The organism is Delftia sp. WSY_12 (assembly GCF_043104645.1).
GTDB lineage: Bacteria > Pseudomonadota > Gammaproteobacteria > Burkholderiales > Burkholderiaceae_C > Comamonas > Comamonas tsuruhatensis.
This window is the reverse complement of the sequence record NZ_JBICKW010000038.1, coordinates 1-56645: the sequence shown is the minus strand read 5'-3', so window position 1 is coordinate 56645 and position 56645 is coordinate 1. Positions and strand designations below refer to the sequence as shown.

Below are 56645 nucleotides of genomic sequence, written 5' to 3'. Positions count from 1 at the left end.
GACGGTGCTGATCGGCATTGCGTCGGCGGGTGCGCTGCGGCACTGGCTGGGGTGATGGCGGGTGGGGCGGGGCGTTTTGGGCCTTCAGTTCGCCCGCCAGTGGTCGATGTAGGGGGCATGCAAGTCTCATCCTCCACCTCGGCTTCCGCCTCGGGAGCCGCTTCATCCTCCGGCGGCAATGACATCGCTGCGTTGCAGCGCAAGCTCAAGGAGCTGCAGCAGGCGCTCAAGGAAGTGGCCTCCGAGAACATCGACGCCAAGGCCAAGCAACAGAAGTCCAAGCTGCTGCAGACGCAGATCATGATGGTGCAAAACCAGATCGAGGCGCTGATGCGCGCCAGGCAGCAGGCCCAGCTCGACAAGCAGCGCGAGCAGCAGCAGGCCGCCGAGGCGCCATCGCAATCCCCATCGAAGGGCGGCAAGGCGCCCGGGCTGGGCGGCGTGGTCGACGTCTACGTCTGATCCAGTGAGATGGCCCGTGTTTTCACGGGCCGTTTTTCAAGGCATTCAATGTAACTTACATGAAATGCTGTTCGAACTTTAAGAGGGTTGGCTCTGCAACACGGATGGGGAAGGGGGCTTGCCTGCGGGGCGGTAGCCGCGAGCGTCGCAACTCCTATGGAACTTATTGATTTTTGACTCTCAAGAAACCGGCGGTTGCTACCGATAAGGCAAGCAATGTGACTGCCGGGATGCGATAGCGATGGCCTATACCGATGGCGTCACGGGGACAGAGGGATCTGCGATGAAAAAACTCGGCGATGTGCGTATCGGTACCCGGCTTACCGGTGTTTTTCTTGTTCTGCTGATCTGCCTGATGGCCGTGGGCGCCGTCGGCGCAAGGGCGCTGGGCCATGTGTTCTCGGGCACGCAGACCATGTACCAGGACCGCGTGGTTCCGCTCAAGCAGCTCAAGCAGATTGCGGACGCCTACGCCGTCAACGTCATAGATACGGTCAACAAGGCGAATGCCGGCCTGATCACGGCGCAGGAGGCAGCGGCGAGCATTTCCGGCACGCTGCCCGCGATCGACGCGGCCTGGCGCAGCTATTCGTCCACACAGCTGACCTCGCAGGAGGCCGTGCTGGCCAGCCAGGCGCAGGCGCTGTTCGCACCTGCCAACCAGAGCATCGACCGGCTGCTGCAGCGGCTCAAGACGCTGGATGGAAAAAGGGCCGGCAGCTTGGACGAGTTCGATGGCGCGCTGTATGCCAGCGTAGACCCCATCAGCGCCAAGATCGGCGAACTGGTGGAGCTGCAGCTCAAGGCATCCGAGGATGTGTATGCGGACTCCCGCCAGGTTCTGGCGCAGTCGCAGATGCTGATCTACGGCTTTGTCGCGGCCGCTGTCATCCTCGCCGTGGCGCTGGGCTATGTGGTCACGCGCTCAATCACCGTTCCCCTGAAGTCCGCCGTGGAGGTGGCCCGGCACATCGAGCAGGGCGATCTGGCTTCCGAGATCCAGGCCACGGGGCGCGACGAAGTCGGCGACCTGCTGCGCTCCATGAGCGCCATGCGCGAATCGCTGGCCAGCATCGTTGGCGATGTGCGGCGCGGGGTGGAGTCGGTGACCACGGCATCCAGCCAGATCGCCGCAGGCAACCAGGACCTGAGCAGCCGCACCGAACACCAGGCCTCCAGCCTTCAGGAGACGGCGGCCTCCATGGAGCAGCTGGCAGGCAATGTGGGCCAGAGTTCGGAGAATGCGCGGCAGGCCAGCGCCCTGGCCGTGCGCGCCAAGGAGGTGGCGGGCGTGGGCGGCGGCGCTGTCGCCAGGGTCGTGGGCACCATGGACGAAATCTCGGCCAGCAGCGGAAAGATTGCCGAGATCACGGGCGTCATCGATTCCATCGCCTTCCAGACGAATATCCTGGCGCTCAACGCAGCGGTGGAGGCCGCGCGGGCGGGCGAGCAGGGCAGGGGGTTTGCCGTGGTGGCCGGAGAAGTGCGCTCCCTGGCCCAACGCAGCGCCGCAGCGGCGCGTGAAATCAAGGCGCTGATCACGGCCTCCACCGAGACGGTGCGAATGGGCGGCAACCAGGTCCGGGAAGCCGGCAAGGCCATGGACGCCATCGAATCCCAGGTGCGCGAGGTGGCGTCGTTGATTGAGGCCATCTCGGCCGCCAGCGTGGAGCAAAGCGGCGGCCTGGGACAGATCAGCGAGGCGGTCTCCCAGATGGACCAGGTCACGCAGCAAAACGCTGCCCTGGTGGAAGAGTCTGCCGCCGCAGCTGCCAGCCTGGAGCGACAGGCCCGCGTGCTGGCCCAGGCGGTGGCCACGTTCAGGATCAGCGAGTTCAAGGAGATCGGCATGGCGCCCGCCGGCAGGGCATTGGCCGCTGCCTGAAGCGGGCAAGGCAAGAGCGCGGACAGGGCGCTCTTGCCTTCCTTCTTATCAATTCAATGTAACTTACATAAATCAATTTTCAAATCAGAGGTAAGGAAAGCCGCCGTTTTCCGGCGGCGGCTTGTCAAGGGCTGGGGGTCACCCCGCGCTGTTGCGGCCTTGCCAGCGCTCGGCGGGCTTGGTGTACATGGCGGCAATCTGCGATTCAAACCGCGCCATGAGGTTGTTGCGCTTGAGCTTGAGGGTGGGCGTCATCAGCCCGTTCTCAATGGTCCAGGGCTCCAGTTCCAGGTGCACGGCACGGGGGACCGCATAGCGGGCAAAGCTGGCCACCTGTTTCTCGATGCGGGCCAGCGCTTCACGCTCGGCGGCGGCGTGGTTCAGGCTCTTGGGATCTTCGGGATCCAGGCCCAGGCGCTGGGCCATGGCCTGCCATTCACCACGCTCGATGACGGCCACGGCGGCGATGAAGGGGCGGTCTTCGCCCACGACAAAGACCTGGGTGAAGAACGGGTCGCCGGTGATGGCCAGCTCCAGGTCGGCCGGTGGAATCTTCTCGCCGGTGGAGGTGACGATGATTTCCTTGATGCGGCCCTGGATGCGCACGCGCCCATCCTCGATCACGGCCTGGTCGCCGGTGCGCAGCCAGCCGTCGTCTGTGAAGGTCTTGGCGGTGTCTTCGGGGCGTTGCCAGTAGCCCCGCATCACGCAGGGCCCGCGCACCTGCAGTTCCCGATTCTCGCCAATGCGCACTTCCACGCCCGGCAGGGCGCGGCCCACGGTGGCCGGGTGGTTGTCCTCCAGCGTGTTGGCGCAGACCACGGGCGAGGTCTCGGTCATTCCGTAGCCCTGGATCAGCGGCAGGCCCAGGCCGAGAAAACAGCGCGCAATCGTGGGCGACAGCGGCGCGCCACCGCTCACGGCCACGCGCACACGCCCGCCAAACTGGGCCAGCAGCGGCTTGGCCACCAGATGGTTGAGCACGGGCCAGGGCAGCCATTGCATCCAGCCCGGCACGTCGGGCTGGGGCGCCTGCGCATCGGCAATGCCTTGTATTTCACAAAAGCGTTGCCAGCCCCTGGCCTGGGCCAGTTCGAACAGCTGGGCCTTGAGCGGGGCACGGGCCAGCGCCTCCATGACCTTGGCGTGCAAGCGCTCGTAGATGCGCGGCACGGAGACCAGCACCGTGGGACGCTGGGTCTTGAGATCCTCGGCCAGCTGGGCCACGGAGCGCGCATAGGCCACGCAGGCGCCCACGGCCATCGCCAGGTAGTAGCCTGCCGTGCGCTCGAAGGTGTGCGACAGCGGCAGGAAGGACAGGAAAACATCATCGCTGCGCGGCAGCAGCCGCTGCATCACGGCCTGTACGTTGGAGACCACGTTGCGGTGCGTGAGCATCACGCCCTTGGGCTTGCCCGTGGTGCCCGAGGTGTAGACGACGGCGGCCAGGTCCTCGGCAGAGGGAGGCGGGGGCAGGGGGACTGCGCCGCCTTCATCCAGCCATTGGGCCAGCGGTTGCACGCGGATCTGCCGCAGGGCCTCCAGGACGGCGGCATCGCCTTCGGTGTCAGGCTCTGCGGCCCGGGAAGCCGGCTTGGCCGATGCCACGACCACCTTGCGCAGCGCGGGCAGGGCCTGGCCCGTGGCGCAGATCTTGTCCCAGGTGGATTGCTGTGCCACGAACAGCATGGACACCTGGGCATTGGCCAGGATGTAGGCAATGCTGCCTGCGTTGTCTATGGAATGCAGGGGCACCGGCACATGGCCGCAGCGCAGGCTGGCCAGGTCGATGGACATGGCATCCAGCCCGTTGGGCAAAAGAATGGCAATGCGCGAGCCCGGTGCCAGTTCCTGCGCGGCCAGGGCCTGCGCCCACAGGGCCACGCGCTCGCCGGTCTGCGCCCAGTTCAGGGACTTCCAGCTGCGCGCATCCTCGTCATAGGCCCGATAGGCCTCGCCTGCGGGCGTCTGCTGCACGCGCAGGGCCAGCATTTCCACCAGGGTGGCGGCCGTGGCCATGCTGGCATCGGCTGGCAGGCTCATGGCCAGGGAAGGGGCGCGGGCTGGATCTTGGATGCTCATGCGAAGAGGTGCGGACCGAAGTGGATGGTGCCGCTGATGATAGCTGCCGGTTGCCGCAGGCCCCGGCGTCAGCTTCGGACATGTGCGGAGTTGGCGGCGAGGTTTATGCTGCACTGCAGCGTTCTCGGGCGATGCGCCTGAAGCGAACCAGGAGCCGCATGCCCGCCTACGTCGCCACTGTTGCCCAGCCAGCCAGGGTTCAGATGAACCCGAGTTCAGGACGCTGCAGCCAGACCGTTCCTGAAGTGCTGACGCATGGCCTGCGCGGCGGCCGCGCCATCGCGGCGCAACAGGGCCTGCATGACGGTCTCGTGCTCGGCCAGCGAATCCTCGATGCGGCCCTGCTTGAACAGCGACTTGTGGCGGTTGAGCTTCATGACCTTGCGCAGGTCGGCCACCAGCTGGTTGCGCCAGCGGTTGTCGGCGATCTGCAGCAGCTGCATGTGAAAGCTCTCGTTGAGCTCGAAGAAGCGGTCTGCATCGCGCATCTGCGCCTTGAGTTCCTCATGGGTCTGCTGCAGGGCGGCAAGTTCCTCATCGCTGCCCGATTCGGCCACGACCTGCACGGCATCGGATTCCAGCAGGCTCAGCAGGTGATAGACATCGGCAATGTCCTTGGACGATACCTCGGTCACATAGGCGCCGCGGCGCACCTTCATGGTGACCAGGCCCTCGGCGGCCAGCACCTTCAGGGCCTCGCGCAGCGGGGTGCGGCTGATGCCGTATTCCTCGGCAATCTTCAGTTCGTCGATCCAGTCACCAGGCGCCAGTTCGTGCGCGAAGATGCGCAGGCGCAGCTTCTCTGCCACCTGTTCGTAGAGCGCGCGGGGAGTGAGGGTGTTTGTCGACATGTGGCCCGGATTGTATCGGCAAAGATATTTTGAATGAATAATTATGAATGATGTAAACTGCGGCAGCTCTGGGGCATGCCCTCAAGGGCACCTGTCATTCACGAGCCTGAGAACATGAGACAAGACCATCCGACAGCGCAGAACGGCCAGGAATTCGCAACTGCCGACCTGCAGAAATGGGCCCAGGCGGCCGCCAAGGCCGCTCCAGGGGGCGACATCCAGGCCCTGCACTGGACCACGCCCGACGGCATCGACGTCAAGCCGCTATACACGGCGGCCGACACGGCGGATCTGCCCCATACGGATAGCCTGCCAGGCTTCGAGCCCTACATCCGCGGCCCCCAGGCCACCATGTACGCGGGCCGGCCCTGGACCATTCGCCAGTACGCGGGCTTTTCCACGGCCGAGGAATCCAATGCCTTCTACCGCAAGGCGCTGGCCGCCGGCGGGCAGGGCGTGTCGGTGGCTTTCGACCTGGCCACGCACCGGGGCTACGACAGCGACCATCCGCGTGTGACGGGCGACGTGGGCAAGGCCGGCGTGGCCATCGATTCGGTCGAGGACATGAAGGTGCTGTTCGACCAGATCCCGCTGGACAAGATCAGCGTGTCCATGACCATGAACGGCGCCGTGCTGCCCGTGCTGGCCGGCTACGTGGTGGCGGCCGAGGAGCAGGGCGTGGCCCAGGACCAGCTGTCGGGGACCATACAGAACGACATCCTCAAGGAGTTCATGGTCCGCAACACCTATATCTACCCGCCCCAGCCGTCGATGCGCATCATCGGCGACATCATCGAGTACACGAGCCGGAACATGCCCAAGTTCAACTCGATCTCGATCTCGGGCTATCACATGCAGGAGGCGGGCGCCAACCAGGCGCTGGAACTGGCCTTCACGCTGGCCGACGGCAAGGAGTACGTGAAGACCGCCACGGCCAAGGGCATGGATGTGGACGATTTCGCGGGCCGGCTGTCCTTCTTCTGGGCCATCGGCATGAATTTCTACCTGGAAATCGCCAAGATGCGCGCGGCCCGCCTGCTGTGGTGCCGCATCATGAAGGGTTTCGGCGCCAAGAAGGCCAAGAGCCTGATGCTGCGCACGCACTGCCAGACTTCGGGCTGGTCGCTGACCGAGCAGGACCCCTACAACAACGTGGTGCGCACCACCATCGAGGCCATGGCCGCCGTCTTCGGCGGCACGCAGAGCCTGCACACCAACAGCTTTGACGAAGCCATCGCGCTGCCCACCGAGTTCTCGGCCCGCATTGCGCGCAACACGCAGCTGATCATCCAGGAAGAGACCCACATCACCAATGTGATCGACCCCTGGGCCGGCAGCTACATGATGGAAAAGCTGACCCAGGACATGGCCGACGCCGCCTGGAAGATCATCGAGGAGGTCGAGGCCATGGGCGGCATGACCGCCGCCGTGGATTCGGGCTGGGCCAAGCTCAAGATCGAGGCCGCCGCCGCCGAGAAGCAGGCGCGCATCGACTCGGGCAAGGATGTCATCGTCGGCGTCAACAAGTACAAGCTGGCCAAGGAAGACGCCATCGACATCCTCGAGGTGGACAACGTCAAGGTGCGCGACAGCCAGATCGCGCGCCTGAACCAGATCAAGGCCAGCCGCGATGCCGCCAAGGTCGAGGCCGCCCTTCAGGCCCTGACCCAGGCCGCCGAAAGCGGCGAGGGCAACCTGCTGGACCTGTCCATCCAGGCCGTGCGCCTGCGCGCCACGGTGGGCGAGGTCTCGGATGCACTGGAGAAGGTTTTCGGGCGCCACCGCGCCGATACGCAAAAGGTGACCGGCGTGTATGCAGCAGCCTACGACTCGGCCGAAGGCTGGGAAAAGCTCAAGGGCGAAATCGACGCATCGTCCGAGCAATTGGGCCGCCGCCCGCGCGTGATGATCGCCAAGCTGGGCCAGGACGGCCATGACCGCGGCGCCAAGGTGGTGGCCACGGCCTTTGCCGACCTGGGCTTCGACGTGGACATGGGCCCGCTGTTCCAGACGCCCGAGGAATGCGCGCGCCAGGCCATCGAGAACGACGTGCACGCCGTGGGCGTGTCCACGCTGGCGGCAGGCCACAAGACCCTGGTGCCGGCCATCATCGAGGAACTGCGCCGCCAGGGCGCGGACGACATCATCGTCTTCGTGGGCGGCGTGATTCCCGCGCAGGACTACGACTTCCTCTACAACGCCGGCGTCAAGGGCGTCTATGGCCCGGGCACACCCATCCCGGCCAGCGCCAAGGACGTGCTCGAGCAGATCCGCCAGGCCAACAGCCTCTGAGCCCGCCGCAGTGACTCCCGAGCAAATGCAAGACGGCATCCTGAACGGCAACCCTGCCGTTCAGCGCCGGGCGATGGCCAAGGCCATCACCCTTTTGGAATCCACGCGCACGGATCACCGCGCTGCGGCCGATGGGCTGCTCACGGCCCTGCTGCCGCATACGGGCGGATCTTTCCGCCTGGGCATCAGCGGCGTGCCGGGCGTGGGCAAGAGCACCTTCATCGAGACGCTGGGCCTGTTCCTGATTGGGCGCGGCCTTCGCGTGGCGGTGCTGGCCATCGACCCATCGTCCACCGTGTCGGGCGGCTCCATCCTGGGCGACAAGACGCGCATGGAGCAGTTGTCCGTTCATCCGGATGCCTACATCCGCCCCAGCCCCAGCAGCGGCACACTGGGCGGCGTGGCCGAGAAAACCCGCGAGGCCATGCTGGTCTGCGAGGCGGCTGGCTACGATGTGGTCATCGTCGAGACCGTGGGCGTGGGCCAGAGCGAGATCGCCGTGCAGGGCATGTGCGACATGTTCTGCCTGCTGCAACTGCCCAATGCGGGCGACGACCTGCAGGCCATCAAGAAGGGCGTGATGGAGCTGGCCGACCTGGTGGTCATCAACAAGGCCGACATCGACCCGCATGCCGCCACGCGCGCCCAGGCCCAGATCACCTCCAGCCTGCGCCTGCTGGGCATGCACGGCAACCCCGAGCATGCCCACCACGACGAGCGCCTTTGGCAGCCCCAGGTCATCACCATCAGCGCGCTCAAGAAGGAGGGCGTTGAAGGTTTCTGGGGTGCGGTGGAGGAATTCCGCCGCCTGCAGCAGGCCAACGGGCGCCTGGCGCTGCGCCGCGAACGCCAGGCGCTGTCCTGGATGTGGGAGCGCATCGACTCCGGCCTCAAGCAGGCCTTCCGGCAGCATCCGCAGGTGCGGGCGCTGCTGCCCCAGCTGCAGGCCGACGTGGCAGCAGGGCGCATCGCGGCCAGCACGGCCGCCAGAAATCTGCTGCAGGCGCAGGCAGGCCCCGTGGCGGCGCCGCAGTGACGGCCGACAAGACAAGACCAGACAAACCTTACCGTTAGACGTTAGAGGAATCGCAGCATGCAAGACATCCTGGATCAACTGGAGACAAAGCGCGAACAGGCCCGCCTGGGTGGCGGCCAAAAGCGCATAGATGCACAGCACAAGAAGGGCAAGCTCACGGCGCGAGAGCGCATCGAGCTGCTGCTGGACGACGGCACCTTCGAGGAATGGGACATGTTCGTCGAGCACCGCTGCACCGACTTCGGCATGGAAGACAGCAAGATCCCCGGCGACGGCGTGGTCACCGGCTACGGCATGATCAACGGCCGCCTGGTCTTCGTCTTCAGCCAGGACTTCACCGTCTTCGGCGGTGCGCTGTCCGAGACCCATGCCGAGAAGATCTGCAAGGTCATGGACCAGGCCATGAAGGTCGGCGCCCCCGTGATCGGCCTCAACGACTCGGGCGGCGCCCGCATCCAGGAAGGCGTGGCCTCGCTGGGCGGCTATGCCGACGTGTTCCAGAAGAACGTGCTGGCCAGCGGCGTGGTGCCGCAGATCTCCATGATCATGGGCCCCTGCGCGGGCGGCGCCGTGTACTCGCCGGCCATGACCGACTTCATCTTCATGGTCAAGGACAGCAGCTACATGTTCGTCACCGGCCCCGAAGTGGTGAAGACCGTGACGCACGAGGAGGTCACGGCCGAGGAGCTGGGCGGCGCCATCACCCACACCACGCGCAGCGGCGTGGCCGACATGGCCTTCGACAACGACGTGGAGGCGCTGATGATGCTGCGCCGCCTCTACAACTACCTGCCGCTGAACAACCGCGAGAAGGCGCCCGTGCGCTACACCTCGGACCCCGTGGACCGCGCCGACAAGTCGCTGGATACCCTGGTGCCCGACAACGCCAACAAGCCCTACGACATGAAGGAGCTGATCCTCAAGACCGTGGACGACGGCGACTTCTTCGAGTTGCAGCCCGACTACGCCAAGAACATCCTCACGGGCTTTGCGCGCATGGACGGGCAGACCGTGGGCATCGTCGCCAACCAGCCCCTGGTGCTGGCCGGCTGCCTGGACATCAAGAGCTCCATCAAGGCCGCGCGCTTCGTGCGTTTCTGCGATGCCTTCAACATCCCCGTGGTCACCTTCGTGGACGTGCCCGGCTTCATGCCCGGCACCAGCCAGGAGTACGGCGGCATCATCAAGCACGGCGCCAAGCTGCTGTACGCCTATGCCGAGGCCACGGTGCCCAAGATCACCGTCATCACGCGCAAGGCCTACGGCGGCGCCTATGACGTGATGGCCTCCAAGCACCTGCGCGGCGACGTCAACCTGGCCTGGCCCCATGCCGAGATCGCCGTGATGGGCGCCAAGGGCGCCGTGGAGATCATCTTCCGCGAGGACAAGAACGACCCCGCCAAGCTGGCCGCGCGCGAGGCCGAGTACAAGGCCCGCTTCGCCAACCCCTTCGTGGCGGGCGCGCGCGGCTTCATCGACGACGTGATCCAGCCGCACGAGACGCGCAAGCGCATCTGCCGCTCGCTGCAGATGCTCAAGAACAAGCAGCTGGAAAATCCGTGGCGCAAGCATGGAAACATCCCCTTGTGAAGCACCCCCTGAGCGGCTCCGCCGCTTCCCCCTCTCTAACTCGCTTCGCGAGGGAGGGGGACGACACCCTCGGTGCGGGGCGGCCCTTCCTCGGTGTCCCTCGCGTTGGTCGCGCCGGTTACTGACAGTGCTGGCGAAGCGCAAAACAGGGACAGCGAAGCTGACGACAGCTCCGGTTCCCATGATTTAGTTCCAAGAATGGGCTAAGAAGATGTTCAAGAAGATCCTGATTGCCAACCGCGGCGAGATTGCCTGCCGCGTCATCGCCACCGCCCGCAAGATGGGCATACAGACCGTGGCGGTGTACTCCGATGCGGACCGCGAGGCACGCCACGTCAAGCTGGCCGACGAGGCCGTGCACATCGGTGCCGCTCCCAGCCGCGAGTCCTACCTGCAGGCCGACCGCATCATTGCCGCCTGCAAGCAGACCGGCGCCCAGGCCGTGCACCCGGGCTACGGCTTCCTGTCCGAGAACGAGGCCTTCGCCCGGCGCGTGGAGGAAGAGGGCATCACCTTCATCGGCCCCAAGCACGCGGCCATTGCGGCCATGGGCGACAAGATCGCCTCCAAGAAGCTGGCCGACAAGGCCGGCGTGAGCACCATCCCCGGCTACAACGATCCCATCGCCGGCCCCGAGGCCGCCGTGGAAATCGCCAAGGGCATTGGCTACCCCGTGATGATCAAGGCCAGCGCCGGCGGCGGCGGCAAGGGCCTGCGCGTGGCCTACAACGACAAGGAAGCCTTCGAGGGCTTTGCCAGCTGCCAGAACGAGGCACGCAACAGCTTCGGCGACGACCGCATCTTCATCGAGAAGTTCGTGCAGGAGCCGCGCCACATCGAGATCCAGGTGCTGGGCGACGGCCACGGCAACGTGATCTACCTGAACGAGCGCGAATGCTCCATCCAGCGCCGGCACCAGAAGGTGATCGAAGAGGCGCCGTCCCCCTTCATCAGCGATGCCACGCGCCGCGCCATGGGAGAGCAGGCCGTGGCCCTGGCCAAGGCCGTGGGCTACCAGAGCGCGGGCACGGTGGAGTTCGTGGTGGGCAAGGACCAGGATTTCTACTTCCTGGAAATGAACACCCGCCTGCAGGTGGAGCATCCGGTGACCGAGTGCATCACCGGCCTGGATCTGGTCGAGCAGATGATCCGCGTGGCCGCTGGCGAGAAGCTGGCCATCGCGCAGGAAGACGTCAAGCGCGATGGCTGGGCCATCGAGTGCCGCATCAACGCCGAGGACCCGTTCCGCAACTTCCTGCCGTCCACCGGCCGCCTGGTGCGCTTTTCGCCGCCCGAGCAGACCATGTGGCAGGCCGACACCGGCCACCTGCACGGCGTGCGCGTGGATACGGGCGTGTATGAAGGCGGCGAAATCCCGATGTTCTACGACTCGATGATCGCCAAGCTCATCGTGCACGGCAGCGACCGCAACGACGCCATCGCCAAGATGCGCGAGGCGCTCAACGCCTTCGTGATCCGGGGCATCAGCTCCAACATCCCGTTCCAGGCCGCGCTGCTGGCCCATCCCAAGTTCAAGAGCGGCGAGTTCAACACCGGATTCATTGCCGAGCACTACGCCCACGGCTTCCACGCCGAGGATGTGCCGCACGGCGACCCCGACTTCCTGGTCGCCCTGGCAGGCCACATGAACCGCCGCTACCGCGCGCGCGCCGCCACCATCAGCGGCCAGATGCGCGGTCATGAGCTCAAGGTCTCGGCCGACTACTGCGTGGTCGTGCTGGGGGCCGATGGCAAGCACCAGTACCGCGAGGTGCAGGTTTCCGACTTCGACGCGGAAAGCCGCGCCAGCACCGTCACCGTGGACGGCAAGCCCTACACCTTCCGCAGCGAGACGCCGATGCGCGCCATGTGCGTGCAGGGCAGCTGCAACGGCAAGCCTTTCACAGCGCAGGTCGAGCGCGGCACGGCCAGGAACCCGCTGGCCCTGCGCGTCATCCACAACGGCACGCAGATCGACGCCCTGGTGCTGTCGCCGCACGGCGGCGAACTGCACCGGCTCATGCCCTACAAGGCACCGCCGGACCTGTCCAGGTTCCTGCTGTCGCCCATGCCGGGCCTGCTGGTGGACGTGGCCGTGCAGCCGGGCCAGAAGGTGCAGGCCGGCGAAAAGCTGGCCGTGATCGAGGCCATGAAGATGGAAAACATCCTGTTCGCGTCGCAGGACGGTGTGGTCAGCAAGATCAGCGCCGGCAAGGGCGACTCGCTGGCCGTGGATGATGTGATCCTGGAATTCGAGTGATATCCGCGTGATTCCTGCGCAGCAGGCGTCGACCAGAGAAAAGGCCGGGCAGCAGACCCGGCCTTTTCATTTCCACTGTCGCTTCAACTGCTTTGCCGCACCACCAGCTCATATCCCAGATCCAGGCTGTGCAATGGCAAGGCCTCGCCGCGCATCAATTGCAGCAGCATGCGCGCGCCTTCGGTTCCGATATGGCCGCGCGGCGTGCGGATGGTGGTCAGTGGCGGCACCATCTGGTCGCTGCCGGGCAGGTCGTTGAAGCCGGCGATGGCGATCTGCTGCGGCACGCGGATGCCGCGGCGCAGGGCTTCGAGCAGGGCGCCCTGGGCGATGTCATCGTTGCAGAAGAAGAGGGCATCGACGGATGGAGCCAGCCGCAGGGCGGCGTCCAGCAGCTCGGCGCCCAGCGCCATCGAAGTGGGGCGGGGCCACAGCAGTTCCAGGGCCGGGTCGTGCAGGCCCGCATCCTGCAGGGCCTGGCGGTAGCCAGAGGCGCGCTGCATCACGCGGGCATCGAGCTGGCCTGCGCAAAAGGCAATGCGCTTGTGCCCGCGCTCCATCAGATGCCACGTGATGGCGGCTCCGGCTTCGGCCTGCGAAAACCCCACGCTGGGCGTGCCCGGCTCGCCGCCCAGCTCCATCAGGTGCACGCAGGGCACCTTGCTGGCCTGCACGAGTTCGCGCGCAGCGGGACTGCGGTCAAAGCCGGTGAGCAGCAGGCCGGCAGGGCGCATGGGCAGGTAAGTGCGCAGCAGTTGCTCCTCTTCGGCCCGGTCATAGTGGGTCACGCCGATCAGCGCGTGGTAGCCGGCGGCGAACAGCACCTTGTGCACAGACTCGATCAGGTCCACGAACAAGGTGTTGGACAGCATGGGCACCAGCACCAGCACCTGGGCGCTTTTCTGGGAGGCCAAAGCGCGCGCGGCAGGGTCGGGCACGTAGCCCATGCGCGCGGCGGCGGCGCGGATTTTCTCGACCAGGGCCGGGTCCACGCGCCGCTCGCCGCGCAGGGCCCGTGAGACCGTCATGGGGCTGACGCCGGCAGCCTGTGCCACATCGCTGAGCGTGATGCGTCCGCTGGCCCGCGAGGAGCGGGCGCGGCCCGTGGCGGGCAGGGCCGGATCGGAAGGATCGGCGCAGGACGATTCTGGAGATGCAGGCGGAATCTGGCGGGCCAAGGGAATGTCCTAGGTCGGTGGCGAGAGGGTTGGAGATTATGATAGCGCTATCCCAATCATTCGAAGGCCCGCAGTCCTGCGTGTAAACCCGGACGAAGGCCTCTGAAGCACACCGAAATCCAAGGCAGACCCTGGTCTGCCAATTTTTGCAAGAACATGGATAGCGCTATCCCAACAACAACCGACGCCACCGCCGCAGGCAGCCGCCCACGGGCGCTGGTCGTCATGGGCGTTTCCGGCTGCGGCAAGTCGAGCGTGGGGCAGGCCCTGGCTGATGCCCTGGGCTGGACCCTGCACGAGGGCGATGCCCACCATGCCGAGGAAAGCATCCGCAAGATGCAGGCTGGCATCCCCCTGACCGACGACGACCGCAGCGGCTGGCTGGACCGGCTGGCACGGCTGCTGGCCCAGGCCATGCCGGGGCAGGGCGTGGTGCTGACCTGCTCGGCCCTCAAGCGCAAGTACCGTGACCGCCTGCGTGCCGCCGGCCCGGCCGGCGCCGTGGGCTTCGTTTTTCTGGACCTGGACTACGGCACGGCGCTGCAGCGCGTGCAGGAGCGCGCCGGCCACTTCTTCTCGCCCGAGCTGGTGGCCAACCAGTTCGCCACGCTGGAAAGCCCGGCAGGCGAGCGCGCCGTGCTGTCCGTGGACGCCACGCTGCCGCTGGCCGACATCGTGCACCGCGCACAGGACTGGCTGGTCCATCCGGCGCCGCAGGCCGCCCCTCTCTCCCAGAACCCATAACGCCAGGAGACAAAAACCATGCAATCCGATTCCCCCGCAGTCCGGCCCAAGCCGCGCCTGCAGCACTTTGCCGAGGTGCTGATGGTGCTGGCCCTGGCCGGCATGGTCATTGCCGTGTTCGTCAACGTGGTGCTGCGCTATGTGTTTCACACCAGCATCGTTTCCTATGAGGAAATCTCGCGCCTGCTCTTCGTCTGGCTGGTGGCCATTGGGGCCATCGTGGCCGCTTTCGAGGGCAGCCACCTGGGCTTCGACCTTGTGACATCCCGCGTGGGCCCTGGCGCGCGCAAGGTGTTGTTCTGGGTGTCGCAGGCGCTGGTTCTGGTCTGCATGGGCCTGCTGCTGTGGGGCTCATGGGCCCAGGTGCAGGCCGGGCTGAACAGCTACAGCACGGTGCTGGGCTACCCGCTGGCCCTGGGCGCTGCGGCCACCCTGGTGCTGGCCGTGGGCCTGCTGTTGGTGTCGCTGCGCGACCTGCGCCGCGGCGCGCCGGCAGAAAACCATGGCGAGACTTCGGTCGAGTAAGGAGCAGGCACCATGGTTGTGACCCTGATCTTTCTGGCCGTGCTGATCGGCGGCATGGTGATCGGCATGCCCATTGCCCAGGCGCTGGTGTTGACCGGCGTGGCGCTGATGTGGCATCTGGACTTCTTCGACTCGCAGCTGCTTGCACAGAACCTGCAGGCCGGCTTCGACAACTTCCCGCTGCTGGCCGTGCCTTTCTTCATCCTGGCGGGTGAGCTGATGAACGCGGGTGGCCTGTCGCGCCGCATCATCGACCTGGCGCGCGCCTATGTGGGCCATATCCGTGGCGGCCTGGGCTACGTGGCCATTGGCGCCGCCGTGCTGCTGGCCTCGATGAGCGGCTCGGCCATTGCCGATACCGCCGCCCTGGCCACCATCCTGCTGCCCATGATGCGCGAGCAAAAGTACCCCGACAGCTACAGCGCGGGCCTGCTGGCCTCGGGCGGCATCATTGCGCCCATCATTCCGCCGTCCATGCCCTTCGTGATCTACGGCGTGACGACCAACACCTCGATCAGCAAGCTGTTCCTGTCGGGCGTGGTGCCGGGCCTGATCATGGGCGTCTTCCTGATCTTTGCCTGGTGGTCCATCGCCCGCAAGTTCGACCTGTCGCGCGGCGAACGCATGGCCTGGGGCCCGCGTCTGAAGGCACTGGCCAAGAGCTTCTGGGCGATGATGATGCCGGTCATCATCCTGGGCGGCCTCAAGGGCGGCGTGTTCACACCCACCGAGGCGGCCGTGGTCGCAGCCGTCTACGCGCTGTTCGTGTCCATGGTGATCTACCGCGAGATGACATGGAGCAGTCTGTACGCCGTGTTCCTGGCCGCCGCCAAGACCACGGCCGTGGTCATGCTGCTGTGTGGCGCCGCCACGGTGACGGCCTACATGATCACCCTGGCCGACCTGCCCAACATGCTGGCCGACAGCTTTTCCGGCCTGCTGGGCAACCCCATGCTGTTCATGGCCACGATGATGCTGTTCCTGCTGGTGGTGGGCACGGCCATGGACCTGACGCCGACCATCCTGATCTTCGGCCCCGTGTGCGCGCCGCTGGCCGTCAAGGCGGGCATCGACCCCATCTACTTCGGCTTCATGTTCATCTACGTGGGCTGCATCGGCCTGATCACGCCGCCCGTGGGAACGGTGCAGAACGTGATTGCCGGCGTGGGCCGGCTGCGCATGGAGACCGTGATCAAGGGCACGAACCCGTTCCTGATGGTCTATGTGCTGCTTGCCGTGCTTTTCGTGATTTTTCCGCAAATCATCCTGGCCCCTCTGCGCTGGATGCACTGACCCCCCACTACAACCCAAGGAGATGAACATGCGTATTCCCTTTGCACTCGCCGGCCTGATGGCCGCCATCACCACGCTGGCCGCCACGGGCCAGGCCATGGCCCAGGACTTCAAGCCGCGCATCGTGCGCTTCGGCTACGGCCTGGTCGATGACTCCAACCAGGGCCGCGCGGCGCGCTTCTTTGCCAAGGAGGTCGAAAAGGCCACGGGCGGCAAGATGAAGGTGCGCGCCATCGGCAATGCCTCGCTGGGATCGGACACGCAGATGCAGCAGGCGCTGATCGGCGGTGCCCAGGAGATGATGGTCGGCTCCACCGCCACCCTGGTCGGCCTGTCGCCCGAGATGGCGGTCTGGGACACGCCGTTCCTGTTCAGCAGCACCAAGGAGGCCGACGCCGTGCTCGACGGCCCCGTGGGCGAGAAGGTCAAGGCCACGCTGGAGCCCAAGGGCATGGTGGGCCTGGTCTACTGGGAGAACGGTTTCCGCAACCTCACCAACAACAAGCGCCCCATCGCCAAGCTGGAAGATCTGGCCGACGTGAAGCTGCGCGTGATGCAGAACAACGTCTTCCTCGACAGCTTCAAGGCCCTGGGCGCCAACGCCGTGCCGCTGCCGTTCTCCGAACTGTTCACCGCGCTGGAAACCCGGGCCGTCGATGGCCAGGAAAACCCGTTCAACACCGTGCTGTCCAGCAAGTTCTACGAGGTGCAGAAGTACCTGACCATCTCCAACCACGTCTACAGCCCCTGGATCGTCACCGTCAGCAAGAAGTGGTGGGACACGCTGACACCGGCCGAGAAGAAGGTGCTGCAGGACGCCGCCGTCAAGAGCCGCGAGTTCGAGCGCAAGGACACGCGCGAGGAAGCGGCCAAGGCCCTGGCCGATATCAAGACCAAGGGCATGCAGGTCAACGAGCTGCCCGCCGCCGAGGTGGGACGCATGCGCGACAAGCTCGCCACGGTCAATGCCGGCATTGCCAAGACCGTGGGCCAGGGTACCTGGGATGAGGTACAGGCCGCCGTCAAGCAGGCGCGCGCAGTGAAGTAAGCTTCGATTCAGGGCCGGACGCACCTGGGAGGGATGCCCCGGCCGACATCCACCAAAAAGACAACGCGACACAGAGAAAACGCGCATCAGCGCATCCGCAGGACACCCCATGAGCACCATCCACCCCATCGTCGACCAGGTCACGCGCCGCATCCGCGAGCGCAGTGCCGAATCACGTGCCGCCTACCTGGAACAGGTGGACGCCATGGCCGCGCGCCCGCCCGGCGCGCAGTCCATGGGCTGTGCCAACGTGGCGCATGCCTTTGCGGGCATTCCAGGTGGCGACAGGATACGCATCGTCGAGGAGAAGGCGCCCAACGTCGCCATCGTCACCGCATACAACGACGTGCTGTCGGCCCACGCACCGCTGGCCCGCTATCCCGACATCCTCAAGGACGAGGCGCGCAGGCTGGGCGCCACGGCGCAGGTCGCCGGCGGCGTACCCGCCATGTGCGACGGCGTGACTCAGGGCGCGCCCGGCATGGAGCTGAGCCTGTTCAGCCGCGATGCCATTGCCATGGGCACGGCCATCGCGCTCTCGCACGACGTATTCGACGCTGCGCTGATGCTGGGCATCTGCGACAAGATCGTGCCGGGCCTCTTGATCGGCGCCCTGCATTTCGGGCACCTGCCCACGGTCTTCGTGCCGGCCGGACCCATGACCTCGGGCCTGTCCAACGGCGACAAGGCCAAGGTGCGCGAACAGGCCGCGCAGGGCCTGGTCGGCCGCAAGGAGCTGCTGGCCGCCGAATCGGCTGCCTACCATGGCGAAGGCACCTGCACCTTCTACGGCACGGCCAACAGCAACCAGATGCTGCTGGAGGCCATGGGCCTGCACGTGCCGGGCACGGCCTTCATCAACCCGGCCGACGGCGAGCGCGAACTGCTCACGCGCGAGGCCATGCGCAGCGTGCTGGCCATCACCAGGAACAAGCGCTTCGCCCCCATCGGCCGCGTGGTGGACGAGCGCTGCATCGTCAACGCCATGGTGGCCCTGCTGGCCACGGGCGGCTCCACCAACCACCTGATCCACTGGGTGGCGGTGGCGCGCGCTGCGGGCATCACCATCGACTGGAACGATTTTTCCGAGCTCTCGGGCGTGGTACCGCTGCTGGCCCGCGTCTATCCCAATGGCAGCGCCGACGTGAACCAGTTCCAGGCCGCAGGCGGTCCGGGCTATGTGATCGGCCAGTTGCTCAAGGCCGGCCTCATGCATGGCGATGTGCTCACCGTGCGGCCCGATGGCCTGCAGGAGTTCGCGCGCATTCCGGCCGTGGACAACGGCCAGTTGGCCTGGCACGCGGCCGAAGTCTCCGGCGACCTGTCCGTGCTGCGCCCGGCCAATGCGCCCTTCAGCGCCACGGGCGGGCTCAAGCTGCTGTCCGGCAACCTGGGGCGCAGCGTGATCAAGGTCAGCGCCGTGCCCGAGGACCGCCATGTGGTCGAGGCGCCCGCACGCGTCTTCGACTCTCAGGAAGCGCTGCAGCAGGCCTTCAAGGCCGGCGAACTGGACCGCGATGTCATCTGCGTAGTGCGCTGGCAGGGGCCGCGCGCCAATGGCATGCCCGAGCTGCACAAGCTCACTCCGCCCCTGGCCGTGCTGCAGGGCAAGGGCTACAAGGTGGCCCTGGTCACGGACGGCCGCATGAGCGGCGCCTCGGGCAAGGTGCCTGCCGCCATCCACGTCTCGCCCGAGGCCTGCGTGGGCGGGCCGCTGGCGCGCCTGCGCGATGGCGACCTGGTGCGCCTGGACGCCGTGGCCGGCACCCTGGCCGTGCTGGTCGATGAATCCGAATGGCAGCAACGCCTGGTGGCCACCATGCCCCGGGCGCTGCGCCAAGCCAATGGCCGGGGTTTCGGCCGCGAACTGTTTGCCGGATTCCGGCGCCACGCGCTCAGCGCAGAAGAGGGAGCTTGCACATGGATCAACGACTGACGGCCTTGGAGCTCATGCAGGACGCGCCGGTCATCCCGGTCATCGTTCTCAACGACCTCGCGCATGCCGTTCCCATGGCCCAGGCCCTGGTCGCGGGCGGCATCCGCGTGCTGGAAGTCACGCTGCGCACGCCCCAGGGCCTGGCCAGCATCGAGGCCATTGCGCGCGCCGTGCCCGAGGCCATCGTCGGCGCCGGCACCGTGCGCAGCGCAGCCGATGCGCGCGCCTGTGCCCATGCCGGCGCGCGCTTTGCCGTGAGCCCCGGCTACACCAGCGCACTGGGCCAGGCCTGCCAGGACCTGCAGTTGCCGCTGCTGCCCGGCGTGGCCACCAGCGGCGAGATCATGGCCGCCCAGGCCGACGGCTTCAACGAGCTGAAATTCTTCCCAGCCGTGCAGGCGGGCGGCACGGCCATGCTCAAGGCCTGGCAGGGTCCGTTCGGCGATGTGCGCTTTTGCCCCACGGGCGGCGTGTCGCCAGCCAATGCCCAGGAGTTCCTGGCCCTGAAGAATGTGGTCTGCGTGGGCGGCTCCTGGCTGGTGCCCACGGATGCGCTGGAGCAGGGCGACTGGAGCCGCATCACGGCGCTGGCCCGCCAGGCCAAGGCTCTGCGCAAAGCCTGACGAAAGGGCCGGTGGGACGCAGCGGGGCGCTGCGGCACAATCGTCGCCCTCCAGCCAGACGAGAAGCCAGACGAGAAGGCCGCCGCCATGATGAAGATCGACTCCACCACCGTGCAGCTCGTGCTGGCCATTGCCGAGGAGGGCAGCATCTCGCGCGCTGCCGACCGGCTGCAGCTGGCGGTGGCGGCGGCCTCGCGGCGGCTCAGTGATCTGGAGGCCCAGCTCGGCACGCGCCTGTTCAAGCGACAGCCCCATGGCGTGCAGGCCACCGAGCCCGGCCTCAAGCTGCTGGCCCATATCCGTCAGATCGGCAACCTGGTCGATCGCCTGGAGGGCGATGCCGAGGCCCTGGGCCGCGGCCGTGACGGCCGCATCATCATCGGCGCGCCCAAGTCGGCCCTCCTGCAGTTCCTGGCCGCCGACATCGCGGCCACCCAGCGCCGCTATCCCCACATCACGCTGCAGGTGATGGAAGAAAACAGCCGCATCGTCCAGCAACTGCTGCGCGACAAGGTCATCGACATCGGCATCTTCGAGAAAACCAGCGGATTCGTGGACCTGCCGCGCGCCGACTACCGGCGCGACAGCCTGGTGCTGGTCTACAGCCGCAGGCATTTCAGCTTCGGCGACCAGCCCGTGGAGCTGGACCGGCTGCTGGAGTGCCGCATCGTCAGCCTGGGCCGGGGCTCGGCCATCCTGAATGCCCTGCGCCGTGCCCATCACAGCCGGGGCAGGGTGTTCCGCAATGATTTCACGGTCAGCGGCTTCGACACCATGCTGGCCCTGGTGCGCGAAGGCCTGGGCGTGGGCCTGATGCCGCCAGGCGTGCTGCGCAGCTTCCACCCCGGGCCGGAGCTGGGCTGGGCCGCGCTGGAAGGCGACTGGCACGAGCGCAGCTATGTGCTGTCCTTCATCGAAGGGCAGGCACAGCAACAGGCGTTGCACAACGTGGTGGCGGCGCTGCTGCATCCCGCCTCCGAGGCGAACTGAGAGCGTCACGGTTTCGCATATGGCGAAACCAGGCATGCGTTCCACAGGCTTGCGGCGAATCCGGCGCGCGGCGACAGTGGCTGCACAACAACGATGTGCAGGAGACAGACATGAGACGCCGCGACTTCATCGCGGCCGGCGCCGCCGCGCTGGCCGCTCCCTGGGCAGGGGCCTCGCCCCCGGGCTCCGACCTGCCCAAGGGCCCCGTCAAGATCCTGGTGGGCTGGGCGCCCGGTGGCGGCACCGATGTGTTCGCGCGCATCGTGGGCCAGAAATTGTCCGAGGTCTGGGGCAGGCCCGTGGTCGTGGAGAACAAGCCCGGCGCCACCGGCTCGCTGGCGGCCGAGTACTTCGCCAGGACGCGCTTCACCGAAGGCATCAACCTGCTGATGGCCCATGTGAACACCCATGCCATCTCGCCGCAGATCTTCAGGTCCATCACCTATGACCCGCTCAAGGACTACGCGCCCATCGCCCTCATCGGCGCCACGCCCCACATCCTGGTGACCAGCAGCAGGAACAGCCATGGCTCGGTGCAGGAGGTGGTGGAGCTGTGCCGCAAAAGCCCCGGCAAGGTCAGCTTCGGCTCTTCTGGCACAGGTTCGGTGCAGCACCTTGCGGCCGAGATGTTCAACATGGCGGCAGGTGTCAAGAGCATCCACGTTCCCTACAAAGGGTCCGGCCCCATGCAGACCGACCTGATCGGAGGACAGATCGACTTCAGCTTCGACACCATGACGGCCGCCACTGCCCAGGTCCGCGCAGGAAAAATGCTGGGCATCGCCCAGACCCGCGTGAACCGTGCCAAGGGATTCCCGGCCATGCCCACCATGGACGAGCAAGGCTTCAAGGGCTTTGACGCATCGAGCTGGTACGGCGTCGTCGGCCCGCGCGACATGTCCAGGGAACTGGCCCAGCGCATCAATGCCGACATCAACCGCGTGCTGGCCATGCCCGACGTGGTCAGCCGCTTCGACGGATACGGCGTGGAGGACGGCGGCGGCTCCGTGGACAAGTTCGCGGCCTTCATGGCTGCCGAATACAAGAAGTGGGGCGACGTCGTTCGCGCCGCAAAAGTGACCGAAGAAAGCTGAGGACCCGGCATGAGCAATCCCCAATCCAACCCGCAACAACTGCCCCTGCAAGGCATACGCGTGCTTGACGTCAGCCAGGTCATGGCCGGGCCCTTTGCCTGCATGCTGCTGGCCGACCTGGGCGCCGATGTCATCAAGGTCGAGCCTCCGGGCACCGGCGACCAGACGCGCGGCGCCATGGGCTTCAAGATGAAGGGCCCGGACAGCATGGGCTTTCTGAACATGAACCGCAACAAGCGGTCGCTGACGCTGGACCTCAAGAGCGAGGAGGGGCGTGAGGCCTTCTACCAATTGGCCACGACAGCCGATGTCATCGTCGAGAACTACCGGCCCGGCGTGGTCCAGCGCCTGAAGATCGACTATGAAAGCATTCGCCGCATCAATCCGCGCATTGTCTATGTCAGCATCTCGGGCTTCGGCCAGAGCGGGCCCTGGGCCCAGCGGCCGGGGTTCGACCTCATGGCCCAGGCCATGTCGGGCGTGATGAGCGTCACCGGCTACAAGGGAGAGAAACCCGTCAAGGCCGGCGTGCCCGTGGCCGACATCGGTTGCGCACTGTTCGCCACCTACGGACTGCTGGCCGCCTACATCGGCGCGCAGAAGACAGGGCAGGGCCAGCACATAGACGCCTCGCTGTTCGACTCGGCCATGGCTTTCTCGATTTGGGACATGTCCGAATACTGGGGCACCGGCGTGCCGCCCGCGCCGCTGGGTACCAGCAACAAGATGAGCGCCCCCTACCAGGCCGTGAAGGCGCGCGACGGCTACTTCGTCATGGGCGCCACCAACCAGAAACTCTGGGCCAGGCTGTGCGCGCTGATCGAGCGCCCCGATCTGCTCGAGCACCCCGACTACGCCACCGTGGCGCTGCGCCTGAAGCACCGCGAGGCACTGATAGGGGAGCTGGAAGCGGAATTGGCCCACCACGACAGCGCCGACTGGGTGGACCGCATGCTGGAGGCCGGAATTCCCGCCGGCCCGCTGCTCACCTATCCGCAAGCCTTCGAGGGCGAGCATGGCCGGCACCGCGGCATGTGCATGGAGATCGACCACCCCATCGAGGGCAAGGTCAAGAACATCGGCTTTCCCGTCAAGATGCTCGGCACCCCCCAGCAGGTGCGCCGCCATCCGCCCCTGCTGGGCGAGCACAACGCGGAAATCATGGCCGAACTCCGTGCCCTGAAGGCCGCCGCATGAGCACCGCCCTGCATGAAGCCGTGGCACTGACCGTTCACGCCGGGGGCGCGGCCGAGATCCTCATCGACCGCCCCGAACGCCACAACGCCATGAGCATGCCCATGTACGAGGCACTGCTCACAGCCCTGGAGCGCTGCCAGGCCGACCCGGCCATCCGCTGCGTGATGCTGCGCGGCGCGGGCGGCAAATCCTTCATCTCGGGCACTGACATCGCCTACTTCAAGGACTTCCATGACGGCCAGCAAGGCATTGCCTATGAAGCCTTCGTGGAGCGCGTGATCGACGCCGTGGAGCGCATCGCCGTGCCCACCATCGCCGTCATCGACGGCTGGGCCGTGGGCGGCGGCCTGGCCCTGGCCACGGCATGCGACTTTCGCATCTGCAGCACCGGCTCGCGCTTCGGTGCGCCGATTGCCAAGACGCTGTCCAACACGCTGTCGTCACGCAACATCGCCCGCCTGGTGGCCAGCCTGGGCGTGCCACGCGTCAAGCGCATGCTGCTGCTGGCGGACTACCTGTCAGCCGAGCAGGCCGAGGCCTGCGGGTTCGTGCATACGGTGGTGCCGGCAGATCAATTGCAAGCCCAGGCACAGGCGCTGGCCGAGCAGCTCATGGCCTTGTCGGCAACCACCCAATCAGCAGTCAAGGAAAGCCTGCGGCGCATCGTGGTGGAGCAGCGGCTGGATGATGAGGATCTGGTGTCGGCGGTGTATGGGAGTGGGGAGTTTCGGGCGGGGGTGGCGGGATTCAACAGGCAATGATTTGAGCCAGCCTTGCCAGAATCTGGCGCAATCCTACAAATTGCTTGGCTAAACTCCACAGCCTGGAAAGAGGCGGTGGCTGCATTCTTGGCCTGAAAGAAAAGGCCGGTTGCTGCGCGTAGCCGCCCCTCAGATCAACGCAGCCCGAGAAATCCCATGCAAATCAAGAAATGCATTTCCGTCCTGCTGGCCAGCAGCTTCATCCTGCCGGTTCTGCCTGCGCATGCAGGCGAAGAGACGGTGCAGCTCATGTCCAATGGCCGCTACCAGACCTACAGCCTGCCCGACGACGCGCAGCAGGTCCAACTGGTCGAGACCTTGGCGGGCAACTGCAGCTACAACCAAAACTGGGGCTATGACCTGGGCCGCCGGGAGATGTGGGTCAAGGGTGGCTGCGGCGGGCGTTTCCGCATCCTGACCGGCCTGCCCCAGGGCGCGCAGGGCCAGGAAGGCGGAAGCGACAACACGGGCGCATGGATCGCCGGTGCCGCCGTGGCAGCCATTGCCGGCGCCGCCATTTTGGCGAACAAGCGCGACAAGGACCGCGAACGTGAACGCGACGAGCAATGGAACGATGACCACTATCCGGGCTACCCGGGCCATCAGCCCGGCTACCCGTCGTGGGGCGGACGGGAGGTGCGGGGCCAGAACGGCCTGTGCCTGGATGTGTCGGGTGGCCTGCGCCCGGGCAACGGCCTTATCGTGTACCACTGCAGCGGCGGTGAAAACCAGCGCTTCACGCTGACGCGTGATGGCGAGATGCGCGTGGGCGACCTGTGCCTGGACGTCGCCGACGGAAGCACGCGCAATGGCGCGCGCGTGATCGCCTGGCAATGCCGCAACCAGCCCAACCAGAAATGGGACTGGAGCCGTGGACAGATCCGCAGCCGCTTTGCCAACAAGTGCCTGGACATCGAAGGCGGCAATGCCCGGCCGGGCCAGCCCGTCATCGTGTGGTCCTGCGCCGGCGGCCCCAACCAGCGCTGGAACTGAGGACGCTTGTTGCACAAGCTCTCTGCCGCGCCCGGGCCAGTGCCCGGACGCAACGCCGTCGCGGGCATTCGGCGGCTGGGTCCCTTGCAGTGGCTGGGCCTGATCACTGGCGCCGTGCTGCTGGGCGATGCCGTGGTGCTGATGGCACGCGGCATGTTCAATCTGGGCGTGACGCTGCCAGCGGTGCTGGGCCTGCTGTTCATGGCGTGCAGCTTCTGGCGCGCGGCCATTGCGCGCAGGCTGCGCGCCAGTGCATGGATTCGGCGCGCATGGTGGCTGGGCTGGACGGCGCTGGCGATATGGCTGGCCAGCCTGCTGCTGTTCTGGGCACATCTGCTGTCTGCTTCTTCCCGGCTGGCCCCTGACCAGCCGGTGCAGGCCATCGTGGTGCTGGGCAGCGCCACGCGTGAGGGACAACCGTCGCTGACGCTGGCCCAGCGGCTGGACCGCGCCGCCAAACTGGCTGCAAGCCAGCCCAAGGCGCTGGTGATCACCAGCGGCGGCGTGGACTTTGGGGAAAGCGAGAGCGAGGGCGCCGTCATGGCGCGCTATCTGCAGCAACGCCACGGCATTGCGCCAGAACGCCTGCTGATAGAGCAGCGCAGTACCAGCACGGCGCTGAACCTGGCGTGGAGCCTGCCTCTGCTGCAGGAGCGCGGCGTGGCCCCGGACGCGGCGATTGCCATCGTCACCAGCGATTTCCATACGCTGCGCGCGGGCTGGATTGCCGAGCGCAGCGGCTACGGCCAGGCCTTCACCGTGGGCGCGCCCACGCCGGCGACGATCCGCGCCAACGCCTGGCTGCGCGAGTACTTTGCGGTGATCAGCGGCTGGGTGCTGGGGGAGTTCTGAGCCCGATGGCGGCATTGCCCGCTGCGCCTTGCGTGCCCCGGTTTGCCTCCACAATGTGATTCTTCATACATCAACAGGAGCGAGACAGTGGCAAGCGAACAGCGTCCTTTCCGGGTTCTGGGCATACAGCAGGTGGCCATCGGCGGCACCGACAAGCAGCGCATGAAGCGCCTGTGGGTGGACATGCTGGGCCTGACCCAGACCGGCACATTCCAGAGCGAGCGCGAGAACGTGGACGAAGACATCCTGGCCATGGGCCAGGGCGCGCACAAGGTCGAGGTGGACATCATGCAGCCGCTGGACATCGACAAGAAGCCCGCCGTCCACACCACGCCGCTGAACCATATCGGCCTGTGGATCGACGACCTGCCGCTGGCCGTGCAGTGGCTGACGGAGCAGGGCGTGCGCTTTGCGCCCGGCGGCATCCGCAAGGGCGCGGCCGGCTACGACATCTGCTTTCTGCACCCCAAGAGCAATGACGAGTTTCCGATCGCTGGCGAGGGCGTGCTGATCGAGCTGGTACAGGCGCCGGCCGAGGTGATTGCCGCCCTGGGCTGAGAGGCCTTCAGGCGAAAGGCTGGACGCGCCGCTCGGCATGCTCCAGCAGCCACAGCCTTTTTCGGGCGCGCGTCATGGCCACGTACAGGCGGTTGCGCTCCAGAAAGGCCAGCGCGTGCGGGGCCGTCGCCGGAAAGCGGCCAGGCTCCATGAAGGGCAGGGCGACGTGGTCGTACTCCTTGCCCTTGGCTTCCTCGATGGTGCTCAGATGGAAGTCGAATCCGCGCTCGGCCCGCACGGCACGCTCGAAGCGCGTGGCCATGGCCGCCACCTGGGCCAGCATGTCGGGCACGGTCATGCCCGCCACCGAATCCATGAAAGCCTCCACGCGCTGACGCAAGGCCGCCGACTGGGCCTGCGACAGGGCCACGCCGGCAAACAGCCCCCAGACATCGGCCTGCTCCAGCAGGCTGCGCGCGTCTGACTGAAGCGCCAGGGGCAGCTGCAAGAAGCTGCCAAAGGCCTGGAAGTTGCGTTGTCCGCCCTGCAGGCTCGATTGGTCGCTCAGGAAGCGCCAGATGATCTGCGGGTTGTGCAGCATCTCGCCTGCCATGCGTTGGGCCAGTGTGTGGCGGCTGGATGGATCGGCCATGTCACCGCCTGCCACGCTGCCCTTGCCGTAGAACAGCGCACCTTCCACGAAGGCGGCCAGGATCTCGCTGCCCAGAACGCTGGTCTCGGCCTTCCAGGACAGCGCCTGCATGCCATGTGCATAGCAAAGGCCCAGCAGCAGGGCAATCTCGCGCTGCAGGTAAAAACGCTTGAAGCCGTAGAAGCTGGCGGACTTGCCGGCGCGGTGGATGGCCCATTCCAGCGCGCAGGCGTCCTGCTCGTGGCGCAGGATCACGGTCAGCGAGGGATTGCGCGCGCTGCCAGAAGGCGGCTCGCCCGGCGCAGCGGGTTCGGTGGCACGTGCCAGGCTGGCCTGGATCTGCAGCAGCTGGTCAATGCACTCGCTGTCGTCGGAGTGCTGCAGCTGGTACACGGTGCTGAAGCGCGTGGGCGCCGCTGTCAGGCCCACATTGAACAGCGCATTGACGGCCTTGGCCACTTGCGGGCCGAAGCGGCGCGACTGCGTCAGCGCCAGCGTGGCCGTGGCTTGGGGCAGGAAGTCATCGAGCTGGTGGAGCTTGTCGCGGAACACGGACCAGGCCTGTGCCTCGATGTGCTGGTTGAAGTCGCCTGCGCCCAGGAAGGCGCAGCCGCTGGTTCCGACCAGGGCGCGCAGCAGTTGCAGCGAGGCCGGGTCCAGGTCATGCATCTCGTCGAACACCACCAGGTCGTAGCGCGGCAGGTCCAGCGCCTGGCCCTGCAGGGCGTCGCTGGCCAGTGCATGGCTGCAGTCGCCTTCCGCGTAGTACAGCGGGTCGCCACAGTGGTCGATGCGGCGGCGCTCGTACTCGAAGAACAGGCAGGCCAGGCGGTAGTCGAGCAAATACTCCTCGCAGAAACTCGCCAGTCCCATGCCTTCCTCGGCCAGGCGCTGGGGCAGCAACGACTTCTTGGCGCTGAGGTTGAAGTCCCAGAAGGCGTCCAGATCCAGATCGCCGGGCTGCTCGAACAAAGGGTCGGGCTGCCAGGCCAGTCGCTCGCGCAGCGCATCATGGGCCTCGCGCACACGGGCCTGCAGCGCCACGCGGTCGGCCAGAAAGTGAGCCGCCGGGTCGCGGCGGCGGATCTGCTGGGCCGCCCAGCGCTCCACCGTGGTGATCTGCACCTGGGGCGGCACCTCGCGCACCAGTTGCTGCAGCCGGTGATGGAAGGCCGCCACGCCGGAGCGCGAATAGGCCAGCACCAGAATGCGCTGCGCCTGGCCGCTGCGGCAGGCCTGGACCACCTTGCAGGCCAGCGTCGTGGTCTTGCCCACTCCCGCCAGCGCAGCCACGATGGCCGAACGCCCCTCATGCGCCAGGATGGCCTGCTGCTCGCGCGAGAGCAGCAGCGGCTTGCCGTGATCGGTAGGAAATTCCAGGGAGCGCAGGGACATGTGAGGGAAATCTGAGCAAAAGCGGCGAAAGCAGAGGGAAGCGGGTTCAGCCGCAGGCCGGCAGGGCTGAAAGCCGCTGTGGCGACGACGGCAGGCACCCATTGTGGTCGTTTTGGAGAGGCATCTGGCAGGTATTGGGAATCCGTTGCCGCGCCTGTCCACGCATCTTTTGAAGCGCTCATCGGACAATTGAGCGATGTTGACCGCCAATGGCCGCGTGCTTGCGGCAAGAAGAAGTCACCGAGAAGAACTTCTGCCAAAACATGCCCAACATCGCTCAAAAATAAGCGAAGTTCGCTTTTTTTGCAGGCCATGAAAACGGGGCAACTATTTTTGCCAAGGAGCCGGCTTTTTCATTCCCAAGGCTTTTTTTGCTCATCAGAATGAAAAAAGCAGACCCACAGAGGAGTTTTTGATGACCGCCTGCAGCACCACCCCGACGACTTCCGCCACCTCCGCACAGCCTGCGGCCGGCAGCCCCCTGCAATGGCATGCACGCCCCTCCAAAAGCGACATGCTGCCGTTTGAAGGCGCCTGGAGCGTGCAGGCCATCCAGGAACTGCTGGACAAGCCCTTCATGGACCTGATGTTCCAGGCCCAGAGCGTGCACCGCGAGCACTGGCCTGCGGGCGATATCGAACTGGCCACGCTGCTGTCGGTCAAGACCGGAGGCTGCCCCGAGAACTGCGGCTACTGCCCGCAGGCGGCCGAGTTCGACACCGGCGTCAAGGCAGAAAAGCTCATGAGCGTGGACGAAGTCACGCGCGCCGCCCAGGCGGCCAAGGACGCGGGCGCCACGCGCTTTTGCATGGGCGCAGCCTGGCGCGCGCCCAAGGACCGCGACATCGAGAAGATGAACGAGCTGATCGGCGCCGTGAAGGGCCTGGGCATGCAGACCTGCGCCACGCTGGGCATGCTCCAGCCCCACCAGGCGCAGTCGCTGCGCGAAGCGGGCCTGGACTACTACAACCACAACCTGGACACGGCGCCCGAGTACTACCAGGACGTGGTCAGCACGCGCCAGTACCAGGACCGTCTGGACACGCTCAAGGCCGTGCGCGGCGCAGGCATCAGCGTGTGCTGCGGCGGCATCATCGGTATGGGCGAGGCGCCCGTGCACCGCGCGGGCCTGATCGCCCAGCTGGCCAATCTCAATCCGCATCCCGAGTCGGTGCCCATCAACAGCCTGGTGCGCGTGCCCGGCACGCCGCTGGCGGACAGCGAGCCTGTCGATCCGCTGGACTTCGTGCGCGTGATCGCGGTGGCCCGCATCACCATGCCCACGGCGCGCGTGCGCCTGTCGGCGGGCCGGCAGCAACTGGGCGACGCCGTGCAGGCCCTGTGCTTCATGGCCGGCGCCAATTCCATCTTCTATGGCGACAAGCTGCTGGTGACCGGCAACCCCGATGTGGAGGCCGACGCCACGCTGCTGCGCAAGCTGGGTCTGAGCGGCACGCGGACCTCGGTACAGGAGTGAGCCTTGGGGCTTTTTTTTGGGGCTTTTGAGCTCTTTTGAGCCGGCAGCTCAGCGCTGCGGTCCGCCGCTGCCTTGCGCGGCGGCGGCCGCATCGTCGTCGCCGGCATCGAGCAGCCGGGCCGCACGGTTGCTCAACGCGGAATCCGCACGGAAATAGCCCAGCACCGTATTGACGCTGCTGTGCCCTGTCAGCGCCATGGTGTCGGGCAGGGGCACGTTCTGGCGCCCGGCCTCGGTCACAAAGCCCGAGCGCAGGGAATGCGCCGAGAAATCTCCCTCCACGCCTGCCAGCGCACAGCGCTGCTTCACGATGTCGCGCACGGCCGCCGGCGACAGGGGCTCGCCCACATGGCCGCCCTTGCGGATGCGCCGGAAGATCGGCCCTTCCTGTATGGCGGCGGCACGCAGCCAATCGGCCAGCGCCTGGGCCGCGCGCCCGGTGACGGGCTTGTGGTTCTCGGGCGCGTCCCGTCCGGACTGGTTGGTCTTGGAGTGGGCCAGCGTGTAGATGAATTCCTGCGGCCCCACGGACCGCAGGTGGCGCATGTCGGCTCCGGCCACCTCCGAGCGGCGGCGCCCGCCGCTGGACCAGGCGAACAGCAGCAGGGCACGGTCACGGCGGCCGCGCAGGCTGTCGTCACAGGTGTCCAGCAATTGCTCCAGCAAGTCGCGCGTCAGCGCATCCTTCTTGGCGGGACCTTCACCGCGCCGCGCATAGGCCTTTCGCGTGCGCGACATCAGCTCGCGCACCGCACCGTCCTGGCAGGGGTTGGCCAGTCCATGCACCTGATGGGCCTTGGACAGCACCGCCATGCGGTGCACCAGCGTGTTGTGCGACAGGGGGCCTTCGCGGGCCTTGTATCCGGCCTCGACCAGGGCGCGGTCCATGTGCGCCGGCATTTCACTGGCCAGGCCCGCGCCGGTCTGCCGCTGGGCATGGTCAATGATGAATTGCAGCACGCAGGGCACATCCAGCGGCAGCTGCATCTGCCGGTCAAACCGCAGCGCATGCCAGGCGGACCAGTAGCGCATGGCGCTTTGGTAGCTGTTTCTGGTGTTGGCGGATTCGCCCTCGTGCATCAGCTCGCGCACGGCCTGCCGGGCGGCAGGCTCCAGGCCGGCGGACGGCAGGGCGTTGCCTTCCTGGATGTCGTCCAGGGGCTGAGGTCGGGAGGTCAGCGAAAAAGGGCCGGTGCGCATCCATGGATTGTCGCCCGACGCCGCCCGGGCAATCCCTTGCGGGCCTGCAGCGATCGGCACGACGCAAAGTTCACTTTCCAGCGACCAGGAGCGGCCTTTTTGCGCCACAAATCCGTGTAATGTGCGCATCCATACTGTATGAAAATTTCATATGTAATATTTAATACATCTAACATATGATGTATTACACAAAGTTAAAATAACTCACGATAACAACCTCTTATCGTTGGTAATATTGGAAATAGTTCACGATATGCAGAAAACATCCACCCGTGGCGTGCAGGAAGCCGATGTCTGGGCCGCGGCAGACGCCTTGATCGCCCAGGGCCTGCGGCCGACCATCGAGCGCGTGCGCCAGCACATTGGCCGGGGCTCGCCGAATACCGTCAGCCCCATGCTGGAGACCTGGTTTGCCACGCTGGGCCAGCGCCTGGGCGTGGCGGCAGGGCAGGGCGAACTGCTGCCGTCGTCGGTGCCCGATCCCGTTCAGCGCCTGGCGCAGCAGCTGTGGGACGCCGCCCAGGAAGAGGCCATGGAGGCCGCCCGCGCCGCCTTGCAATCCCGGGAGGAAGCGGCACAGGCCACGCAGGCCGAGCTGCAGGAGCAGCAGGAGCAAATGGCGCGGCGCGAGGCGTCCATGCAAGCGCAGAAAGAGGCCATGGACCAGGCCCTGCAAGTGGCCCAGGCCCAGTCGCAGGACTTGTCGCGCCGGCTTGATGAAATGCAGCAGCAGCTGCAGGACCGCGACGAACGCCTGGAAGAAATGCGCGATGCGCTGGCCGAAGCCGCCCGCCAGCGCGAGGCGTTGCAGCAAAAGCATGGCGAGGAAATGCAGTCCGCCGCGCTCGAGCGCCAGCGCATGGCCGAGCAGTACGCGGGCAATGAGCGCCACATGCTCAATGAGGTGGACCGCGCACGCCAGGAACTGGCGGCTGCGCGCAAGGCCGCCACCGAGCAGGAGCGCAAGGCAGCGACCCGCCTTGCAGAGCTGCAAAGCCGCTATGAAAAGAGCGAGGAGGAGCAGCTGAGCCTGCATTCCCAGCTGCAGACCGCCCAGAATGCGGCCGCCCTGGCGCAGGAGCGGGCAGCGGACCTTCGCAGCCTGCTGCAGGCGCAGCAGCGATTGGCCGGTGCGGCCGTGCCCGAGGCGGGTGCTGGACTGCCCATGGGCCGGCGCGCAAGCCTGTCTGCGGCGCGCCGCTCCATGACGCGCCTCAAGGACAGGCGGGGCTAGCAGTCAGGGCCTGCGCCCCTGGCTGGGCCCGGTCAGGACTGGAGCCGGAACCCCGCCACCACATCCGCCAGCTGCGCGGCCTGCTGCTGCAGCGACTGGGCGGCGGCCGTGGCCTCTTCGACCAGGGCCGCGTTCTGCTGGGTGGACTGGTCCATCTGGCTGACGGCCGTGCCGATCTCGGCAATGCCCGTGCTCTGTTCCTGGCTGGCATTGCTGATCTCGGTGACGATGGCGGTCACGCGCTGCACGCTTTCCACCACCTTGCCCATGGTGGCGCCTGCGTCCTGCACCAGCCGGCTGCCGGCATCGACCTGGCCCACGGAGTCATCGATCAGCGCCTTGATTTCCTTGGCGGCCGTGGCGCTGCGCTGGGCCAGCGTGCGCACTTCAGAGGCCACCACGGCAAAGCCGCGGCCCTGCTCACCGGCACGGGCTGCTTCCACAGCGGCGTTGAGCGCGAGGATATTGGTCTGGAACGCGATGGAGTCGATCACGCCAATAATGTCGGCAATGCGGTGCGAGGATTGTTCGATGCCGCCCATGGTGCGCACCACCTGGTCCACGACCGTGCCGCCATGCGTGGCGATGTCGGAGGCGCTGCTGGCCAGTTGCCGCGCCTGGCGCGCATTCTCGGCGTTGTGCTGCACGGTGGCCGTGAGCTGCTCCATGGCGGCAGCCGTTTCCTCCAGCGAGCTGGCCTGCTGCTCGGTGCGTGCCGACAGGTCCTGGTTGCCGCTGGCGATTTCGGTGGAGGCATGGCGCACGGTCTCGGACGATTCCCGGATGCGCACCAGCACCGAGGCGATCTTGTCGGTGAAGTGGTTGAACGCGCGTGCGATCTGCGTCAGTTCGTCATTGCCTTGCACCGACAGGCGGCGCGTGAGATCGCCGTCACCCGAGGCGATGTCTTCCAGCGCATCGCGCACCACGGCCAGCCGGCGCGTGACGCGGGCAATGACGGCGCCCAGCAGCGCAATCGCCAGGATCAGCGAAATGGCAACGATGGCGCCCGACACCTTGAGCAGCGAACCCAGCGCGGACAGCGCCTCGTCGCGCTGCACGGCCACCACCAGTTGCCAGTCCGTGCCGGGCACGCCCTGGCCGTAGAGCAGGAAGTCCTTGCCGCCGACGGCCGTGCGCATGCCGGAGTCCGCCTTGGGCAGGGCCTGGATGGCGTCGGCACGCAACTGGGGCGAGAGCGCGGAGACGGGCTTGAGCGTGAGTGCCGGATCGGGATGGGTGACGATGGCACCGGCCTCATCCACCAAGAAGGCAAAGCTGCCCGGCGTGGGCCGGATGGCGCCCACGGTGCGCACCACCGTGGTCAGCAGCACGTCGGTGCCGACCACGGCGACGGGATTGCCGGCCGGGCCCACGGGCTCGGCAAAGGTCACGCCCACTTCGGGTGGAGAGACAAACAGATAGGGCGCCGTCACGATGGGCCTGCCTTCCTTGAGCGCCTGCCTGAACCAGGGGCGGGCCGTCACGTCGTAGTCGGCAGCCATCTCGTTGAGGAAGAACATGCGCTTGTCGGTGTAGCCGAAGTAGGCATCCGAGAAGCCGCCGCCGTCGCGCAGCGCCTGGACCACGGCACGCGGCTCCGGCGTATCGACCGCCTGCGCCAGGGTATGGGTCAGCAGGCGCTTGGTCGCCACCCATTCGCCCAGAACCTGGGCCTGGGCGTTCACCAGCTGGCGGCTCTGGTCGTCGAGGGTGGACAGCACATGGCGCTGCACCGTGAGGAAGTTGGCAATGGCCAGGGCCAGCATGGCCACGGTGACGATGGCCACGCTGAGCGCGATGAGTCGCGCACGCAGGGACTGGAACATAGAAGAATTACTTATTGCAAGAAGATGCTACATACGTTAGCAAATTTTCTTGACAATACGCGTTCTTGCAGGCGGTGCCCCCTGGCCGCCGAAGCCTATGCGGGAAATTCGCTCCCCTTCAGCGCCTCAGCGCTCCCCAGCCAGCAGCCTGCCCAGCGCCTCGTAGGCCGGCAGCGAGGTCGGGTCATTGGCCGCATTGCCAGCCACCGGATGGGAGGCAAAGCGCGCAATCACCATCTGTGCCTTGGGATCGATATAGACGGTCTGGCCATGCACGCCGCGCGCCGCGAAGGCGCCATGGGCGTTGTGCGTGACCCACCACATGTTGCGGTAGGTCCAGCCCGGCAGCAGCTTGTAGCCGGCCTTGGCAAAGGCCGCCGCATCGCCGCCACGGCGGATGTCGTCCACGGCGGCTGCGGGAACGATCTGCTGGCCATTGAACTGGCCCCGATTGCGCAGCATCTCGCCAAAGCGCGCCAGGTCCCGCAGGCCCAGGTTCAGGCCACCGCCTGCAAAGGGCGTGCCTGTGGAGTCCACCGACATGTAGGCATCCTGCTCGGCGCCCAGGCGGCTCCAGATGCGCTCGGACAGCAGATCGGCCACCGATTGGCCGCTCACGCGCGCCAGCACCCAGCCCAGCGCATCGGTGTTGGCCGTGCGGTAGCCGAAGGCCTTGCCGTGCACGCCTTCGGGCTTCACGGTCTGCAGGAATTCGTAGTAGCTGCGCGGCCCGGTGTAGTCCTTGGCCTTGGGCAGCGGGTTGCCCGCTGCCGCGTGCGCCCAGACCTCGGCCTGGGGGTCCGCATAGTCTTCGCTGAAGCGTATGCCCGTGGTCATGTCCATGAGTTGGCGCACCGTGGCATTGCCGAAGGCCGAGGCCGCCAGCTCGGGCACGTATTCCGACACGCGGCGCGAGGGGTCGAGCTGCCCCTCGGCAGCCAGCATGGCCGCCAGCGTGCCGACGAAGGACTTGGTCACCGACATGGCGCCGTGCTGGCCTTCGGGTTTGAGCACGCCGAAGTAGCGCTCATAGACCACGCGGCCCTTGTGCAGCACCACGATGCCGTCGGTGTAGTTGGCCTTGAGCGAATCGCGCCAGGTCATGGGCTGGCTGGCACCCAATGGCGTGAAGCGCAGATCGTCGATGTCGTCGCGCAACGCCTGGGCCAGCGGTGCCGCAGACGCCAGGCCGCGCGACACATTCACCGTGGGCATGAGCTGGCGAAAGTGCGAGACGCTCCAGCGCATGGCGGGAAACTGGAAATAGGAGCCGTCGTCGAAGCGCAGCGTGCGGTCCGGCGGTGGCGGTGAGCCCACCATCCAGCCCAGCTTTGCGGGGTCGCTGGCATCGGCATCGGGATAGGAGGGGGTCTTGGCTGCGGTGACCCCTGCCGTGGCTGTGGCGAACACAAGGCTGCCAGCCAGGGCACCGGCGAAATGTTTGAGCTGCATGGCGGCAACCATACTACGGTTGCCCCGGCGCCAAGATCCGCTGCCAAAGCGTGCGCCCAGTTGGCGCAAGCACGACAAATGGGTTTCTCGTTGGACTAAGCTTCAAATAGTTTTTGAAAATCAAAGCCTGGCGAATGCCCATGAAAAGCCTGCAAGACCTGGATATCTTCGTGCGCACCGCAGACAGCGGCAGCCTCTCGGCCACGGCGCGTGCCCTGGACCTGACCCCGGCTGCGGCCAGCGCAGCGCTCAAGCGGCTGGAGGCAGAGCTGGGCGTGACCCTGTTCGTGCGCTCCACGCGCAGCCTGCGGCTCACGCAGGAGGGCGAGCTGTTTCTGGAGCACTGCCGCCCCGCGCTGGCCGGCCTGCGCCAGGTGCGCGACCAGTTGGCTGGCGGCCAGGCCGCTTTGCGCGGCACGCTGCAACTGGCCGCCCCCTCCGACCTGGGCCGCAATGTGCTCATGCCGTGGCTGGACGAGTTCCAGAGCCAGCACGCAGGCGTGGATCTGCGCCTGCACCTGTCCGACCGCGCGGCCAATGTCTACAGCGAGCCTGTGGACGCGGCATTTCGCTATGGCAGGCCGCAGGATTCCAGCCTGGTGGCCTTGCCGCTGTCGGACACGCACCGCCGCGTGCTCTGCGCCGCGCCTTCCTATCTACAGGAACGCGGCGCCCCGGCAACGCCCCACGACCTGGCCGGACATGACTGCCTGTGCTTCATGTTGGGCGAGGAAGTGCACGACCGCTGGAGCTTCTGGCCGGCAGGGCAGGGGGCTGCCGTACCTGAGCCCGTCCATGTGCGGGTGCGCGGCCGCAATGTGGCCAATGACGGAGATGCCGTGCGGCGCTGGGCCGTGGCCGGGCGGGGGATTGCCTACAAGTCGTATTTCGACGTGGCCGAGGACCTGGCCCGGGGCCGCCTTCTTGCGCTGTGCACCGACTGGACGACCGAGTGCGTGCCGCTGTTCCTGGTCGCCCCCAGCCGCAGGCAGTTCACGCCGCTGGTGCGTGCGTTGCGGGATTTTGTGGCAGTGAGGCTGGCCGAGCTGGAGGCGGCACAGCCCTGAGACATCACGAATCCCGCGTCCCCAGCTCCACAGGCCCGTGCACATGGTGCTCCGCGCAGACCTGCCGCGAGAGCACATGGGTTTCGATCACTTCGGCGGCATTCTCGGCCGTGAGCCGCCCGTACCAGATGCCGTCCGGATAGACGATGGCCAGCGGGCCATGGTTGCAGGGGTACTGGCAGCTGGTCTGCAGCAGGCGCAGCCTGGCACGCAGTTCGCTGCTGGCCTGCACGGCCTCGCCCAGGCTTTGCCAGACGGCCACGGCGCCCAGTGCCGTGCAGCGCGGTCCCGTGCAGACCAGGGCATGGTGCTGGTGGTCCGGCACCTGGGACCAGGCCTGGGGATCGTGCTGCCATTGGTCGCCTGCGGATTCGGCCACATCCGGGGTCTGCAGGGCTTGCCTAATCTGCGGCGCCAGCAGCGCGGGCATGGCCGCAGCGCCCAGCAGATGGTCGGCAAACCGCACCTGCACGGTCTGGTCCGGCAACTGCGAGCGCCAGCGCATGGCCAGCTTGTGCAGCCAGCGCAGCAGGGCAGGCTCGTCGGGCGAGAACAGGGGCAGCACGACGATGGAGCGGGCCGGCAGGCATTGCTGCAGCGCCTCGGGCAGCGAGGGTGCAGCCTTGTCCACGAAGGATGTGACGACCTTGCAGGCCGGCTCCAGCGTCTGGCGCAAGGCCTCGGCCAGTTCGATCAGGCTTTGGCGCGATGCTGCGCCCGTGCCGCCGCGGCCCAGCACGATCACGGCGTCGGGCCTGGGCGGGATGGAAGTTTCAGAGGAGTTCATCGGGAATGAAGCTGATGCGCAGCCGGCCGGTGGCGGCATGGATGTCCACCTCGGCAGCCACGCCGTAGACCTGGCCGATGGTGGCCGGCGTCAGTACCTGGGCCGGTGTGCCATGGGCAACGATGCGGCCTTGTTCCATGAGATAGAGACGGTCGCAGTAGTGGGCGGCGATGTTGAGGTCGTGCAGGGCGACGATGCTGCTGATCTGCAGCCTGCGCACCAAGCCCATCAACTCCAGCTGATGGCGTATGTCCAGGTGGTTGGTGGGCTCGTCCAGCAGCATCAGCCTTGGCTGCTGGGCCAGCGCGCGGGCCACGAGCACGCGCTGCTTTTCGCCGCCGGAAAGGCTGGAGAAGCGACGCGCCTCCAGCGCCAGGGCATTCACCTGGGCCAGCGCCTGGCGCATGCAGGCGAGGTCCTCGGCGCTGTCGCCCGCCCAGGGGGACTGGTGGGGGATGCGGCCCATCATCACCGCCTCGCGCACGGTGAAGTCAAAGCTCTGCGGCGCCTCCTGCGCCAGGACCGAGACCTGGGCCGCGAACTCGCGCGCCGTCATGTCCCGGATGTCGCGCTGGTCCAGCAGCACGCAGCCTGCGTCGGGCCGCAGCACGCGATAGAGCATGCGCAGCAGGGTGGACTTGCCGCTGCCGTTGGGGCCGATGAGCCCCACGCATTCGCCGCTGTGCAGGGCGAGGCTGGCCTGGTCCACGATGCGCGGGGCGTCGGCACGCCGGGCATCGGCACTCCAGCACAGGTCCTGGGCTTGCAGCTTCATGGGCCGCGCCCTCCCTGCACCGGCTGGCGCACCAGCATCCAGACGAAGAAGGGCCCGCCGATCAGCGAGGTGATCACGCCCACGGGCAGTTCCATGGGCGCAAAGGCCGTGCGCGCGACAAGATCCACCAGCACCAGCAGCAGGGCGCCGGCCACGGCAGCCACGGGCAGCACGCGCCGGTGGTCCGTGCCCACCAGCATGCGCGCGGCGTGCGGCACGATCAGCCCCACAAAGCCGATGGCGCCGCTGACCGCCACCATGGTGCCCGTGAGCAGCGAGACCGCCAGGAACAGTGCGCGCCGCAGCCGTGCCGTGTCCACGCCCAGCGTGGCGGCGGCCTCGTCACCGGCCAGCAGGGCATTGAGCGGGCGCGTCTGCAGCCCCAGCCAGAGCATTCCCGCAGCCAGCACGGCGGCGGGAATGCCCAGTTCCTCCCACTGCGTGCCGGCCAGGCTGCCCAGCGTCCAGGTCAGCAGGGCATTGGCCAGGTCACGCTGGCCCGATGACAGGGTGATCAGGCTGGTCACGCCCGCCAGCACATAGCCGATGGCCACGCCACCCAGGATCAGCCGCGTGGCATGGATGCGGCCCTGGGAGCGCGCCAGCAGGTAGACCGCCACGGTGGCCGCCAGCGCCCCGGCAAAGGCCCCGGCCGTGAGGGCGTACATGCCGGCCGAGGCCAGCGCACCGAAGGCCAGCACGGCCACGGCGCCCACCGACGCACCCGAGGACACGCCCAGCAGATAGGGATCGGCCAGCGGATTGCGCACCATGGCCTGCATGATGGCGCCCACCACGGCAAGCCCCGCGCCCACCAGGGCCGCCAGCAGCACGCGCGGCATGCGGATCAGCCAGACGATCTGCTGGTGCTGCGGCGTGATGCCCTCCAGCGGCGGCGGCTGCATGCCCAGCGCCTGCAGCAACCGGCTCCAGGCAATGCGCCAGACCGTGCCGGCCGGCATGTCCACGGGCCCCCAGGTGATGGCCAGCGTCATCACCAGCAACAGGGCCGCGAACAGCAGCAGGCACCAGGCGCGGGCAGCGCCCGGGCGGCTGTGCCAGCGGGTGCGTGCCTCAGTGCCCGGCATGGGCGGTCGCCGGCACGCGGTCGGGGTGCAGGGCCTGGGCCAGCGCGCGGGCCCGAGCGATGTTGCGCGGGCCGGGCGTGGCCTCGGCATAGGTCATCACGAAGAACCGCTTTTCGCGAATGGCATCGACGCCGGCCAGCTCGGGCTTGGCCAGCAGGAAGTCGATCTTGCCCTGGGCATGGGGCTGGCCGTAGTCGATGATGACGATCCACTGCGGGTTGCGCTGCACCACGTCCTCCCAGTTGCCTGCGGGCCAGTTGCTGGGAATGTCGTCGAAGATGTTGCGCCCGCCCGCTTCCTCGATCATGGCCTGCGGCATGCCGTAGCGGCCCACGGTCACGGGGATGTCCTGGCCGCTGTCGTAGACGAAGACCGAAGGCCGCTGCCGCACGCCCTGCATGCGCTCGCGCAGGTCCTTCAGGTCGCGCTCCAGCCCCTGCGCCAGTTGCTCGGCATGGGCGTCGATGCGGAAGATGCGGCCCAGGTTGCGCAGGTCGGTCAGGCCGTCTTCCAGCGCCACCTGGCTGCGCGGCCCCACGCGGATGCACGATTCGGACAGCACATACGAGGCAATGCCGTGGCGCTGCAGCACCTCGGGCGTGACCTGGCCCTGGCGAAAACCGTAGCTCCAGCCGCCGAAGACGAAGTCGGCCGAGGCGCCCAGGATGGCCTCCAGGTTCATCTCGCGCTCGGCCAGCCGCGGCACGCGGGCCAGCTGGGCCTGAAAGGCCGGGTCGATCTGCTTGGCCTGCGTGATACCGCTGTAGCCCACCAGCCGCTCGCCCAGGCCCAGAAAGAGAAACATCTCGGTGATGTTCACGTCATGGGTCACGGCGCGCAGCGGTGCGTTGGCGTAGGTCACGGGGCTGCCGCAGACATTGACGGTCACGGCCGCCTGCGGTGCGGCAGCCGGTGCCGGCAGTTCACTGGTGGTGCCGGAATCGCTGCGCGAGCAGCCGGCCAGCAGCAGGGTGGCCGCCAGGGCGCCAGCGCACAGGCCCTGGAGACCGTGGAGGCTTTTGGAGCGCGCCATGGCCATCAGAACCGGATATGCGCCGCGATCTCGAAGCGGCGGCCTTGCCCGACCAGGAACTGGCTGCCGTAGCTCGATCCCACATAGACTCTGTCGGCCAGGTTGCGGCCGATCAGGCTCAAGGTGGTGCGCGGGTCCACCTGCCAGCTCAGCGCGGCGTCGGCCACGGTGTAGGCGGGCAGGTTCACGGTATTGGCGTTGTTGCCAAAGCGGTCACCCACGTAGCGCAGGCCCAGCGAGGCCTGCCAGGCGCCCACGCGGTAGTGGCCCCAGAGGTTGGCCGTGGTCTTGGCCACGTTCTGCGGGCGGTTGCCGGCGCGGTTGCCGCCGGCCTCGATGAGCTTGTCGAACTGGGCATCCACATAGGACAGGTTGCCCTCCAGGCGCAGGGCGGGCGTGGCCTGGAAGTTGGCAGTGACCTCGGCGCCGCGCGAGGACTGGCTGCCGCCCTGGATGGAGATGGCCGGGCGGTCGGGGTCGCGCGTGATGATGTCGTCCTTCTTGATGTCGAACACGGCCAGCGTCCATTCGCCGCGCCCGCCTGCCACCTGCTGCTTGATGCCGATCTCGGCCTGGTGGCCCTTGCTCAGCTTGTAAGCCGTGTTGGCCAGGTTCAGCGAGACCAGGCTGTTGACGGGATCATGGCCCGAGCTGATCTGCCCATAGACATGGGTGTCGCGGGCCAGCTCATAGGTCAGGCCCAGGCGCCAGGAGGTGGCGGCCAGCGTCTTGTTGAAATCCGCGCCGCCCACCAGGGAATGGCTGGCAAAGCTGTAGACATCGCGGCGCAGTCCGGCCATGGCCAGCCAGCGGTTGCTGATGCGCCAGGCATCCTCCAGGTACAGCGCATGCTGGGTCACGCCGGTTTCGGTCTTGGCCTTGGTGACATCGGGGCTGGCCCAGCTGCCATGCACGGGGCCCCAGGCCGAGACCGTGGACGAGCCGCCATAGGGCGAGTTGTTGGACAGCCGCAGGTTGATGCGCGCGGCCTCCCAGCCCATGGCGATCTTGTGCGAGCCCCGGTCCACGTTCAGGCCCAGGCGATTGCCGGTCTGCTCCAGGTCGTGCAGGATTTCCAGGTAGTCGGAGCGGCCCACGGTCCAGGTGGCGGGGTTGAGCGCGTAGGCCTCGATGTTGCGCCAGTGGCGGTCCGACTGCACGTGGTACAGCTCGTTGCGCACCGTCAGCCAGTCATTGGCCTTCCATTGCACCTTGGCGCGCAGGCGCTCGTCGGCATAGCGCAGCACGCTGTCTTCGGCGTTGTAGTTGCGGTCGCGCAGGGACTCCACCACCTTGCCGTCCAGGCCCGGCGTGCCCCAGTAGCGGCTGGGCTTTTGCACGCTGCGGTCGGCAATCAGGTCGATCTGCAGGTCGCTCGTGGGCTCCAAGCGCAGCGTGCTCATGAACTTGCCGTTGCGCGACTGGTCCAAGTCGCGCTCGCCCGCGCTGCGCGCGGTGTAGCTGTCGATGCGGTAGCTGGCATAGGCGCCCAGGGCGCCGGTCACGCCCAGGCCCACGCGCAGCGTGTCGTCCGTGCCAGCGCCCAGCAGCACCTCGGCCGAGCTGGTGCGGCTGGGCTGCTTGCGGATGGCGTTGACCGTGGCGCCCATGGTGCCGCTGCCATACATCAGCGAGGCCGGGCCGCGCAGCACGTCGATGCGCTCGTAGCCCCAGCTGTCCCCGGGATAGGCCGTGGTGCCGGCGGCCACGCCCAGCACCATGCCGTCTTCGGCCACGCCCACGGAGTTCACGCCCGCAAAGCCACGGCTGCTGAAGGACAGGCCGCCGTTGCCCGGCGTGCTGCTGGAGGTCAGGCCCACGGTGCGCGTGACGGCGTCCACCAGGGCGTAGTCGCCGCGCTCCTGCATCTGCTCGGCAGAAACACCATCCACGCTGGCAGGCACTTCCTGGTTGGAGACGCCGGTATGGCTGGCCGAGCGCGCAGGCTGGGCCAGTTGCTGGCCGATGCGTTCGGCCTGGCCGGTGACCTGCACTTCGGGCAGGACAGTCTGTGCCTGCACAGGAGCGGACAGGAAGGCGCAGGCCAGGGCCAGCGGGCTCAGCCGAAGGCAAAGGGAATCGGCAGCACGGGTGCTGGGAACGCAGGAAAGGGAGGAATGCATTTCGAACATCGGTCTTCGACCGCCTGATGCGAAAGCAAGGCACTGCCGCCTCTCCAGCCAGCGTGCAAGGATAGGGTGCAGGACATTGCCATCCGCACCCCGCAGACAGTCAAGAAAGCGCCCGCTCAGCGGGCGCGAAACGCAGCAGGCCGGTCTCCGGGCTCACAAGCGGCGCAAGGACATGCCTTGCGCCCAGCGCCCCGTCTTCCCAATCCACCCGCGAAAAGCTGCATGTTGCAGACCACGCCATGAACCAGTGACAGCCTGTCATCGCCCCTCCGCAGGGTTGCGGAGACTGGCGGGACAGGCGTGGAGCGCCTTGACTTGTTTACCGTTGCGGGGGCAGCCAAGGCCTGTGCCGGCAGCGCAAAAAGCATTTGCTGGCAGTCACCTTGTTCCCGTTTCATCCCCATGGCTGGCATGTGGACACCTGTTGCACGGATGCCTTTGCAGGCGCGGCATTATAGCCAGCGGCCCGCGTCGGTAGCCTGCGGCGCGTCGTGCAGCAGCAGTTCCAGCCCCAGGCGCCCGCCCCGGTGAACGCGGCTGATGGCATGGCGCAGGTGCACGCGGTAAAAGCCTGCCGCACCGCGCACCGGGCGCGGCCCCGTGGCGATGATGGCCGCATCCCCCAGGCCCAGCGGCAGCACCATGGGGCGCGATTGCATGCGCGGTCGCTGCTCGGTCATCACGAACTCGCCGCCCTCGAAGTCCTGGCCCGGCCGGGACAGCAGCAGCACCAGCTGCAGCGGGAACACCGCCGCACCTTCGCTGTATGAGCGCAGCGGGGCATGGCCCGCCTGCGCCACATGCAGCAGGTGCGACTGCGGATGCATCTGGCCGCGCTGGTGGCCCAGCTGCCCGAAGGCCTCGAACGAGGCGGGCAGGGCAGGCTGCATGTCCATTTGGGCACGCCAGCGATTGGCAATGGCAAGCAGGTGCCGGTACAGCACCGGGCGCCATGTGTCGAGGGAGGGCGGCAGGCCATTGCGCATGGCCGCCTCGCTAGCCAGGGCGCGGCTTTCATCCGCATTCAGCAGCCGTGGCAGCAGGCAATGGCCCTCTGCATCGAGCTGGGTGGCAATGCGGCCCCAGTCCAGGCCGGCGAAGCGATCACTGCTGTTCAGCCCATCCATTTCGACCCCTCCATTCAACCCGCCTTGCGAAAAGTGAGATTGATGCGCCGCCCGCCCAGCAGCGGGTGAGGCTGGTCCTTGAGCGGCAACACGCCGTGGTGGCGCAGCCGATCCACGCCGCCCCAGACCACCACGTCGCCATGCTGCAACAACACCCTGGCCGTCTTGTCCGCGCGCGCAAGCCCTCCAAACAGAAATGTGGCCGGCATGCCCAGTGACACCGAGACGATGGGCGCGACAAGGTCACGCTCGTCGCGGTCCTGGTGCAGGGACAGGCGGCTGCCGGGCAGGTACTGGTTGATCAGGCAGGCGTCGGGCGCGAAGCCCTCGAAGCCCGCAGCGGCGGCCGCTTCGCCCGCCAGCTGCGCAAACACGGCCGGCATGGCGGGCCAGGGCTGGCCGCTGACCGGGTCGATGGCGCTGTAGCGGTAGCCGCGCCTGTCGCTGGTCCAGCCCAGCGTGCCGCAGTTGGTCATGGCCACCGACATGGTGAAGCCGCCCGGCGTGACCAGATGGCGCAGCGGCGCCTGGGCCATGACGCCGTCCACCGCAGCCAGCAGTGGCGCCGCATGGGGCAGGGCATGGCCGCGCAGCACCACGGACTGGGGACCAATGGGTTCGATGCCCATGGGAGGTTCATCGGCAAAAAGATCCAGCGTGCTCATACCGGCCGTCCATCAAAGTGCGTCATATCAGAGTGCGTCATATCAGAGTGCGTCATGAAAGATCAGCCCCACGGTATGGCGATGGCCGCTTCGGACGCGGCTGACGCCATGGCGCATGGCCGCGCGGCGGTAGCCTGAGCGCCGCCCCGGCACGGGCCGGTGGCGCACGGCCAGGACCAGCGCATCGCCCTGGTCCAACGCCATCACATCGGCCCGTTGCCTGTCGCCATCGGCCTGGGTGATGACGAATTCCCCGCCCGCAAAGTCCTGCCCCGGCCGCGACAGCAGCAACACCACCTGCAGCGGAAACACATGCTCTCCATAGACATCCTGGTGCAGGCAGTTGTAGTCGCCCTCGCCGTATTGGAGGATCAGCGGCGTGGGCCGCAACTGGCCGTGCGCGTGGCAGCGCGCCAGGAAGTCCCGCAGCCGGTCCGGATAGCGCACATCCAGCCCCATGCGCTGGTTCCAGCGGTTGGCCACCGGCACCAGGCGGGAATACAGCTGTTCGCGCAGCCTCTGCAGCAGAGGTGGCAAGGGGTAGTCGAAATACCGGTATTCACCACGCCCGAAACCGTGGCGGGCCATGACGATGCGGGAGCGAAAACCGTCTTCCCTGGTGTAGAGGGCCGCCAGGTCACGGCATTGCTGCGCGTCCAGCAGGCCGGGTAGCCGGGCACAGCCGTGCTCGTCGAGCTGGTGCTCCATCTGCGTCCATTGGCAGGGCGGGGCGGATTCGCAAGCTTCGTTGTCGAAAAGACGGAGGTTGTGCATGGCGGGCGCGGTTGGCGGTATGGGCGCTGTGGGCAATTGCCGCAGTCTAGGGCGCCGCAGCAGCGCCTGCATCCCGCTTCTTGCAGTGGACAGAATGTCAACCGGCGGCAGCGCCTGCCAGCCGCGTGCTGGACAGGCCTGGGAGGGCCGGCTGGCAGCTGCAATTGAACAATCGCGGCATTCCTGCAAACGCCTCAGGCCCGCCATGTCCAGCAACGTCCATCACCTCTATCTGTTCTTCGATACGCCCCTGCAGCTGCGCCGCGTGCAACTGATCTGCCAGTACCTGGCCCGGCAGTCCTGGGAGCAGGCCGAGCGCTGGATCCATGAGCTGGACCCCGCCCTGGACCGGTCCGTGCTGTGGGATGACGACTGGAGCAATGCCAGCGCCCTGGGCCATCCCCAGCATCTGGAGCTGGGCTTCGACACCCGCACCACGGCGGGCATGCCCTGGCGGCTGCTGGAGACCTTGTTCCAGCACGGCCTGCAGGCGGCGGTGCTGCATGTCTTCTACGACCAGGTGGGAGAGAGCGAGCGCTATCACTTCGATGCCGGCCAATGGGTCAGCCACCATGCCTGGCTGGCCCGCTACCCGGAGCGCCAGGTGCTGGTCGATCCCGACGCAGAGGTCTATCCGCGCCCGGGGCAGGAAGAGGGCAACGATGGCACCTCACTCAGCAATCCCGCCCAGCCCATGGCCATCAGGCAACTGCGCGAGCGTGACCAGGAGCGCGATCGCCAGGCCCAGGAGTCCGTGCAGGCCCTGCTGGAGACCATGGCCAGCCTGCGCAAGAGCGGCGTGTCGCCGGTGGACGGCATCGCGGGCCTGTTCATGCTGCGGGCAGGCTTTCGCGGACTGTGCGAGGCCGTCGCGTTCACCGTCGTTGCCGCCCTGGCTTTCAGAGGCAAGGGCCTGTGGCTCTGGCTGGCCCTGGGATTGGTACTGGCGGTCGTGCTGCCGCTGTACCGGATGGCCAGTGCGCGGCGGGAGTTTGCGGGGCAGGGCGGCAGCGAACCGGCATCCTGAGACAATCCGCGCTCGGCAGAATGAAACAAATTGCACAAGATCCGGCAAAGTCCCAGGAGAGGGTGAACAGGATGTGGATACCGACCGTCGTCACGGCAGGATGGACATGCGCCATCAGGCGCCGTCTTTTTGAGCAGGGCCAACGCTGATGCAGCCCACCGCAATCGAGCAGGGCCCCGCCGTGGCCGCAGGCGTTCATGAGGATTTCGGCCATCTTCTGGGTCTGTACATGCGCCGCATCCGTGCCAGCGCTTCGGGGGTGGCCACCGAGATCGGGCTGAGCCGGGAAGCCGTCAACAACTGGAGGAATGGGGTTTCCCTGCCCAATCCGCGCTCGCGCGACCGGCTGGCCGCCTGCGCCCAGTATCTGCGGCTGACGGAGGCGGAGACCAATCGCCTGTTCTCCGCCGCCGGCTTTGCCACGCAGTTCCCGCTGCAGGCGCCAGCCGCTGGCGCCCAGCCTTTTGCCGGCTTCATGGACCGGCTTTTTGCCCAGCTGGCCCAGGCCTCGCCCTATGCCATCACCATGCTGCTGTCTCCCGCGCACTGGGGGCAGCCCCCGTTCCGCCAGGAATTGCTGCTGCGTGCCCGCGCCCAGTACGGCGCCGAGGCGGTACTGCACATCCAGCCGCCGTACAGCGTGAGCACGGCCCCGGCCGACTACTTTGCGGCCCTGGGCCGGCAATGCGGGCTGGGCGAGGTGGGCTCGGACTATGAATTCGAGGCCCTGCTGGAAAAGCGCCTGCTGGCAGGCGGCCGCCTGTTCTGCCTGGTCAGCCGTTTCGAGCAAGGCACGGCCGCACTGCGCGAGACGCTGGCCGGCATCCTGCGCAGCCTCAGCGAAATGCACAGCGGCCGCCTGCACCTGCTGCTGTGCGGCAGCGAAGCGCTGGCCGACCTCAAGTACCGCAGCGGCGACCTGTCCCTGCTCAACATCGGCCAGGTGGCCCACTGGCCCGATCCCACGCAGGAAGACCTGGCCCTGATGGCGCGCCAGCGCTGGCCGGCAACAGCCTGGCCGGCCGAGGTCATCGAGGCGCTGCAGGCCCTGACGGGCGGGCATCCCGCGCTCTTCGAGGAAGCGCTGCAATGGCTGGTGGAGCAGGGTGTAGGCATCGCTGCCGTGCACTCGCCACTGCTGCGCGCCCATCTGGTGGCCAGTGCGCGCCTGTGGCAGACCCTGCTGCCCCTGGCCCAGGAGCCGGCCGCACGCGATCAATTGCGAAGCCTGGTGGATGCGGCATCGCTGGGCCGTGCGCGGCCTTATCTGCAAGATGCCGTGCTGCGGCGCCTGTTCTGGGGCAACCTGCTGCAGGTGCGCGGAGCGGGCGAGGGCGCCTACCTGCACTGGCGCTGCGACATCGCCCGCGAAGCCGCAATGGCAGTGCTGCAGGCATGAACGGCCCGGCCCGCCTTCTGCAGCTGCCCCGATCCTATTGGCGCGCCGCGCTGCTGGCCTTGTTCACGCTGTTCATAGGCACCGCCATCCTTCTGCCCCGCTACAACCCCGTTACCCGCAGCAGCCTGCAGGGCGCGGAAAGTTCAGGGCGCGTCTGGAACGAAATCATCCTGTGGCGCCTGGCCCTGATGGAGCATGTGCGCCAGCATGAAAGCTGGCCGCAGGACATCGCCAGCGTGGCACCGGAGATTGCCGAGCCCCGCGTGCGCATGAGTTCGCCCAGGCCCTTCGTGCTGCAGGCGGACATCGTGCGCGACAGCCAGATGGGCGTGCTCTCAGGAACCCAGGTCCTGCTGCAGCTGAACATGCCCAGCCAGGACTGGAGCTGCCAGGGCGGCCAGCCACCCACCCCGCCACGCTATCTGCCGCTGAACTGCAGCCCCTCGCCAGGCCAGCCAGAGCACGAACCCTTTGGCTGGCTGCGCAACATCATCTGGACCTGCGCCCTGGTCTTTGGTGGCCTGGCCCTGCTGTGGCTGGTCCGCCATCCGCTGATAGGCCCGGCGCAGCTCAAGCCCGGGCGCCTGCGCCGCAAGCCGTACCAGCATCTTCCCCAGCTGGACCGGCTGCTGCGGCTCACCGGCCGGCGGTCCGCCGTGCTGCGCGCCGCAGGCATACGCCCGCCCGACTGGCAGCGTGCCCTGCGCCTTGCCGGCGCCAGCCCCGCCGCCCGCGTGCGCGCCCTGGCCGAACGACTATCGGCCACCTGCAAAACCGCCGAGGGCGAATGGCCCGTGCCCGGTGGCATGTTCGAATGGACGCTGCCGCCGGACCTGCCCATCGCCCTGGGCCGCTGCCTGGTCTATGCGCTGCCAGAGCAGCTGGAAGAACTGGAAGAGGGCGAACTCGTGCGCCAGCTGCGCCTGCTGCAGACCGGCGGCGATGTGGTGCTGATCCTCAGCCCCCAGCATCCCCAGTCGCCCATGCCGCTGCTGCAGCGCCATGCCGAGGACCGCGCCAATCTGCACGCAGTGCTGGACAGCCCCGGTCAGACCGAATGGCTGATGGGCGGCGAGCCCGCGCAGGTGCTGCTGCGGCTGCTGGCCGCGCAGCTGCAGGTCACGCGCATCTCGCCCTACCAGACGCGCGGCGGCGTGACGCGCGAGGACGTGTTCTTCGGCCGCGAGCGCCTGCTGGCGCGCGTACTCAACCGCGAACCGGCCAACTACCTGGTCGTGGGAGGGCGCCAGCTCGGCAAAAGCAGCCTGCTCAAGGCCGTGCAACGGCGCCTGCAGGAGCATCCGTCCATTGCCTGCCACTACCTCTCGCTGCGCGACCACCGACTTACGCCGCGCCTGGCCACCCAGTTCGGCCTGCCCGTGGAGACACCGCTGGAGGCCATCATCGAACACCTGCAGTCGCAATCGCAGGGCAGGCGGCTGTACCTGCTGATCGACGAGGCCGACCTGTTCTTCCGCGATGAGGCCCGCAACGGCTATCCCCAGCTCAGCGCCTTGCGCGCGCTCAGCGAGGAGGGCCGTTGCTGGTTCATGCTGGCTGGATTCTGGGATCTCTATGCGGCCGCGTTGCTCGACTACCAGTCGCCGCTGCGCAACTTCGGCGACATCCTGGCCATCGGTGGCCTGGAGCCGTCCGCCTGCCAGGCACTGGCCACCGAGCCGCTGCGCAGGCTGCGCGTGGGCTACGCCAACGACGCCCTGGCCGAACGCCTGATCGAGGCCAGCGGCAGGCGGGCCAATCTGGTCGCCATCCTCTGCCAGGAATGCCTGCAAGCCCTGGGGCCCGACGAACGCGTGATCGAAGAGCGCCACCTGCGCCAGGCGCTGGAATCCCAGCCCGTACAGGATGCGCTGGTCGGCTGGGGCCGCCTGAGCACCGACGAACAGGCCTGCCGCCTGGACCGCATCGCCGTCTATCACACGGCCCAGCAAGGTCACACCAGCCTGACCGCGCTCGACGCCCTGGTCCAGGCCCACGGCGCCACCGGCCAGGCCCAGGCCTTGCGCCGATCCCTGGCCCGCCTGCAACTGGCCTACGTCCTGCGCCGCGATGAAACCCACGGCGTGCACGACGCACGCTACGTCTTCACCATCCCGCTGCTGCAACGCCAGTTCGAACCGCAGGAGACGGAGTTGTTGTTGAGGCAGGAACTGGAGAGCCTGGGAAGAGGGTTGAACAGCTGAAAAAAGAGGCGGAAGACAGGCAGGCCTGGTGCAGGAAGAGTGCCTTACCTGGGTTTGGACAGTGTTAATCGCAACTGTGATTTAACATAATATACATCGTATCAATCAAAGCATCGCAGCCTCCATCAACCCCATCTCGGCGCTGCTCATGAGCGCTTCGATGTCGGTCAGAATCAGCATGCGTTCGACATCGCCGCTCTTGAAGCATCCCATACCCATGATGTAGCCGGCATCCACCGAGGCACTCATCTGGGGCGCCGGCTTGATGTTGTCCGCGCCCAGCGCCAGAACGTCCGACACCGAATCGACCACCACGCCGATGACCCGTCCGCGCACGTTCAGCACGATGACGACGGTGAAATCGGTGTACTCGGCCGACTCGCAACAGAGCTTCAGGCGCAGGTCGACGATGGGCACGATCACGCCACGCAGGTTGATCACTCCCTTGATGAAATGCGGTGCGTTCGCAATGCGGGTGGGAGCCTCGTAGCTGCGGATCTCCTGTACCCGCAGGATGTCGATGCCGTATTCCTCGCCACCCAGGCGGAAGCTGAGGAACTCGTTGGGCATGGCGGCCACTGCCTTGGCAGCCCGTGTTGATGAGGCGGCTGTCGTCTGCGCCGTAACCGGTGCTACCGTTGGGCGCTCTTCAATCATGGCGGTCATCTTCGACTCCTTGGAGATTGGGGGCGGGTTCTGGCGCGGCGAGCCGCGCTCAGAACGACGTCCAGTCGTCAGTGCCGGTCTTGGCAGGTGCGATAGCGAGCCGGCTCGACTCAGAGGTCGATGCTGGGGCTGCAGCAGCCTTCGCCTTGAATGCCGGCCGGGCGATGTTCTTGGCACGGTCCGGGCCGCGACACTCGACGGCAGCAGCGTTGGCCGCTGGGGCCGCAGCGTGGGTCGAGCCTCCAAGTCCTTCATGCGACAGCTTGAACACCGCCACGGCCTGCACCAGTTTCTGGGCCTGGCCCTTCAGGCTCTCTGCGGCGGCAGCGCTCTCTTCCACAAGCGCCGCGTTCTGCTGCGTCACCTGGTCCATCTGGCTGACGGCCTCGCCGACCTGCCCGATGCCGGAGCTCTGCTCGACGCTGGCCGAGGTAATCTCGGCCACGATGTCACTCACGCGTTGGATCGAGGCGACGATCTCGCCCATGGTCTTGCCGGCCTCGTCCACCAGCACGGTGCCTTGCTCCACTTGCTCGACGCTACGGCCGATCAGGGCCTTGATTTCCTTGGCAGCCTCAGCGCTGCGCTGCGCGAGGCTGCGCACTTCAGACGCCACGACAGCGAAGCCGCGGCCCTGCTCACCTGCGCGGGCCGCCTCGACGGCTGCGTTGAGCGCCAGGATGTTGGTCTGGAAGGCGATGCCGTCGATCACGCCGATGATGTCGCCGATCGTGCGGCTGCTGTCGCTGATGCCTTGCATCGTGGTGACGACCTTGCCGACCACCTCGCCACCTTGCGCAGCGACGGCCGAGGCGCCCTGAGCGAGTTGATTGGCCTGCTTGGCGTTGTCGGCGTTGTTGCGGGTGGTGGTGCCCAGCTCCTCCATCGTGGCGGCCGTTTGTTGCAGGGCACTGGCTTGCTCTTCGGTGCGCTGGCTCAGGTCCTGGTTGCCCTGTGCAATCTCGGAGCTGGCTGTCGCCACGCTGTCGGCACCACTGCGAATGGCGCCCACCACGCTAGACAATTGCTGCTGCATGCTGCCCATAGTGCGCAGCAGGTCACCTTCTTCACCCCTCACACCGAGATCGATCGACTGATCAAGCTCCCCTGCCGCAATGCCCGATGCCACACGACTGACGTCGCCAAGCACGGCGCTGGTGCGACGACGCAGATAAAGTAGCCCGGCGAGCAGGCTCACGATGAGCAATGCCGTCGAGGCCATGGCAAGTTTCGACCATTGCTGCCGCGCCGCCACGGCTGCGGCCAGCTGTGCTGACGTGCGCTCATCGAGAAGAATCAGGAACTCGTCCACGGGTTTCATGATCTTGGCTTTGTACTGGTGGTACGCCAAGTCGTGCATCATCCCCAGAGCCTTGGCCTTGTCGGGTTCAGCTTGGCGCGTGAACCCACCTTTGCCGTCGTCATAAAGGCCCTTCACCATGTTCATGGCGATGGTTTCAGTGCGCACCAGATCATCTGAGTTGGCCTTGGCTTCGGCCAGCTTGGCGAGTTCGTTGTCTGCAAAGCCGGCCCGCTTCATCAGATCAAGCAGCGGCACCGTTTCGCCTGCGGGACGCACGTTTTGCGCATCGGCTGCCCGGAAGTCCCAATAGATCCGCTCGTAGGCCTGAGGCCGTGGCAGCTTGCCATTGCGAATATCCAGAATCTCGATGTATTGCTTCTCCCACTTGGCGTCACCGGTGGCCACGTAGGTGCGTGCCAGTCGGGTGAGGTCGTCAGAGCTTTGCCGCAACTCATCGGCCAGCAGGTAGGACTGGTATCGCCTGGCGGCGGTTTCGTCGGCAAGAGCGCTGCTGCGGTTGCTCATGATGGCTGCGCCAATGGTGGCCGCGCCAAGAACCAGCAGGAGAGCGGCACCAAAACTGTAGGCTTGTCTGATCTGGAGTCTCATTGTTGTTCCTTCCACTGTGCTCTCGCCCTCGACCAGGACGATGGAGTTGAGTTCGCCATGCAGGCCGATCTGGCTTGGCGCAGAGCATGGGGCTTGCGACTTTTCAGCCCCCTGCCCTGCGCTGTCCCGCGTCACCCTGAACTGGCCGGATCGGCGCAGCCACATGCTGCCATTGAATGCCAAAATTGATCCGATGACTGCATCATAGATATCAATTTAATCAAATATGAATTAAATTTTTCTATCAATTTGAGGAAATTGCTACTTATGTGCGTGAGCACATGTCCGATCCACAACTCGGCATGTACGGATATCAAGGAGTCCGCTGTCGGTGTCTGCGCGGAAATAGCCAAGCTGCAGCGCGTGCTCGGCAAGACAACCTTGGAGAACGAAATCCTCAAGGAAGCCGTGCGGTACGCCGCAGAAAAAAGTGGATTGCGCTCGCCTGTGCGCGACCTGCCTGGGCGCGGTGAAGGCTGGGCCGATGGCCGCAGCCATCGCACACCCGGCGACGACGCCGGGCTGCTCGCCGAACTGCGCCAGGAAATTGCCGACTTGCCCAGCTGGCCTGTTGTATTTGCCCTCGGTTTCAGAACGAGTGGCGCAGGCCCAGCATCAGGCCGGTCTGCGATGCGCCCGCCAGCGGGCTGCCGCCGGCTGCGGCCGAGCTGACCGAGATGGCAAGGCGCTGTCCGTTGTCAATGCGCGCGGCCTGGGCATAGACCGCCGTGCGCTTGGAGAACCTGTAGGTGGCGCGCAGGGCCAGCAAAGTGGAGCGGTCGCCGCCCTGGGCATAGCGCAGTTGCTGCAGCTGGCCATCGACCACGACGGCGGCGCTGGGGGACCAGGACAGGCCGCCCCAGGCCAGGGTGCTGCGCGGCGTGGCGCCGTTGCTGGCCGAGGCCACCTGGGCCGCGTCGTTGTCGCGGCGCATGAGGCCGGCGCCCAGCTTGATGGTGGGTGACAGCGCGGCATAGCCGTTGAGCATGATGCGGCGGTCCTTCAGGTCCGAGCGCGTGAGCCCTGCAAATGCGCCGGCGCCGCCGCGCATCTCGTCCACGGCCAGGGCAAAGCCCCAGGGCGCGGTGTCGTACTTCAGCATGGCCGACCACTGGCGGCAGGCCTGCCTGTCCGTGGCCGATTCGCCGGCGCAGTTGGTGCCGGCCGGGCTGGGGCCGGCGTTGACGGCATCGCGTCCCAGGCTGTAGGCGGCGCCCAGGCTCCAGGCGCCGAAGCGTCCCCGGTAGGCCAGGGAGTTGTCGGTGCGCGTGTTGGGGATGTAGCTGTCCAGGCTGCTCAGGCCGAAGGCGTTGGGGCCGAGCAGGTCGGCATCGAACAATGCCCAGTACAGCATGGTGTAGTTGCGCCCCAGCGAGACACTGCCCCAGCCTCCGGACAGCCCCACCCAGGCCTGGCGCCCGAAGCCCCGCCCGCCCTGGTTGAAGGTGCCGGCATCCGGGCCAAAGCCTGACTCCAGCGCAAAGACGGCGCTCAGGCCGCCGCCCAGATCCTCGCTGCCGCGCAGCCCCCAGCGCGACGGTGCCGTTCCCGTGAGGCCGGGCACGCGCGTCAGCGATCCGCCGCCTTGCACATTCGTCAGGTGCTCGATGCCGGTGTCCAGATGGCCGTACAGCGTCACCGATGAGGCGGTCTGGGCCTGGGCGCCGCCTGCTGCTGCCAGCATGGCGAGCGGGGCGAGGCGGCCCAGACAAGCCCGCAGTGGGCGCCTGGCTGGGGGTTGGGGAATGCTTTTGAGAGTGCGGTTCATGCTTGTGTCTCCTGTCGTTGTCGTTGCGGAATCGGCACGCCGCAACGCTGCGCCTTGGGAAAGGCGAGAGTGGCGGGCGCGGGGAAATGGGAGAAAGCGGCTGGGCGCCCTGCGCTTCAGGCGCCCGGGACGTCCCGGTACATGACGAAGCGCGCCACGCGGCGCGTGATCAGCCAATGGCCTTCAGGACTGCGGCCGAAGGTGTCATCGAACTCGCCAACGAGCTGGCGCGGTTGGGCCGGGCGGCCGTGCGGCGTGATGGCATCGGCCTCGTCGCAGGACCACAGCAGCACCTGGCTGCGCGCGCTGGCGCGGTCCGGGCCTTGCAGTTCCACCAGCGTGTTGGTGACCAGATGCCGGGTCATGCGGCCCGCGGGACGCCGGGAGTACGCAGCGGCGATGGCCGTGCGCCCGCCCAGTACCTCGCCGCCGGGCCGTTGCAGCTGGCCGTCTTCGGCAAACAGCTGCGCCAGGGCCTGGGCATCACCGGCATCCGCAAAGGCAGCAGCGCGCAGCACCAGGTCCAGGCAGGCCTGGCGTGCCAGCAGCCGGTCGATTTCATGGTTCATGTTTCTTGTCTCCCCGGAATTCGCAGCCTGCGATGGGCTGTCTTGATCCAGGCACCAAGCATTCCACGCTGGCATCGATCCGGCCAATGCCGGAGCCCCGGCCATCAATGCGTTTTTCTTATGGGACAATCAAAAAACGTTCTTCCAACGTACCGCGAAGCGCCTTTCAATGAACCTTTCTCTTGCCCCCTGGGCCAGCAGCAATCCCTCGCGTTTTCCCGAGTTGGCAGGCCATTTGCGAGCCATGCGCGCCATGCTGGGCGTGGTGCGCCATGGCAGCACCACGCGGGCCGCCCAGGCTATGCATCTTTCTCAGCCGGCCGTGGCGCGTTCGGTACTGCAACTGGAAGAGGCCTGCGGCATGCCGCTGTTCATGCGCGGTGCGCGCGGCATGATGCCGACCCCGCTGGGCAGCCAGCTGGCCGCCCGCATAGAGGCCATGCTCCAGCACCTGGGCAGCGGCGCGGCCGACGCCCAGGCCGCCGCCACGCTGGCGGCCAGGCGCCCTCCCCTGCCCGAGCGTTTTGCCGAGACCGTGCCTGCGGGCCAGCTGCGCGCCCTCATGGCCATTGCCGACTGCGGCAGCGAATCCCTGGCCGCGCAGTGGCTGGGCCTGACGCAGCCCGCCGTGCATGCGGCGCTGCAGGGGCTGGAAACCAGTCTAGGCATGCAGCTGTTCTACAAGCTGGCCTTCGGCACGCGGCTGACGCCGTCCGGCGAAGCGCTGCTGCGCCGTGTCAAGCTGGCCCTGGCCGAGGTGCGCGGCATGGACAGCGATATTTCCGCCTGGCGCGGCGAGATCCGGGGGCGCGTGGTGGTCGGCGTGCTGCCGCTGTCGGTGGGAATCTTCCTGCCGCGCGCGGTCGACAGCCTGGCCGCCAGCCACCCGGACATCGAGGTCAGCATCGTGGACGGCACCTACGAGAGCCTGGTGCAGCACCTGCTGAGCGCCGACATCGACGCCATCGCCGGCGCCCTGCGCGCCGACATGCCCTCCGATGAGGTACGCCAGCTGCACCTGTTCGACGATGACCTGGTCGTGGTGGCACCGGCCGGCCATGCCTGCCTGGACCGCGGCCAGCTGGTTCTGGAGGACTTGCTGCAATGGCCCTGGGTGTCGCCCCTGCCCGGCACGCCGGCCGACCGCGCCATGGTCCAGCTGTTCCGCAGCCAGGGCCTGGAGCCGCCGCGCGCCAGCCTGCGCGCCAGCAGCCCGACCATGACGCTGGCCTTTGTGCTGCAGACGGGCCGGCTGGCCCTGGCCTCGCGCGGACAGGCCCTGCAGGATGACCACGGCGGGCAGTTGTCCATCGTGCCCGTGGACCTGCCTTCCACACGCAGGCGCATCGGGCTGGCCACGCGTGCGCTGAGCACGGCATCGCAGGACCTGGAGCTGTTCATGCAGGCCTGCCGGCGGGCCGTGGGCGATCTGCCGGCCTAGGCTGAGCGCAGCGCTCGCTCAGCGCCCCATCCAGTCGAGCAGTGCCCGCGACACCTGGTGCGGCTGCTCCATGGTGCTCATGTGGCCGCTGTCCTCGATCACCACCAGCTCGGCGCCCGGGCACAGGGCCTGCATGCGCTCATGGCGTGACAGCGGGCTCCACGCATCCTGGCGACCGCAGGCCAGCAGGGTCGGGCAGCGCAGCTGCCTGAGCACATCGCCCGCATCGGGGCGGTTCAGCAAGGCATTGATCTGCGCGGCGAACACCTCGGGCGTGAAGCGCGCCACCATGTCGAGCACCTCACTGAACAGCGGCGTATCGAGCCGGTCCGGATGCACCATGCCGCGCGCCCATTGCAGGCCCATCTCGCGCATGCCGCTGTGCCGGGCGATCTGCAAGAGCGCCATGCGCTTGGCGCGTTCGCTCTCGCCGGCCTCGCACGGGGCGATGGGGTCCATGCCGGTGTCCAGCAAGGCCAGCCGCTCCACACGCTGGGGCGCCATGCCGGCAATGGCCAAGGCCACGCGCCCGCCCATGGAATGGCCCGCCAGCGAAAACCGCTCGGCCGCCACGCCATCCAGCACCAGGCGCGCCATGTCTTCGATGGTGGCCGCCGCGCCATAGGACGGAACAATGCACTCGGCAACACCGGCAAAGGACAGGGCCGCATGCTGCTCGCGCCAGACCGTCTCGTCGCACAGCAGGCCCGGCAGAAGTACCACGCAAGGCCGGCTCATGCTGCGTTCTCCAGGATGAGGTGTCCCACGGCCGTGTTCGATGC

The 56645-nt window shown here is 67.1% G+C and carries 47 protein-coding genes, 1 pseudogene and 1 riboswitch (1 of these 49 running past the window's edge); of the genes and pseudogenes, 28 read left to right on the top strand and 20 right to left on the bottom strand.

Translation table 11 applies throughout. From position 1 onward, the window contains the following. The 3 genes from ACF8LI_RS22115 to ACF8LI_RS22105 form a co-directional block, all read left to right on the top strand. Positions 1-55 carry the final stretch of an AzlD family protein gene (locus tag ACF8LI_RS22115; RefSeq protein ID WP_012205574.1) on the top strand. It extends 242 nt beyond the left edge of the window, so the window shows 55 of its 297 coding nt (coding positions 243-297); its start codon lies off the left edge, out of view; the stop codon is at positions 53-55. A 62-nt stretch (positions 56-117) separates the two neighbouring features. Then, positions 118-462 carry a FlxA-like family protein gene (locus ACF8LI_RS22110; RefSeq protein ID WP_016446047.1) on the top strand — a complete coding sequence of 115 codons (345 nt, stop codon included), beginning with the start codon at positions 118-120 and terminating at the stop codon, positions 460-462. A gap of 283 nt (positions 463-745) precedes the next feature. Then, the gene (locus tag ACF8LI_RS22105) at positions 746-2347 is read left to right on the top strand and encodes a methyl-accepting chemotaxis protein (protein WP_046238556.1); all 1602 of its coding nucleotides are present in this window, start codon (positions 746-748) and stop codon (positions 2345-2347) included. Positions 2348-2485: 138 nt separating this feature from the next. On the opposite strand, the gene ACF8LI_RS22100 is transcribed toward ACF8LI_RS22105, so the two are convergent. Next, entirely contained in the window at positions 2486-4429 is a 1944-nt protein-coding gene (locus tag ACF8LI_RS22100; RefSeq protein ID WP_392414127.1) for an AMP-dependent synthetase/ligase, read from the bottom strand. A gap of 215 nt (positions 4430-4644) precedes the next feature. Next, the gene (locus ACF8LI_RS22095) at positions 4645-5280 is read right to left on the bottom strand and encodes a GntR family transcriptional regulator (RefSeq protein ID WP_016446050.1); all 636 of its coding nucleotides are present in this window, start codon (positions 5278-5280) and stop codon (positions 4645-4647) included. Between the two features lie 114 nt (positions 5281-5394). Here ACF8LI_RS22095 and scpA point away from each other — a divergent pair, with 114 nt between their 5' ends. The 4 genes from scpA to ACF8LI_RS22075 all read left to right on the top strand — a co-directional run bounded on the left by scpA (position 5395) and on the right by ACF8LI_RS22075 (position 12458). Further along, positions 5395-7572 (top strand): methylmalonyl-CoA mutase, encoded by a 2178-nt coding sequence (gene scpA / locus ACF8LI_RS22090; protein WP_047475081.1) that lies wholly within the window; start codon positions 5395-5397, stop codon positions 7570-7572. A gap of 25 nt (positions 7573-7597) precedes the next feature. Continuing rightward, positions 7598-8608: a methylmalonyl Co-A mutase-associated GTPase MeaB gene (gene meaB, locus ACF8LI_RS22085; protein WP_016446052.1), complete on the top strand. Its 1011-nt coding sequence runs from the start codon at positions 7598-7600 to the stop codon at positions 8606-8608. Between the two features lie 57 nt (positions 8609-8665). Continuing rightward, on the top strand, positions 8666-10198 hold the full coding sequence (locus ACF8LI_RS22080; protein ID WP_016446053.1) for an acyl-CoA carboxylase subunit beta: 1533 nt from the start codon (positions 8666-8668) through the stop codon (positions 10196-10198). A gap of 211 nt (positions 10199-10409) precedes the next feature. Further along, positions 10410-12458 (top strand): acetyl-CoA carboxylase biotin carboxylase subunit, encoded by a 2049-nt coding sequence (locus ACF8LI_RS22075; RefSeq protein ID WP_392414126.1) that lies wholly within the window; start codon positions 10410-10412, stop codon positions 12456-12458. 83 nt (positions 12459-12541) lie between these two features. Here the strand turns inward: ACF8LI_RS22075 and ACF8LI_RS22070 are convergent, their stop codons facing one another. Next, complete coding sequence (locus ACF8LI_RS22070; RefSeq protein ID WP_392414124.1) at positions 12542-13636, bottom strand: LacI family DNA-binding transcriptional regulator; 1095 nt, start codon at positions 13634-13636, stop codon at positions 12542-12544. A 156-nt stretch (positions 13637-13792) separates the two neighbouring features. On the opposite strand from ACF8LI_RS22070, the gene ACF8LI_RS22065 reads away from it, so the two are divergent. From ACF8LI_RS22065 to ACF8LI_RS22005, 13 genes are all read left to right on the top strand, one after another. Then, entirely contained in the window at positions 13793-14380 is a 588-nt protein-coding gene (locus ACF8LI_RS22065) for a gluconokinase (RefSeq protein ID WP_370690597.1), read from the top strand. Between the two features lie 18 nt (positions 14381-14398). Continuing rightward, positions 14399-14905 carry a TRAP transporter small permease gene (locus ACF8LI_RS22060; protein WP_016446057.1) on the top strand — a complete coding sequence of 169 codons (507 nt, stop codon included), beginning with the start codon at positions 14399-14401 and terminating at the stop codon, positions 14903-14905. 12 nt (positions 14906-14917) lie between these two features. After that, the gene (locus ACF8LI_RS22055; protein ID WP_392414123.1) at positions 14918-16198 is read left to right on the top strand and encodes a TRAP transporter large permease; all 1281 of its coding nucleotides are present in this window, start codon (positions 14918-14920) and stop codon (positions 16196-16198) included. 28 nt (positions 16199-16226) lie between these two features. Then, on the top strand, positions 16227-17246 hold the full coding sequence (locus tag ACF8LI_RS22050) for a TRAP transporter substrate-binding protein (protein ID WP_016453430.1): 1020 nt from the start codon (positions 16227-16229) through the stop codon (positions 17244-17246). A gap of 109 nt (positions 17247-17355) precedes the next feature. Next, positions 17356-19182 (top strand): phosphogluconate dehydratase, encoded by a 1827-nt coding sequence (edd, locus tag ACF8LI_RS22045; RefSeq protein WP_374008310.1) that lies wholly within the window; start codon positions 17356-17358, stop codon positions 19180-19182. Then, complete coding sequence (locus tag ACF8LI_RS22040; protein WP_016446061.1) at positions 19167-19805, top strand: bifunctional 4-hydroxy-2-oxoglutarate aldolase/2-dehydro-3-deoxy-phosphogluconate aldolase; 639 nt, start codon at positions 19167-19169, stop codon at positions 19803-19805. Before edd ends, ACF8LI_RS22040 begins: the two co-directional genes overlap by 16 nt. An 87-nt stretch (positions 19806-19892) precedes the next feature. Beyond that, positions 19893-20795: a LysR family transcriptional regulator gene (locus ACF8LI_RS22035; RefSeq protein WP_289241152.1), complete on the top strand. Its 903-nt coding sequence runs from the start codon at positions 19893-19895 to the stop codon at positions 20793-20795. 110 nt (positions 20796-20905) lie between these two features. Beyond that, positions 20906-21889, top strand: coding sequence for a tripartite tricarboxylate transporter substrate binding protein (locus ACF8LI_RS22030; protein ID WP_133073876.1), 984 nt, complete (start codon positions 20906-20908; stop codon positions 21887-21889). Between the two features lie 9 nt (positions 21890-21898). Further along, on the top strand, positions 21899-23086 hold the full coding sequence (locus ACF8LI_RS22025) for a CaiB/BaiF CoA-transferase family protein (RefSeq protein ID WP_209669296.1): 1188 nt from the start codon (positions 21899-21901) through the stop codon (positions 23084-23086). After that, complete coding sequence (locus ACF8LI_RS22020; RefSeq protein ID WP_392414122.1) at positions 23083-23847, top strand: enoyl-CoA hydratase; 765 nt, start codon at positions 23083-23085, stop codon at positions 23845-23847. Before ACF8LI_RS22025 ends, ACF8LI_RS22020 begins: the two co-directional genes overlap by 4 nt. A gap of 156 nt (positions 23848-24003) precedes the next feature. Continuing rightward, positions 24004-24840: a lectin gene (locus ACF8LI_RS22015; protein WP_267179099.1), complete on the top strand. Its 837-nt coding sequence runs from the start codon at positions 24004-24006 to the stop codon at positions 24838-24840. A 9-nt stretch (positions 24841-24849) separates the two neighbouring features. After that, the gene (locus tag ACF8LI_RS22010; RefSeq protein ID WP_392414121.1) at positions 24850-25692 is read left to right on the top strand and encodes a YdcF family protein; all 843 of its coding nucleotides are present in this window, start codon (positions 24850-24852) and stop codon (positions 25690-25692) included. A gap of 87 nt (positions 25693-25779) precedes the next feature. Further along, the gene (locus ACF8LI_RS22005; RefSeq protein WP_013802423.1) at positions 25780-26250 is read left to right on the top strand and encodes a VOC family protein; all 471 of its coding nucleotides are present in this window, start codon (positions 25780-25782) and stop codon (positions 26248-26250) included. Between the two features lie 7 nt (positions 26251-26257). Here the strand turns inward: ACF8LI_RS22005 and ACF8LI_RS22000 are convergent, their stop codons facing one another. Beyond that, positions 26258-28237: a UvrD-helicase domain-containing protein gene (locus ACF8LI_RS22000; protein WP_392414120.1), complete on the bottom strand. Its 1980-nt coding sequence runs from the start codon at positions 28235-28237 to the stop codon at positions 26258-26260. 415 nt (positions 28238-28652) lie between these two features. Between ACF8LI_RS22000 and bioB the strand changes: the two genes are divergently transcribed. Beyond that, complete coding sequence (bioB, locus tag ACF8LI_RS21995) at positions 28653-29714, top strand: biotin synthase BioB (RefSeq protein ID WP_392414119.1); 1062 nt, start codon at positions 28653-28655, stop codon at positions 29712-29714. Between the two features lie 48 nt (positions 29715-29762). On the opposite strand, the gene ACF8LI_RS21990 is transcribed toward bioB, so the two are convergent. Beyond that, on the bottom strand, positions 29763-30914 hold the full coding sequence (locus ACF8LI_RS21990) for a site-specific integrase (protein ID WP_392414118.1): 1152 nt from the start codon (positions 30912-30914) through the stop codon (positions 29763-29765). 253 nt (positions 30915-31167) lie between these two features. On the opposite strand from ACF8LI_RS21990, the gene ACF8LI_RS21985 reads away from it, so the two are divergent. Beyond that, positions 31168-32148: a DNA-binding protein gene (locus ACF8LI_RS21985; RefSeq protein WP_046983923.1), complete on the top strand. Its 981-nt coding sequence runs from the start codon at positions 31168-31170 to the stop codon at positions 32146-32148. A 32-nt stretch (positions 32149-32180) separates the two neighbouring features. On the opposite strand, the gene ACF8LI_RS21980 is transcribed toward ACF8LI_RS21985, so the two are convergent. Continuing rightward, positions 32181-33977, bottom strand: coding sequence for a methyl-accepting chemotaxis protein (locus ACF8LI_RS21980; protein ID WP_392414117.1), 1797 nt, complete (start codon positions 33975-33977; stop codon positions 32181-32183). A 126-nt stretch (positions 33978-34103) separates the two neighbouring features. Then, a complete protein-coding gene (locus ACF8LI_RS21975) occupies positions 34104-35429 on the bottom strand; it encodes a serine hydrolase domain-containing protein (protein WP_392414116.1) in 1326 nt (441 codons plus the stop codon). A 140-nt stretch (positions 35430-35569) separates the two neighbouring features. Between ACF8LI_RS21975 and ACF8LI_RS21970 the strand changes: the two genes are divergently transcribed. Beyond that, on the top strand, positions 35570-36496 hold the full coding sequence (locus ACF8LI_RS21970; RefSeq protein ID WP_179217879.1) for a LysR family transcriptional regulator: 927 nt from the start codon (positions 35570-35572) through the stop codon (positions 36494-36496). 4 nt (positions 36497-36500) lie between these two features. Here ACF8LI_RS21970 and ACF8LI_RS21965 read toward each other — a convergent pair whose 3' ends face one another. The 8 genes from ACF8LI_RS21965 to ACF8LI_RS21930 all read right to left on the bottom strand — a co-directional run bounded on the left by ACF8LI_RS21965 (position 36501) and on the right by ACF8LI_RS21930 (position 44877). Continuing rightward, complete coding sequence (locus ACF8LI_RS21965) at positions 36501-37283, bottom strand: CbiX/SirB N-terminal domain-containing protein (RefSeq protein WP_392414115.1); 783 nt, start codon at positions 37281-37283, stop codon at positions 36501-36503. Further along, entirely contained in the window at positions 37270-38058 is a 789-nt protein-coding gene (locus ACF8LI_RS21960; protein WP_392414114.1) for an ABC transporter ATP-binding protein, read from the bottom strand. The genes ACF8LI_RS21965 and ACF8LI_RS21960 overlap by 14 nt, the downstream gene beginning before the upstream one ends. Then, on the bottom strand, positions 38055-39146 hold the full coding sequence (locus ACF8LI_RS21955; protein WP_392414113.1) for a FecCD family ABC transporter permease: 1092 nt from the start codon (positions 39144-39146) through the stop codon (positions 38055-38057). The genes ACF8LI_RS21960 and ACF8LI_RS21955 overlap by 4 nt, the downstream gene beginning before the upstream one ends. Continuing rightward, the gene (locus ACF8LI_RS21950) at positions 39133-40185 is read right to left on the bottom strand and encodes an ABC transporter substrate-binding protein (RefSeq protein WP_392414112.1); all 1053 of its coding nucleotides are present in this window, start codon (positions 40183-40185) and stop codon (positions 39133-39135) included. Before ACF8LI_RS21950 ends, ACF8LI_RS21955 begins: the two co-directional genes overlap by 14 nt. Next, complete coding sequence (locus tag ACF8LI_RS21945) at positions 40185-42311, bottom strand: TonB-dependent receptor (RefSeq protein ID WP_392414111.1); 2127 nt, start codon at positions 42309-42311, stop codon at positions 40185-40187. Before ACF8LI_RS21945 ends, ACF8LI_RS21950 begins: the two co-directional genes overlap by 1 nt. Positions 42312-42431: 120 nt before the next feature. Next, a riboswitch (cobalamin riboswitch) is annotated at positions 42432-42751 on the bottom strand. A 12-nt stretch (positions 42752-42763) separates the two neighbouring features. Further along, positions 42764-43438, bottom strand: a complete 675-nt coding sequence (locus ACF8LI_RS21940; protein ID WP_392414110.1) for a 2OG-Fe(II) oxygenase — start codon at positions 43436-43438, stop codon at positions 42764-42766. A gap of 14 nt (positions 43439-43452) precedes the next feature. After that, entirely contained in the window at positions 43453-44103 is a 651-nt protein-coding gene (gene alkB / locus ACF8LI_RS21935) for a DNA oxidative demethylase AlkB (protein ID WP_392414109.1), read from the bottom strand. Between the two features lie 42 nt (positions 44104-44145). Then, positions 44146-44877 carry a 2OG-Fe(II) oxygenase gene (locus tag ACF8LI_RS21930; protein WP_043791937.1) on the bottom strand — a complete coding sequence of 244 codons (732 nt, stop codon included), beginning with the start codon at positions 44875-44877 and terminating at the stop codon, positions 44146-44148. 205 nt (positions 44878-45082) lie between these two features. Between ACF8LI_RS21930 and ACF8LI_RS21925 the strand changes: the two genes are divergently transcribed. The 3 genes from ACF8LI_RS21925 (at position 45083) to ACF8LI_RS21915 (ending at position 49507) form a co-directional block, all read left to right on the top strand. Next, the gene (locus tag ACF8LI_RS21925) at positions 45083-45904 is read left to right on the top strand and encodes a hypothetical protein (RefSeq protein WP_392414108.1); all 822 of its coding nucleotides are present in this window, start codon (positions 45083-45085) and stop codon (positions 45902-45904) included. A 148-nt stretch (positions 45905-46052) separates the two neighbouring features. Further along, positions 46053-47303: a hypothetical protein gene (locus tag ACF8LI_RS21920; RefSeq protein WP_392414107.1), complete on the top strand. Its 1251-nt coding sequence runs from the start codon at positions 46053-46055 to the stop codon at positions 47301-47303. Continuing rightward, complete coding sequence (locus ACF8LI_RS21915) at positions 47300-49507, top strand: AAA family ATPase (protein ID WP_392414106.1); 2208 nt, start codon at positions 47300-47302, stop codon at positions 49505-49507. Before ACF8LI_RS21920 ends, ACF8LI_RS21915 begins: the two co-directional genes overlap by 4 nt. A gap of 105 nt (positions 49508-49612) precedes the next feature. On the opposite strand, the gene ACF8LI_RS21910 is transcribed toward ACF8LI_RS21915, so the two are convergent. After that, positions 49613-50173 carry a chemotaxis protein CheW gene (locus ACF8LI_RS21910; RefSeq protein ID WP_126312599.1) on the bottom strand — a complete coding sequence of 187 codons (561 nt, stop codon included), beginning with the start codon at positions 50171-50173 and terminating at the stop codon, positions 49613-49615. A 49-nt stretch (positions 50174-50222) separates the two neighbouring features. Beyond that, positions 50223-52085: a methyl-accepting chemotaxis protein gene (locus ACF8LI_RS21905; protein WP_392414164.1), complete on the bottom strand. Its 1863-nt coding sequence runs from the start codon at positions 52083-52085 to the stop codon at positions 50223-50225. A gap of 339 nt (positions 52086-52424) precedes the next feature. Between ACF8LI_RS21905 and ACF8LI_RS21900 the strand changes: the two are divergent. Then, positions 52425-52652: pseudogene (locus ACF8LI_RS21900) on the top strand (IS3 family transposase); the annotation flags it as partial. Between the two features lie 22 nt (positions 52653-52674). Here the strand turns inward: ACF8LI_RS21900 and ACF8LI_RS21895 are convergent. Beyond that, entirely contained in the window at positions 52675-53853 is a 1179-nt protein-coding gene (locus tag ACF8LI_RS21895) for a porin (RefSeq protein ID WP_392414105.1), read from the bottom strand. A gap of 116 nt (positions 53854-53969) precedes the next feature. Then, positions 53970-54422 (bottom strand): nuclear transport factor 2 family protein, encoded by a 453-nt coding sequence (locus tag ACF8LI_RS21890; protein WP_392414104.1) that lies wholly within the window; start codon positions 54420-54422, stop codon positions 53970-53972. Between the two features lie 169 nt (positions 54423-54591). Here ACF8LI_RS21890 and ACF8LI_RS21885 point away from each other — a divergent pair, with 169 nt between their 5' ends. Continuing rightward, the gene (locus ACF8LI_RS21885; RefSeq protein WP_392414103.1) at positions 54592-55863 is read left to right on the top strand and encodes a LysR family transcriptional regulator; all 1272 of its coding nucleotides are present in this window, start codon (positions 54592-54594) and stop codon (positions 55861-55863) included. Between the two features lie 18 nt (positions 55864-55881). Here ACF8LI_RS21885 and ACF8LI_RS21880 read toward each other — a convergent pair whose 3' ends face one another. Continuing rightward, positions 55882-56601 (bottom strand): alpha/beta fold hydrolase, encoded by a 720-nt coding sequence (locus ACF8LI_RS21880; RefSeq protein ID WP_392414102.1) that lies wholly within the window; start codon positions 56599-56601, stop codon positions 55882-55884. Between the last annotated feature and the right edge of the window lie 44 nt (positions 56602-56645).

Coding starts and splice junctions, on each gene's coding strand:
- ACF8LI_RS22110 (WP_016446047.1), top strand. CDS start 118: ATGCAAGTCTCATCCTCCACCTCGGCTTCCGCCTCGGGAGCCGCTTCA.
- ACF8LI_RS22105 (WP_046238556.1), top strand. CDS start 746: ATGAAAAAACTCGGCGATGTGCGTATCGGTACCCGGCTTACCGGTGTT.
- ACF8LI_RS22100 (WP_392414127.1), bottom strand. CDS start 4,429: ATGAGCATCCAAGATCCAGCCCGCGCCCCTTCCCTGGCCATGAGCCTG.
- ACF8LI_RS22095 (WP_016446050.1), bottom strand. CDS start 5,280: ATGTCGACAAACACCCTCACTCCCCGCGCGCTCTACGAACAGGTGGCA.
- scpA (WP_047475081.1), top strand. CDS start 5,395: ATGAGACAAGACCATCCGACAGCGCAGAACGGCCAGGAATTCGCAACT.
- meaB (WP_016446052.1), top strand. CDS start 7,598: ATGCAAGACGGCATCCTGAACGGCAACCCTGCCGTTCAGCGCCGGGCG.
- ACF8LI_RS22080 (WP_016446053.1), top strand. CDS start 8,666: ATGCAAGACATCCTGGATCAACTGGAGACAAAGCGCGAACAGGCCCGC.
- ACF8LI_RS22075 (WP_392414126.1), top strand. CDS start 10,410: ATGTTCAAGAAGATCCTGATTGCCAACCGCGGCGAGATTGCCTGCCGC.
- ACF8LI_RS22065 (WP_370690597.1), top strand. CDS start 13,793: ATGGATAGCGCTATCCCAACAACAACCGACGCCACCGCCGCAGGCAGC.
- ACF8LI_RS22060 (WP_016446057.1), top strand. CDS start 14,399: ATGCAATCCGATTCCCCCGCAGTCCGGCCCAAGCCGCGCCTGCAGCAC.
- ACF8LI_RS22055 (WP_392414123.1), top strand. CDS start 14,918: ATGGTTGTGACCCTGATCTTTCTGGCCGTGCTGATCGGCGGCATGGTG.
- ACF8LI_RS22050 (WP_016453430.1), top strand. CDS start 16,227: ATGCGTATTCCCTTTGCACTCGCCGGCCTGATGGCCGCCATCACCACG.
- edd (WP_374008310.1), top strand. CDS start 17,356: ATGAGCACCATCCACCCCATCGTCGACCAGGTCACGCGCCGCATCCGC.
- ACF8LI_RS22040 (WP_016446061.1), top strand. CDS start 19,167: ATGGATCAACGACTGACGGCCTTGGAGCTCATGCAGGACGCGCCGGTC.
- ACF8LI_RS22035 (WP_289241152.1), top strand. CDS start 19,893: ATGATGAAGATCGACTCCACCACCGTGCAGCTCGTGCTGGCCATTGCC.
- ACF8LI_RS22030 (WP_133073876.1), top strand. CDS start 20,906: ATGAGACGCCGCGACTTCATCGCGGCCGGCGCCGCCGCGCTGGCCGCT.
- ACF8LI_RS22025 (WP_209669296.1), top strand. CDS start 21,899: ATGAGCAATCCCCAATCCAACCCGCAACAACTGCCCCTGCAAGGCATA.
- ACF8LI_RS22020 (WP_392414122.1), top strand. CDS start 23,083: ATGAGCACCGCCCTGCATGAAGCCGTGGCACTGACCGTTCACGCCGGG.
- ACF8LI_RS22015 (WP_267179099.1), top strand. CDS start 24,004: ATGCAAATCAAGAAATGCATTTCCGTCCTGCTGGCCAGCAGCTTCATC.
- ACF8LI_RS22000 (WP_392414120.1), bottom strand. CDS start 28,237: ATGTCCCTGCGCTCCCTGGAATTTCCTACCGATCACGGCAAGCCGCTG.
- bioB (WP_392414119.1), top strand. CDS start 28,653: ATGACCGCCTGCAGCACCACCCCGACGACTTCCGCCACCTCCGCACAG.
- ACF8LI_RS21990 (WP_392414118.1), bottom strand. CDS start 30,914: ATGCGCACCGGCCCTTTTTCGCTGACCTCCCGACCTCAGCCCCTGGAC.
- ACF8LI_RS21985 (WP_046983923.1), top strand. CDS start 31,168: ATGCAGAAAACATCCACCCGTGGCGTGCAGGAAGCCGATGTCTGGGCC.
- ACF8LI_RS21980 (WP_392414117.1), bottom strand. CDS start 33,977: ATGTTCCAGTCCCTGCGTGCGCGACTCATCGCGCTCAGCGTGGCCATC.
- ACF8LI_RS21975 (WP_392414116.1), bottom strand. CDS start 35,429: ATGCAGCTCAAACATTTCGCCGGTGCCCTGGCTGGCAGCCTTGTGTTC.
- ACF8LI_RS21970 (WP_179217879.1), top strand. CDS start 35,570: ATGAAAAGCCTGCAAGACCTGGATATCTTCGTGCGCACCGCAGACAGC.
- ACF8LI_RS21965 (WP_392414115.1), bottom strand. CDS start 37,283: ATGAACTCCTCTGAAACTTCCATCCCGCCCAGGCCCGACGCCGTGATC.
- ACF8LI_RS21960 (WP_392414114.1), bottom strand. CDS start 38,058: ATGAAGCTGCAAGCCCAGGACCTGTGCTGGAGTGCCGATGCCCGGCGT.
- ACF8LI_RS21955 (WP_392414113.1), bottom strand. CDS start 39,146: ATGCCGGGCACTGAGGCACGCACCCGCTGGCACAGCCGCCCGGGCGCT.
- ACF8LI_RS21950 (WP_392414112.1), bottom strand. CDS start 40,185: ATGGCCATGGCGCGCTCCAAAAGCCTCCACGGTCTCCAGGGCCTGTGC.
- ACF8LI_RS21945 (WP_392414111.1), bottom strand. CDS start 42,311: ATGTTCGAAATGCATTCCTCCCTTTCCTGCGTTCCCAGCACCCGTGCT.
- ACF8LI_RS21940 (WP_392414110.1), bottom strand. CDS start 43,438: ATGGATGGGCTGAACAGCAGTGATCGCTTCGCCGGCCTGGACTGGGGC.
- alkB (WP_392414109.1), bottom strand. CDS start 44,103: ATGAGCACGCTGGATCTTTTTGCCGATGAACCTCCCATGGGCATCGAA.
- ACF8LI_RS21930 (WP_043791937.1), bottom strand. CDS start 44,877: ATGCACAACCTCCGTCTTTTCGACAACGAAGCTTGCGAATCCGCCCCG.
- ACF8LI_RS21925 (WP_392414108.1), top strand. CDS start 45,083: ATGTCCAGCAACGTCCATCACCTCTATCTGTTCTTCGATACGCCCCTG.
- ACF8LI_RS21920 (WP_392414107.1), top strand. CDS start 46,053: ATGCAGCCCACCGCAATCGAGCAGGGCCCCGCCGTGGCCGCAGGCGTT.
- ACF8LI_RS21915 (WP_392414106.1), top strand. CDS start 47,300: ATGAACGGCCCGGCCCGCCTTCTGCAGCTGCCCCGATCCTATTGGCGC.
- ACF8LI_RS21910 (WP_126312599.1), bottom strand. CDS start 50,173: ATGACCGCCATGATTGAAGAGCGCCCAACGGTAGCACCGGTTACGGCG.
- ACF8LI_RS21905 (WP_392414164.1), bottom strand. CDS start 52,085: ATGAGACTCCAGATCAGACAAGCCTACAGTTTTGGTGCCGCTCTCCTG.
- ACF8LI_RS21895 (WP_392414105.1), bottom strand. CDS start 53,853: ATGAACCGCACTCTCAAAAGCATTCCCCAACCCCCAGCCAGGCGCCCA.
- ACF8LI_RS21890 (WP_392414104.1), bottom strand. CDS start 54,422: ATGAACCATGAAATCGACCGGCTGCTGGCACGCCAGGCCTGCCTGGAC.
- ACF8LI_RS21885 (WP_392414103.1), top strand. CDS start 54,592: ATGAACCTTTCTCTTGCCCCCTGGGCCAGCAGCAATCCCTCGCGTTTT.
- ACF8LI_RS21880 (WP_392414102.1), bottom strand. CDS start 56,601: ATGAGCCGGCCTTGCGTGGTACTTCTGCCGGGCCTGCTGTGCGACGAG.